This window comes from Romboutsia weinsteinii (genome assembly GCF_002250835.2).
Lineage (GTDB): Bacteria > Bacillota > Clostridia > Peptostreptococcales > Peptostreptococcaceae > Romboutsia_A > Romboutsia_A weinsteinii.
Genome location: NZ_NOJY02000015.1, coordinates 1 through 57,671, shown reverse-complemented (window position 1 = coordinate 57,671; position 57,671 = coordinate 1). Strand labels below are relative to the sequence as shown.

Genomic DNA, 57,671 nt, shown 5'->3' with positions numbered 1-57,671 from the left:
GCCCTGATACATGAACATCCTCAAGATCCTCATATATAACATCTGCTCCTTTTCTAAATAATTGATTTATTACTCTAGATACTAATTTATCGTTGCCTGGTATTGGTGATGCTGATATTAAGAATAAATCATCTCTTTCAATAAATATATTTCTATGAGATCCATACGCAATTCTTGAGAGTCCTGCCATAGCTTCACCTTGGCTTCCTGTCGTTATTATAGTTATATTTTCATTAGGATACTGATTTATCTCTTCTATGGGTATAGAAGTTTCTTCTGGAACATGTAAATACCCCAATTCCATCGCAACTTGAGATATATTCTCTACACTTCTACCACTAAATATCACTTTTCTATTGTATTTTACTGATGCATCTATTATTTGTTGCATCCTATGGATATTTGATGCAAATGTTGCAACAATGACCCTTCCCTTTGCATTAGAGAAAATTTTTATTAACGTTTCTCCAATAACCTTCTCTGATAGGGAGTGTCCTTGTCTTTCTACATTAGTGCTATCAGCTAAAAGCAACATTATACCTTCTCTACCTAACTGAGCTATTCTGCCTAAATCCATCAACCTACCATCAATTGGAGTATAATCTATCTTAAAATCGCCTGTATGAAGTATTACACCTAGTGGTGTATATATAGCTAATGAGCAAGAATCTGCTATACTATGAGTTGCTTTTATAAATTCGACTTTAATCTTATCTAGTTCTATAATATCTCCAGTATGTACAGATATAATGGTACTTACATCTAAGATACGATGCTCTTTTAATTTATTTTCTACTAATCCTAAAGTAAGCTTAGTTCCATAGACCGGTATATTTATTTGCTTTAATATATACGGTATTGCTCCAATATGATCTTCATGACCATGAGTTAAAAACAAACCTTTAATTTTTTCTTTTTTATCAAGTAAATACTTTATATCTGGTATTACAAGATCTACTCCGTACATATCTTCATCTGGAAAAGATATTCCACAATCTATTATAATAATTTCATCCTCATATTCTATTACTGTAATGTTTTTTCCTATTTCGCCAAGTCCACCTAGTGGAATTACTTTTACACTTTCTTTATCCATATTGAACATTACTCCTTTTTTCATTTTAAAAACATTTACTCTTATTTTTTCTGTAATTAGCATATATTAATCATATTTTTGTAATAAAAATAAAAAGTACCCTAGTATTAATTAGAGTACTCAACTTTGACTTTTCTTTTTAATTTAATTACTTTTCCTGTATTATCCAAATTATATCCACCTAAAGAAATTACTTTTTCTTTAAATATTTCTTTGTTTATAACATCTAATAGAGATTTAATATAATCTGTCTTTAGCATATTTTCGTTTAATAATAAGTCATACTCTTCATCACAAATAGGTATAAAATCTAAACCAAAGATATTAGCTGCAGAATATACACCCATTCCACAATCAGCATCTCCATTTTGAATCGCCTTTGCAAGTGACATATGCGTAGATTCTTCTCTTTCATAACCACTTATTTCACTCTTTTTTATACCTTCTTTGTTTAATAAATAATCTAATAGTATCCTTGTTCCAGATCCCTTCTGCCTATTTATGTATCTTATATTTACTAAATCTTTTATACTCTTTATATTGAAAGGATTTCCCTTTTTAACAATAAGGCCTTGAGTTCTTCTTACCAGCTTAATAATAGCGACATCTTCTTCTATATATTTTTCTATATAAGGTATATTATAAGATTCAGTATCAGTATCGAATAAATGTATTGGTGCTATATGACTTTCATGTTTTTTTATAGCTAGCATCCCCTGGAAACTCCCTACATGTGTTGAACTTAGGCTTACTTTCCCTAAAGAAGACTTGATTAGTTCATCATTAATAATATCCATTACTATATCATGACTTCCAATAGATATGATTGTATTTTTTATATTATTATCATCTTTTAATAGCTCTACATTTACTAAACTACCTTCTTCTATTCCTTCTATATTTTGTGGTACCCTTATTACGCCATCAGCATGAACAAGACTTGTTATTGTACCAGCGCCTCTTTTAATCGGTGTAGCTACATATTTATTATCTATAAATCCAAGCTTAACTCTAATAAATTCTTCATATTTTAAGCTACTCATAACTCTCTTACTTAGAGCTGCATGAATTATTTTTGCTGTTTCTAAATCTTTATAGATTAGCTTTCTAAGAATCGGTTTAACCATATTTTCCATAACAACCCAAGCTGATACTGGATATCCTGGTATACCTATAATTGGTTTGCCTTGAATATGTCCAAGAATTGCTGGTTTTCCAGGTTTTATTGCAAGTCCATGTATGCAAACCTCTCCTATCTCATCTATTATGTCATATGTATAATCTTCTCTCCCTTGTGATGACCCAGCATTTACTAAAACCATATCACACTCTTTTATCGCTTGTAGTACACTATGTTTTATCTTTTCATAATTATCCTCTACAATTGGATATAATATTGGTTTTCCCTCATAATCAAGTATTAGTCCTTCAAATAATCTTGAATTAAACTCTATTATATCTCCTATCTTAGGATCAGTATATCTATCTATCAATTCAGTACCTGTAGGTATAATTCCCACCTTGAACTCCTTAAATACTTGTATCTTATCAATTCTAGCACTTATCATAGCTCCTACATCTTGAGGCTTTATATTATGAAAACTTGGTATTAACATTTCCTTTTCCACAATATCTTCACCCAAGCATCTTATATGTTGCCAAGGTATCGCCGGCTTATAAATCTTTACTTTATTGTTATCTTTTTCTAATATATCTTCTATCATTATTACTGCATCAAATTGTTTTGGAATTGGATCTCCCGTATCGACTTCAACATAATCTTTACCCTCTATAAGAGTTATTATATTTTGCTCATTTGCAAAAAAAGTAGATTTTGATTTAACTGCTACCCCATCCATAGCAGAGCAATTATAAAATGGTGATGATAGTTTAGCATACACTGCATCACTACTCATTCTATTTAAAGATTCTTCTATATCTATATATTCAGTATCTCTTACTCTACTATTTTTTAATACTGATAAATATTTTTCTAATCCTTCCTCTAAAGGTACGTTTGATAAGTATTTATTCATATATATCCCCCATGATCTTACTTAAAATAAATTTACTTTTACAGATTCTCCTTTATGTATACCTTCTAAATCTCTATCTATTCTTATATATCCATCACAGTTAGCAAAATGCTTAATCATACTTGATTTTGCTAATATTGGTGTGCATAACAACTTACCACCTTCTTCACTTATATCTACTGCTAAGTATTCTTCTCTTCCTTTCGCTTTATGATAGTTATATTTAAATTCACAAACTAAATACCTTTGCGACTTTTCTTCAAATAATGAAAGTATAAATGGTTTTAGTATGGCTTCAACTACAAATGCACAAGAAAGTGGATGTCCTGGAAGACCTAAAACTAATTTTTTATTTACTTCTGCAATAATAGTCGGCTTTCCGGGTTTCATAGCTATCCCTTCTACTAGTACTTTGCTATTTTTAAAGGATTGTATTGCTCTTACTGTTTCATCCTTTTTTCCGACAGAGCTTCCCCCTGAAATTAAAACTATATCACATTCCTTATTTGCTCTATCAATTAACTCTATTATTTCTTCTAAGTTATCTTTTACTGGAGGGTAAATTATTGGTTTACATGAAATGTTACTTAATTGACCATATAAAACGTATGCATTAATATCTTTTATTTTTGCTTCACTTATATCTTCATTTTGGTTTAGTATTTCGTCTCCGGTTGATATAATTCCTATTACTAACTTTTTATGCACCTCAACTTCTTTTATATTAGCTCCAGCAAGTACACCTAAATCTCTCTCATTTATACGATGCCCCTTTTTATATAAGATTTCGTCTTCTTTTATATCTTCCCCTACCTCCACTATATTTTCATTATGAGCTAATCCCTTTTGTACTAGTATAGTGTCCTCGCTTAACTTTTCAGTATACTCTATCATCACTACTGCTTCAGCATTTTCTGGAACCATACCTCCAGTTGGAACATACACAGCTTCTTCAGTATCTAGTATTTTAGCACAAATCCTTCCCATATCACTTTCTCCTATTATGGTAATTGGCACAGGATTCGATTCATTAGCTAGAAATACATCTCTAACTAATACTGCATACCCATCTACTAAAGATTTTCTAAAGTGAGGTACATTTAACTTTGACTTTATATCTTTTGAAGTGTATCTATTTAGACCCTCTACTAAGCTAACAGATTCTACTTTAATATCTACTCTAAAATTTTTTTTCATTATATCTAAAGCACTACTTACTTCTACAACATCAAATAGCTTCATAGTTTCCCCCTCGTAATTATTTTTTTATCCTAAAATACAGTTCTTTAATGTATCTAGTTCATTATCATTAATCATTTTTTGTTCAATTAAAATCCTACAGAAACCTAACTCTTCGAATTTATCTCTAGGATTATGTATCTTTATTTCTTTATTCTTTATATTTATCTTGTTACCCTCATTTTCAAAAACAACCTTCTTAGTAAGGTCAGCTAAGTCATCATATCTGATTAATATCTTTAAAAATGCTATACAATCCATTCCATATTCATTGCAAATATTTTCTATAGATTTTGCTTCCTCCAATGTAAATCCTTGCTTCATAATTTTATTCATTAATGTATTTTTACAATTCATAATGCACCCATAACACTTGTTATTCTCATCATAGTATGTATTAAGGTTAGTATCTCCTAATCTATTTATCATTAGATTATTTAGTTCAATCAATGTTTTTTCATCCTTAGCATTTAGTTTATTATGTTTCTCTAAAGCTATAGCTTTTATTTTTTTTAATCCCATAAGTTGACCTAAACCATTTCCCCCACAGGACTTATTAGATTCAAAAATAATTTTTGAAAATTCTACTTCGTTAACTGCTGCTACCCCTATTTGAGCCATTTCTAAATTATCCGTTTTTAAGTCTTTCTCTATCATGCTCTTTGAAGTATTAAAATTCTCACGATATATATTTCTAGCATCTTTTATACATATTGCTTCTTTATTTATATAAATATATATTGGATATTTTGATATCCCCTTAAATATTAAATAGTCATATCCGTTACATTTCATATAATGAGCAAAATGGCCTCCTACCTTAGAATTACTAGATTTTGAATAAACATCTAGTCTATTAAGGCCTATTATTCCATATCCAGCTAAAATAGGAGATTCAAAAACTAAGTCATCTTTTTCAACTATAATTTTTTCATTATCATTTATACTATATGTTTCAATTCTATGAGTATCTAATTTTATTGTAATAACTTTTCTCAATATATGCCCTCCTATTTTTATAAAGTAGCTTAGTTAAGAATTTATAAAAAACCTTTTGCAAAATAGAGTTTATCCATGCAAAAGGTTTTAATCTACATTATATTATTCAAATACAAAGAATAGAGGCTCACCATATTCAGACACTCCATATTCTTTAATTTGTTTTTGAACTGATTCTGATTTATAGTATTCTACAAGTTTATCACTTATTATTTTCATCTCCTTGTCTAGTTCACTTATTGTTACAATACTATATACATTCTTTAAACTATCATCAGCTTGCTTAACTATTTCTAAATCTAAATTATCTTTTGTAGCTAGAAAAGTACCTATATCGGTCAACGCATAAGCTTTCATTTCACTAGCCATTTGTAAAGTTGCAGCCATCCCCTTACCTACCTCATTATAGTTTTCAAATGAGTTGTCAACACCACTCTTTTCCCATAGGCTTAATTCTTTAGTATGTGTTCCAGACTCATCTCCTCTAGAGATAAATGGTAAATTATTCTCGCTTATATATTTAAATACATCAGAAGCACTTAAATCTTTCATAGATTTATTATCTGCACCATCTTTAGGACCCACTACAACAAAATAGTTATACATTATTTCAGATCTATCTACTCCATATCCTTCAGCTATAAAATCTTCTTCCTTTTGCTTTGCATGTACAAATAATATGTCAGCATCTTTTGATTTTCCTAGCTCTAAAGCTTCACCAGTACCTTTTGCAACTACATTAACTTCTACATCATTCTCGTCTTCAAACCCTTTTAATGTATCTTCTAAAAAACCTGTATCTTCTAAACTTGTTGTTGTTACTAATGTAATTTCTTTTACGGTTTCCTTACTATCCCCAGACTTTGATTGTTCATCTCCTTTTGCTGTTGAAGAACATGCTACCATAGTCATACTTAAAAAAACTAAAGTCAAAAAACTTAAAAATTTATTCCTCATATTTATCCCCCTGTAATTTGCTCTCTTTGAGCATAATTTTAATATGTAAATTATAGACTTAAAGTTAAAAAAAATAATTATTATTAAAGTAAAAATCTTTAAAGAAATTCTCTGATTTATATTTTTCTACAATATTCAAATTCTGCATAAATATAACTTCATCACTAAGCCTCTCTGCTTGAAGAAAGTCATGAGTTACTAATAAGATTGTCTTATTTTTTTCTTTTAAATCTTTAATTTTTTTTTCTACGATTCTTATAGTATCAAAATCCATGCTAGCCATAGGTTCATCCAGTAAGATACATTCTTTATTCATAATCAAGGTTCTTATAAATTGAAACTTTGCTTGCTCTCCTCCAGATAGTCTTTTAATATTAATATCTAGCATATCTTCTAGTCCAAATTCTTTTATCAACTCATTTAGACTACCCCTATCTAACAAATCTTCATTATTACTATATTTATAAATATAGTCAAAGTTATCCTCTAAGCTTCCACTTAAGTAGCATGTATCTTGTGGATGATAGCTTATATATTTATGCACTATTTTTTCATTAAACCCCTCTTTATTTATGATAATACTTCCACTTTCAAAATTGGTAATACCATACAAGAGTTTTAATAAAGTACTTTTTCCACTTCCATTGTGACCCAATATTGCATATACATATCCCTTTTTTAAGTCTAGTTTATTTATAGTAAATTTTTTTTGATTTTTCATATTCTTCTTTATTTTTCTGAAGCTTATCATATATCTACTCCCCCTGCTTAACTATCCTTTTGTAAGCTTTTTATAAAAAATGTAGACATAAAAGAAATTAAAATCAGTATAGCCGCTATCATCAATGACTCATCAAAATTTCCCATTGATGTCGATTGTGCAATATAAGTAGTCATAACCATTGTTTTACCTCTTATATTCCCGCCTACAAGCATTACTGCTCCAACCTCTGATATCCCTCTTCCAAAAGTTGTTATAATCACTATTATTAAATAATTTTTAATCTCTTTTAAGAAAATTTTTGCTATGTCTTTTTTATTTATCTGAAGAACTTTACATGTAATGAGTATTTCGTCTCCACATTTATTAAGATATTCTAACGTTAAGCTCATTGCAATTGGTATTAAAAGAAGTACTTGTGCAAGTATCATAGCATATGATGAAAATAATAGTTGAAATTCTCCCAGTGGTCCCTTTCTAGAGAGTATTAGAAATACAATAAGCCCCATAATAACAGGCGGTGTGCTCATTAATGAATTTATAATCATAATAATTTGTCTTTTTAATTTAAATTCCTTTAGATATATTAATATACTCAATAATGTTCCTGTAATAGTTGCTATAGCAGTGGCTGTGATTGTTATATATAAAGATCTAATTACTATCTGAATTACTTCTATTATCTCCATATAACGTCCCCTTTAGATTTTAATAAGTTCATTTCAACATATATTCTAGCATTCAACATTTTCACTTACAATATATGCATATGTATTTTCGTTCATCAAATCAATGTATATTTCGACATTCATCCTTTCATAGTTAACTTTTTTGTATTAATATTCAAGTTAATTAATAGTACTTAGACTTTCAATTTAAATCCACATTTTAATACTAGTATATTTGTATGTAAATTAAATATAAGTATCCTGTATTCTTACTTTTAGTTTGAAGGTTTCTAGCTTTATAGATTGAATTCTTTATATAAAAGAAATAATTCTAAGCAAAGGTTGGTGTTTATTTATGGTAGAAATGATTAAGTTTCCTTATAATAATTTAGCTATAGCAAGATTAGATTCTAATAATATAGTTCACAACCATCGTTATCATCAATGTCCTGTTGGTAGAGTTGAAAATAATATTATACACGATCATCCAGCTGACAATTCTCCTATTGGTAGAGTTGATAGCAATGGTGTAATTCACAACCATCCTACAAATGAATCTCCAGTTGGAGTAATAGATAGTAATGGATTCGTCTATTGTGGCGATAGTCAAAATTCTCCTATAGCTAAAATTAAAGGAGACGATTACTTATTATCTGGAAGTGCTTATTTACTATTAATACATGGAAATAGATAATTTTGATAAAATTTTTAAGTGTCGTATATCGACACTTTTTTTATTGTAATTCTACATATAATATTGTTATGATAGTATTATAATTTTTTACCAAAGGAGATATATCAAATGTCAGACAAATTTAAAAATACCAAAGGTAAAATAGTAGAGTACATTAAATTTAATATAATAGGAATTAGTAACTTTCTTGTATCACAAATATTTTATATAAGTTTGTATTTAATTTTTCATATACATTATTTAATTGCTTATACAATTACGAGTGTTTTAAGTATTACCGCTGCATATTTTTTAAATTCTAAATTTACATTTAAAGATAATGAATACTCACCTAAGAAGTTTACTATGACGGCTTTAGTGTATATTATTGAATATATAATCAATTTTATACTTATTTGGATCATGGTAAGATTTATTGGCATAAATGAAATAGTTGCACCAATAATTGCACCTGCATTTTCGACACCGCCAGTATTCTTTATGATGAGAGCTGTAATAAAAAAGAATAAAAAATAATAAAAAGCTGTACCAAAAATCAATTTTTGGTACAGCTTTTTTTCTATAATAATTTATTTTGTAAATATATTTATAAAGTTTATCATCTTGGTTTTTAGTACACCGCTATAATCTAATATCTGTGCTATTTGATTCTTATTGCTAGTTTCACTATTAAAATTAGCTATTTTAGCAGTAATATATCCGTCTTTTTCTTCTATTATGTAACCACAGTCCATTGTATTGTTTATCTCTAAGTCTCCAATGTCACATCCAATATCCTTTATTGCCTCTTTATCTGCACATATAATATCATCTATAAATGAAGAGTCCTTAGTTGCAAATACTACATATCTTGCATTGCTTTCTTTTGCATCACTTTTTACATATAACCTGTTTGTAAGTTCGCTTTTTTTCATATCTTTTATAACAGCATTTTTATCCATTACATCATCTAAATTTTCTTGAGTAGCTTTTATTAAACCTTCAAAATCAAATTTATTCGACTCTACTTTTAAAATGTTTAATGTATCTATATTTTCTTCTGGTATATATTTAACTACATTTTCAAAAACATAATATACATCTTTTATTTCATATCCTTTTTTCAAGTAGTCTTCTTTTATCTCATATTCTTCATCAAACTCTCTAATTAGCTTAGGTATCTCCTCTTTAGTATTAGCATCTTTTATTGCCGTCACAAATGGTATTACCTTACCTGGCTTCATTAAAAACATCTCTAATGGCTTCATAGTAATATTTGCTTCTTTTATATCATTTTCTTGAAATGCTGCTTCTATTCCATCCTCTAAGAATGCCACTTCTACTTCCATTTCATATTCTTCTTCGTCCATTATATTACTTCCAACCGGATACATTACTATTAATTTACTTTTATCAAATATATAACCAAATGAATAATCTATCTCTAACTGTCTCTTCATATTATTCTCCTTAATTTTAATTATGTACATATATTATCATAATTTAAAGTATTTATACACATTAAAAATATACGTAATAATAAGATAACTTATATATTAAGTTGTACTAATATAGCTATTTTAATAAAAATATCTGTAAATTAACTTTATATGTAGATATCAGAAAACTCTACACTCATTCTATGAATTTGGTTTGAAAGAAATGCGTCATCGCTATTGATTGCCTCATCAGTATCAACTAGCCTATCTGGTATGCTTATTATAAATTCAGAACCTTCCCCAAAAGTACTTTTGACTTCTATGCTGCCCCCATGTATTTCCGCTAGCGATTTAACTAATGAAAGACCTATCCCACTGCCTTCTCTCTCATCTCTATCACTATTTGCAATTTGTTCAAATCTATTAAATATACTACTTAGTTTATTTCTAGGTATTCCAATACCCTCATCTTTCACACTAATTTTTATGTAATCACCACATTTTATATTTACATCTATTGTCCCATTTTTCGAATTAAATTTTATTGCATTAGATATTAAATTAAGTATAATTCGTTCTATTTTATCTTGATCAAACGCAATTACCTTTTCTTCCTCATCTGTATCAAATATTATATTCATATTTTTGTTTCCTATGAATTCAGCCACTGATGAACATATAGATTCTACAAAACTTACTATATCTCCATTTTGGGGCTTATATTCTAAATATCCTGAATCTAGCTTTGTTGTATCTATTAAATTATTGGCAAGCTTTAAAAGTCTAAATCCATTTTGTTCAATTAATTTAATATATCTAGATAAATGACTTACATCTCCTTTATCTAACTCTTTTGTTTTTAGTTTAAATAATTGAAGTGAACTTAATATTATATTAATTGGAGTTCTAAGCTCATGTGATATATTTGCAAAAAAGTCCATTCTTAGTTTATTTAATCCTTCTTCAATATTCTTCTTCTCAGACTTTGACATAATTAATGCAAACATATCATCTCCTATACTATATATATCAATTGTCCAGTATTCATTAAGCATATTACAGTATTGATTTAAAGTGCAGCTATTTCCTTCTATTGATTCTTTTAAAGTATTATTAATATTATCCCAATCTAATGTTCCTGAAAATATATGGTTAATACTTTGATTTAAAATATTCATTTCATAGTTTATTATATATCTTTTTAGTGCTTCGTTAGTATCTGTAATAATCAAATCTATATAATCTCCATTGGAGTTTTTTATACCTTTCACTTCACAGTAAGCCATATTACTGTTTTCAATCATCGTTTTATATATATTAGTCCCCATAAACTCTCTCCTAACAAATTAGATTTTTCATATGTATATATTTATCTGAAAACTCTACATTAGTTTTATACACAAAATTCTTTTTATTATAAATAGTAGCACAAAGTATGATTTATATGTTTTAAAATTACATATTTTCTGTTATTTATTTATAATAAATTTTAATTTATCTAAAAAGTAAACTACATAGCAAACTTACGTACTCTAATCCACCAATATATTTAGTCGCCTCAGTACTATTCCCACTATGATTATAACACCTAGGGCTCCTGACAATGGATATATAAGGTTTACTAGTGAAGCAAAAGGTAATCTTCCTCCTATAAATCCAACTACCGAACACCCTAATGCTATTAAATTAAATTTTGTTGTTTTTTCTTTGGCAAAGCTGCTACATACACTCCATAGAAGCGGTACTGCTGTAGTATATATGCCCGCTATAAGCATAAGAGAAAACATAATTCCAATAATCTTAGATATATTATCAGCCATATATAGAGTTGGTATTTCTTTTATGTATACATTTTGAATATCTGAAATTAACCCCATATTCAGTACCATACCTGCAATCATAAAAACTAAACCACCTAGTACCCCACCCCATATACAATTTTTCTTGTTACTTGCTGTTTTACCAACACCTACTAAAAAAGGTGTTACTACTATAATATTAAGTCCGCTATAAATTAGTGGGCTCATCCACCACTTTGATACGGCCTTTGTAAGATTTAAAGATTCTATTATTTCATTCGCATTATAAAAAGTATCTAAGTTTCTTGCAACAGTTACAATACCAATACCTACAGAAATAATTATTATCATAGGACCTATATTTCCTAATATATCTATTATCTTATTCATCCCCAATATTATTGATATTAAAGCCAAAATTATTAATATAAGACTACCTAAACTTTTACTTATACCATAATACTGATTAATGGCAGCACCAGCACCAGATACCATAACAACAAAACTACAAAAGAAAAATATAGGCATGAACGCCTTAAAAAAATTGCCGATTATATCTCCGCATAAGTATGAAAATATATCATTTGTAGATCTTAATTTAACACTCTTTCCTATCTCTAGCAGAGAAGCTCCGCAGTACGCTAAGATAACCATACAAATTAAGTTCGCTACTATGCTTATGATTCCGTATGCAGAGAAAAACTGCATAATCTCTTGTCCTGTTGCAAATCCTGATCCTATACAAACAGATACATAAGTACCCGCAAACTTTATAACTTCACTAAAGTTACTTTTCTTGCTCATCTTATCCCTCCTAAATATTAATTAAATTTGTCCATAATTATTTATATGCTTGTATTACTTTAATTAATATCTAAACTTGATATAATATCACTATTCTTTGGTTTTATATTTAAATCTTTATAATTTGTAGATTGACATTCATTCTTATGTAGCCGTTTTGTAACTTATCGATTTGGCAATTCATTCATAATTCTAAACAAAAAAATAGTGGATATCTATTATTTAGATATCCACTATTTTTTTACTATTTTTCTAAAGCTTCTTTTCTTAATAATTCAGCTTTATCAGTTCTTTCCCATGCAACATCTAGGTCAGTTCTTCCAAAGTGTCCATAAGCCGCTGTTGCTTTAAATATAGGCTTTCTTAATTCTAAATCTCTTATTATAGCTCCTGGTCTTAAGTCAAAATACTTATTTATAAGTTCAACTAATACCTCATTGTCTACCTTGCCAGTTCCAAAAGTATCTACAAATATAGATAGAGGTCTTGCAACACCTATAGCATAAGCAAGTTCTATTTCACACTTGTCAGCAAGCCCTGCTGCTACTATATTTTTAGCAACATATCTTGCTGCGTAAGCTGCTGATCTATCAACTTTTGTAGCATCTTTACCTGAGAATGCTCCTCCGCCATGTCTAGAGTATCCCCCATAAGTATCTATTATTATTTTTCTTCCCGTAAGTCCTGTATCTCCTTGAGGTCCTCCTATTACGAATCTCCCTGTTGGATTTATATAAATCTTAGTCTCTTCATCTAATAGTTCAGCTGGTATTACTTCCTTAATAACATCTTCTGTTAAAGATTGTCTTATTGTCTCATTATCTACATCTTCTGAATGCTGAGTTGATATAAGTACTGTATGAACTCTAACAGCTTTATTACCGTCATATTCAACCGTAACTTGAGTCTTACCATCCGGTCTTAAGAAGTTTAATTGTCCTGACTTTCTAACTTCTGTTAACCTTCTAGCTAATTTATGTGCCAGAGATATAGGTAGTGGCATAAGCTCTTCTGTTTCGTTACATGCAAATCCAAACATTATACCTTGATCTCCAGCCCCTATAGCTTCTATTTCTTCTTCTGTTTGTTCTCCGGTTCTATTTTCTAAAGATTCATCAACACCCATAGCTATATCTCCTGATTGCTCATCTATGGCAGTAATAACACCACAAGTATCACAGTCAAATCCATACTTAGCTCTATCATATCCTATTCCTCTTATTGTTTCTCTTACTAACTTTGGTATATCTACATATGCATTTGTACTAATTTCACCAGCTACTAGTACAAGGCCTGTTGTTACTGTAGTCTCGCAAGCAACTCTTGACATTGGGTCTTTTTCCAATAATGCATCTAGTATTGCATCTGATATTTGGTCACATATTTTATCTGGATGACCTTCTGTAACTGATTCTGAAGTAAATAAATGTCTAGCCATTTTTATATCTCCTTTATATTTTTATTTTTTATTTTGTTAATATCCGTTATGTATAAATATTAAGCATTTTTTTCTATATTGTTTGCAGCAACTAAAGATAATTCTCTTAATATTTTACACGCTGTTACAGTAGATACATTAGTATTATCATAGTCCGGACTTAGCTCAACTATATCGCATCCCACCAACTTAATATTAGAGTTTTTTAATATCTTAAATATTTGCTCAAATTCCCTATATGTTACCCCTCCTGGTTCAGGTGTACCTGTTCCAGGGAATATTGATGGATCTAATATATCTAAATCTATAGTCAGATAAACATTTTTTCCATCTAGGTTATCTACTATATCTTTAAATGTGTTAATTGTTGATACTTCCATATATGTGTGATTTTCCTCTAATGCAAATTCAAATTCATGTTTTGTTCCTGATCTAATTCCAAACTGGAATATTCTATTATCACCAAGTATATCCCATACCCTTCTTATTACAGTAGCATGAGAGTTTTTATTATTATTATATTCTTCTCGTAAATCAGTATGAGCATCAAAATGAAGTACGTATACATCATTATACTTTTCATAAATCGCCTTAAAGGCAGGGAGAGTAACTAAGTGCTCTCCACCTATCATAAAAGGAAATTTATTGTCTTGTACAATCTTTTTACTTCCTTCATATATTTCATTTAATACCCTATCCGTGTCCCCTATACTTAGCTCTAAATCCCCTATATCACATATCTTATAGTCTTCTAAATCTAGTTTTAATACAGGACTATATGTTTCAAGTCCATATGATTCTGATCTCATTGCGCCGCTTGCAAATCTAGTTCCTGGCCTATTTGATGTAGTACCATCAAACCCAGTTCCAAATACAACTACATCAGCATCTTCATATGGAATATCCATACTCATAAATGTACTTATATGTGCAAACTTATTTATCATCATTTAACATATCCCTCACATATTGAGGTAACATAAATGCACCTGTGTGTATGTCACTGTTATAGTATTTAGTTTTTAGGTTTAATGCCTCCCAAGTTTCTCTATCTTGATCTTTTAGTGGATCAAACTTCTTAGATGCAAATCCAAATAACCAATGCCCAGATGGGTATGTTGGTATATGAGCTTGATAAACTTTAGTTATAGGGAATAAGTTTGTTATTTTTTCATTTGCTCTTTTCATTTCTTTTGCATTAAAGTCAAAATATGGGCTTTCATTTTGATTTACAAGTATTCCTTCATCCGTTAGCACTCTATAGCAATCACTATAAAAATCTATTGAAAATAATCCTTCTCCAGGTCCTATTGGATCCGTAGAGTCAACTATTATTAAGTCATAAGATTTATCACTAGCATTTTTTACAAAAGCTACTCCATCCTCAAAGTATAAGTTTACTCTTGAATCATCTAGTTTAGCAGCACATATATCAATATACTCTCTAGATACATCTACAACCATTTTATCTATCTCTACCATGTCTATCTTTTCGATTTGTGGATAACGAGTAAGTTCTCTCACTGTTCCTCCATCTCCACCACCAATAACTAAGACATTTTTTATGTTCATATTAGTAGCCATGGGAACATGAACTATCATATCATGATAAATAAATTCATCTTTGTAATTTACCATCATTAATCCATCTAATGTCAAAAACTTTCCAAACTCCTTACTTTCAAAAACATCAACTTTTTGAAAATCGGATTGACCGCTAAAAAGCTGTCTATCTACTTTTATTGAGAAACGTACATTGTCAGTCCACTCTTCTGTATACCAAAGTTCCATTTCTATCCTCCATACGAATTTATTTTATGTATTTATATTTTCTATATTTGTTTTTATTTCATCTATATGTCGATTTGTATATTTTTTATTTTTATGTTAAAATTTAAGTTCGAATTTATTTTTATGTAATTATAATCTTTGTATTTTTATAATGATTATAACTTTTTATATTTTTATTTTTATTTAGGTACTTATTATTTATATTGCTTCTGGCTTATGAGTAATATTGCCTAAATCTTTTTTTGCAAATTTTTGTATTTTACTAGTTAATCCTCTAGGTATTTCTGTTGATTCACTTCTCTCTGATTTTAGTAAATCTTCTAGCATTTCAAAGCTTTTCCACGGATCTATATCTCCACAAGTGAAAAAGTCTGCAGCTGCATATCCATATTCTGGCCAAGTATGAATCGTTAAGTGAGACTCCGCAATTATTACAGCACCTGAAACTCCCCACGGATTAAAGTGATGGAAAACAGAATCAACAATTGTTGCTTTAGCATTTAAAGCTGAGTTGTTCATATATTCTTCTATTACTTTTGGATTTGTAAGAACTTCCTCATCGCAATTATAATACTCTACAAGTATATGACGCCCTAATGTTTCAAATTTCATATTTACCACTCTCCTTATTTAATTTTCTTTTATTACAAGTATTGTGTCTAAACTCTTGTCTTTCATATCAGTTAGATATGCCTTACTTTCCCTAAGTAAATTTATATACTCAAGTATTTCAATTGTTATCACTTCGCCTGGTGAAACTATTGGTATTCCAGGTGGATATACCATTATCGACTCTGCACATATTCTATTTATAGATTTTTTAAAATCTATACTTTCTTTTTGCGAATAAAATGCTTGCCTTGGATTAAGCCTCACTATTGGACTAATTTGCTTTGTTTCAAGTATACTTGCGCTTCTATATTCACTGTATTTTCTAGAAATTATATCCAGTGATTTTATAAGCTTATCTATATCTTGCTTTGTAGTTCCAATAGATACTAACGCTAATATATTATATAAATCTCCAAGTTCTAATTGAACACCAAATTCTTGATACAAAATATCATAAACTTTGAATCCAGTTAAATTAAGACCTTTTACATTTATGCAGAGCTTCGTCTCATCAATATATTCAACTCCATCACTATCTAAAATCTCAGTTGTAACAACCTTTATTCCTTCAATTTTATTCAGTTTACTTTTTGCATATCTTGAAAGATTTAAAGCCTTTGATAACTGTTCTTGCCCATTTGATATTAAATTATATCTTGCACCATCTATACTAGCCATTAGTAGATACGATGCTGATGTTGACTGTAGCATATTTATTGACTGAGACACTTTTTCGCAATCAATATTGCCTTTATTAACTAAAAGTGATGATGCTTGCGTAAGTGCTCCTCCTGTTTTATGAATGCTTACAGCTGCCATGTCTGCACCTAAATCCATAGCTGATGGTGGTAGATCTTGGTGAAATGGAAAATGTGCTCCATGCGCTTCATCTACAAGTACAAGTACAGATTTTTCTCTACATAATCTAATTATTTCACTTAAGTTTGAACAAGCTCCGTAGTACGTAGGGTTTAATAAAAATATAGCTTTGATATCATTATTTTTATCTAAAGCTTCTTTTACTTTGGTAGTACTTATATTTAAACTTATACCTAGCTCTTCATCAAACTCAGGCTGTATAAATACTGGCTGACCTCCACAAAGTATCAGCGCATTTATGACCGATTTGTGAATATTACGAGGCAATAGTACTTTATCATTTGGATTGATAACACTCAAAATCATTGCATGTATAGCTTGAGTAGTTCCATTAGTAATAAAAAAGGCTTCATCACTTTTATAAGCATTAGCTAGCAAATCTTGAGCCTGCTTTATAATTCCATTTGGTTTAGATACATTATCCATAAATGGAGAAGAATTTATATCCATCTTCATTATCTCATTGCCAAAGTAATTATTTAATACTTCTACACCTTGGTCTCTTACATGTCCTGGTACATCAAAGCATGCAATTTCTTTTTGAGAGTAATTCTTTAATGTTGAGAGTAGTGGAATTTGTCCCTCATCTAACTTAATTACCTGAGCTAAGTCGCCATCTATAATTCTCACATCATCCATCCTTTCATTCGAATTTTATAATATCATTTAAAACTTAATTTTATTATACTTATTATATATAATTTTAAAATTTAGTTTTATTAAACTAACGATATCAATTATATTAACTTTTTCATATTTTTACAAGTATTTTTTATTATTTTATTTTATTTTCACACAATAGTTATAAGTTAGTATTTTCAACGATAAATATATTCAATTCAGATTTTTGTTTATATTAATTTTTATTAAGTTTAGTATTAGTAAATTTTTTTCACATTTTTCACAAAACCATTTTTATTTATTATTCATTAAATATGAGTTTTTATAACATATCCAGTTTAATATTTTTAATATGTTAGTATACCTTTACTAAACTTATTTCAAAACATAATTTTAATCAAATCTACCTAATTTATGTAAATTTCAAAAAAATAAAAGCCAGATACATATCTAACTTTTTATAATTTATATATTATTTTTTTATTTTTTAAATCTATTTTTATTGTGTTTTATCTGAAAAGATATAAATAATTTTCATATTTTTTATCCATGTTATCTTGATTAATTCTAAACTATTTATTTCTTTTTAAGAATTTCCAATTGAATTAAAGTCTTTTCTTTTGTATTTTTATCTACCCTTGGCATAACCCAAACTTCATTAAAATCTCCAACAACCTCTATATTATTTTCTTTTATATATTCTAATATTTTATTAAAATATATTTTAGCATTATTAGCATTATCATCATATATGATCGTTATATACTCTCCCTCTGGTAGTACCTTCATCTTGCTATTATTTTTTCTTTTTGCAAAATCTTTAATATAAGTATATGTTATTTTACCATTTTCTACAAAATCCTTATATGATACAGTTGATCCTAATTGAGGATATACAGTACCATATTTTTCTTCAATATGCAGCACAGTATCTCTTAAACTTAGTTCAAAATCCTCAGGTGTTTCAGTTTTACATTTGTATTCCATATACTTTCTTTTTTTATTGCGATTTATAAAAACAATATTTTCTTGATGCTCTAATACATTAGAAATACTTATCTCTAAATCATCTAAATAATTTTTGATTTCTGATAGTTCTTTGATCTTTTTTTCTAATAGGCTACTTTGTCTTTTTATTGTATCAATCATAGATTCAATTGATCCGTCTGATTTTAAAAAATCTTTTATTTCTTCTAAAGATAATCCCATTGTTCTGCAATATTTAATTACGTCTATATGCATAAATTGATCCATAGAATAATATCTATAATTATTTTCAGGATTTGTATATGCAGGTTTTAGAACTCCTACTTCATCATAATATCTAAGTGTCTTTATCGGTAAATTTGAAAGCTTAGACATTTCTCCAATTGTAAAATATGTACTCATTATGCCTCCTAAAATTATAATTTCTAAAAAGGTATCTAGCATTAGCTAGATACCTTTACTTCAAGTTCATATTCTTCATGCTTATATTTCTTTCCTTTTGACACTAAAAGTATAACCTGAATCATTGTAAACACAAGAGATGTTTTTTTCTTATATGCCATATATCTTCCATCCCAAGATTCACAGTATTTCTCTTTAAATTTCTTAAGACCTTCAAATGAATAAAAATATTGTCCATGAGAATATACCTTGGCTGCAATTCTTTCACTTAAGAATGAATATTTTGACTTTCCTACATTCGATAAAGGAGCCATCCCCATATTAAAAGTACTATATCCATTTTCTTGACCATATTTGAATAAGTTTACGAATATAAAATCCATTATACCATTGCATGTATCTCTTGAGAAACGCATCAAGTCAATAGATAAAGTTTTATCTCCATCATACATCGGCATTATATTTGCAAATCCTTTTATATCTCCCTGTTGATTCCTGATTATAGCAATCGAGTCACGACTCAGATAATTTTGATCAAAAAAACCTACTGAAAATCCCTTTTCTGATCTATCACCTAACCATTCATCAGATATATTTTTAATCTTTTCAAAAAATTCCTCACTAAAAGGTGGATTCATTATTTCAAACGTATATCCCTCTTTTTCAACTCTAGATAATGCATTTCTAACACTTTTCATTTTACGACCTTCTAAAGTAAAAGTATCTAGATTTACAGTTGCCTCTTCTCCTAATTTCATAAATTCATATCCTGTTTCATGCAAATATGGAATCATTTTTTTATCTATTGCACAAAATACAGGTGTATACCCATATCTATCTGACATTTCATAAAAATCTTGTATTGCATCAAAAAATTTCTCTTCATTACCCACAAGATTCCCAAGTACCGCAATTTTATTTGCATAAATTTGATATTGTAGCATTACATCTTCATCTTTATTTATATAAACATATTTGTCATTTAAATATATAAAGTGAATTACTGATGAACCACCATATTCATTTAAAATCATTTCTACTTTATCTTTGCATTCATATAACTTTACTTTCGGTAAATTATTTTTTTTATTAAAATAATATAATATTGCTAGGAAAATTAATGCACAAATAAACCCTATAACGCTTGTATATCCGATTCTCCTTATATAATAACTTGTATAACGACCACTCAAGTTAAACATAGGCATAGCCTTTAACTTATTAGACAGATTACAGTATACTACAAAGATGTATAATACTTGGAAAGATAGTAGAATTAAAATATCTTTCGCAAATTTTCCCCATCTCATTATAAAGCTTTCTCTATAAAACTGATCTTTACTAAGCCATAATATAGTTCCAACTATAAGTAAATATATACTTTCCTCATAGTCAAATCCCTTCATTATAGATAATACTCCACCTATAGCAACTAGTGTAATAGTTATATTATATACACTCTTTGATTTATAAGTTATTGTACTTGATATAGCAATTAATAAAAAACCAATTATTATAGCCATATCACCTGACATATGCATAACTTTAAAGCTGAATATTTTATTTATCAAATGAACCCTCTCTATAGTACCAGGAATAGCTTCTGACACTAATAGAACAACTCCCGCAGATAGTACCAATAGTATTAATCCACTATGAGCTACCTTAGATAAAACCGATTTAAACATATCTCTTATATCTTCATCAATCTTTAACCATAGCTCTGATATATAAAGCATTATTCCTATAAGAAGAGGAATTATATAGTACGTTATACGATATAAAAATACTGCTAGCATAACTTTTTCAGCTGGAACTCCTAATGATTCAAGTCCTATTAGTAAAGTTAGGTCAAATGTTCCAAGACCTCCCGGTGACATACTTACTATAGCTACTACTATCGCAGCAACAAAAATTGGGAAGAACTTAAGTATCGATATTTTTTCACCTAATATTAGTATTATAGAATATATTAGTATTATAGTGGTAATCCATTCTAGTAGTGAAATACTTATTATTTTAAATGTATCTATAATATCTTGTCTTTCTTCATCACTGCATCTTCTATATTTATTAATTAAATATATTGTAAGTATAGGTAAATACATACCTATAGCTATAGTCAATACTTTCGTAAAACTCATATCATTCAAGTTAAACTTTGTTATTATTAAATAAGTAAAACATGCCATAGAAAATCCCGTTAAGTTTAAAGCTACAATCTTTGATATCTCTTTTACTAATAATTTATTATCCTTAACATATGGATTATAAAAATGACTCTTCAGGGCTATTGCGCTAGTCCCTCCAAATCCAACAATACTAGATATAGAACTAGCTATCCATGAAAATTTATATAATTTCTTATTACTAAGCTTTATACCCACTCTTTTTTTTAGTACAAAATCATAAAAGCTAAGTGGCATATACGATATTATTCCCAAAATTACAATAATAGCAATATTTCCTATAGAAAGTTTATCTGCGTAAATTTTAAAAGTATCCATATCAAAGTCTGTAACGATATTTTTAAACTCTTTAGCTACTATTGTTAAAATTAATAATACAAATATAATTTTAACTCCAATTATGATTTTCTTTTTATTTAAATTCATCATCCTCGCTTCTCCTAATACTTAATCTTTTTTCATATATAATTCTATCATAGAATTTTTCAAATAATGCTTATGTTACTTTTTTGTTATAATAAAAAAGCTAATAAAATTGAATATTATTCAACCTTATCAGCTTTTTTTATAATTTATAATAATTCCAATTCCCTACTTATATGATTTGATATCCATTATATCTTAGCACTGAGCACGCATATTCAATATCCTTATTTTTTATAAGTATATAATCACTATCGCTAGTAGATACTTCAAAAATATTTATCTTAGCATCTTCTAATACCTTATTTATTCTTGAAATAATCCCCACTAAATACAGAGTTATAGGCTCTAATACTTTAATAAGCTTCCAATCCTTATCTATTTTTGCTTCCTTTGGTATACCTTCATCTAAACATATTAGACTTAGCTCATCTTTAAATTTAGTAATATAATAAAAATTTTTAGTGTCTACGCATATTGGTGAATCCATTACATTATTTAAGCTACAAACTGCATAATCCCCGTCAAACAATTTTAACTCCATAAACTTATCCTCCTGATATACTAGTCCTTTAAATTATTAAGCTATTCTATGCTAGTTTAATATCAACCTCAGCATAGTACTCATTTAAATCTAAATCTCTTTCACTATTTGATACAACTAACGTACAAATGTTATCACCCATAACATTTACTGTAGTTCTAAACATGTCTATTATTCTTTCTACACCCATTATAAGACCTATTCCTTCTAAAGGAAGACCTACAGATGTAAGTACCATAGATAGCATTATCATACCTACCCCTGGAACACCAGCTATGCCTATAGATGCTAATGTAGCTGTTAGAACTATTGTTATCATTTGATTAATATCTAAATTAATTCCATATATTTGAGCTATAAATAACGCTGCTACACCTTGCATAATTGCTGTACCATCCATGTTTATGGTTGCTCCCATAGGTATTGTAAATGATCTTGTCGATTTACCTACTCCCAATTCCTCCATTATTTCTAAACTAGCTGGTACTGATGCATTACTAGATGATGTAGAAAATGTAATAGCGGCTACTCTCATGAATTTCTTTATAAAAGGTGATATTTTCAGACTTGTAAGTAGTTTAAATAATCCTCCATAGACTAAGACTACATGTATTAATAAACCTAGTAATACTACTGCTACGTATTTAACTAGTACTAAAATTGCATCTGTTCCTACTGTTGCAAAAGTTTCAGCAACCAATGCAAATACACCAAATGGAGCACACAACATTACTAAACCAACCATCTTCATACAAATTTCATTGGCACTCTCAAATATTTGTCTTATTGGTTTTGCTTTTTCACCTACTATACTCATAGCTACCCCCATAAGTAATGCAAAAAATATTACCTGTAACATATCTCCATTAGCTAATGATGCAATTGGGTTAGTAGGTATTATCCCCAATAATATCTCCACTAACGATTTCGATTGCCCTATAGATACCTCACCAGTAACCATTGCACTCATATCTAGCCCTAATCCTGGCTTAAGCAAACTTCCTAGTACTAATGAAGTTATTATAGCTATTGCTGTAGTACTTAAGTAGAACAACATTGTTTTTCCACCAATTCTTCCTAATTGTTTTACATCTCCCATAGAAGATGATCCACATACTAGTGATACGAATACAAGAGGAACTACCATCATTTTTATCGCTGAAGTGAATCCACTACCTAATACTTTTAAGATTCCATTCAAGATAACTTCATCTTTTATATAGTTTGTTGGTATCTGCTTTAAAATCACTCCAAATACAAATCCCAATGTCAAACCTAATAATATTTTACTTGTTAATGTCATTTTTTTTCTCATTATTATTCCCCTTCATTCGAACCTTATTGTTATTTATAATATTATTATACACAATAAAATGAAATTTGCCATTAATAAAATTAAGTACACAGTCCATTTACCATAACAGTTTCTTATTTTTTAAGGTAAATGTTCTCTAATACTTATTTTTATTAAGTTTTATTTTATGCACCAGATTTATTTAATGTATTATCCTATAAATTTGTTAATTATCAAGTTTTCTAACTATTTATAAAGCTTTTAGTATAATCTACCTAAACATTTATAAATAAAAAAAGACTAGAGCTTATTAAAACTCTAGTCTTTTTTTATTTATCTTTAATATATATTTTTTTAAGCTAATGCTATTGCTGGCTCCATAGCTCTCGATAATATATCTTTAACATCTTGATGAGTCGCTTGAATTGGGTTTGTGGCACCGCAAGCATCTTTCAGCGCATTTTCAGCTAATATATCGAAATCTTCTTCCTTAGCCCCTAGTTCCTTAATTCCTGAAGGTATATTTATATCTGCTGATAATTTTCTTATTGCAGCTATACAAGCATCTGCACCTTCCTTGTCATTCATATCTGATACGTCTTCCCCCATAAATGTAGCTATATCTTTAAGCTTAGCTGCACATACTTGAGAGTTAAACACTTGTACTTCCGGTAATAGTATAGCATTGCATACTCCATGTGGTAAATCATAGAATCCACCTAATTGATGAGCTATCGCATGTGCATAACCTAAAGAAGCATTATTAAATGCCATGCCTGCTAAATACTCAGCGTACGCCATTTTATCTCTACATTCCATATCGCTTCCATCTGCTACAGCTCCTCTTAAGTACTTACTAACAAGCTCTATTGCCTTTTGAGCACATGCATCAGTTACTGGAGTCGCCGCTATAGATACGTATGCTTCAACTGCATGAGTTAAAGCATCCATCCCTGTAGCTGCTGTAAGTGATTTTGGCATACTAACCATTAAATTAGGATCATTTACTGCAAGTATTGGATTAACATGCTTATCAACTATTGCCATTTTTACATGTCTTTCTTCATCAGTAATTATAGCAAACACAGTCATTTCTGAAGCTGTTCCTGCTGTAGTATTTATTGCTATTAAAGGAAGTTGCGGTTTTTCTGACTTATTAATTCCCTCATAATCTTTAATGTTTCCACCATTTGCTGCAACTAAAGCAATACCCTTTGCACAGTCATGAGGAGATCCTCCACCATAAGATATTACAAAGTCACAATCATTTTCTTTTAGTATTTCTACTCCATCCATTACATTTGTTACTGTAGGGTTTGGTTGAGAACCAGGGTATACTACAAACTCAATTCCTTCTGCTGCTAATGAACCTGTTATTCCCTTGAATTCTTCACTTCCTGCTGATCTCTTTCCACATACTATTAAGGCTTTTCTTAGTCCCCTTGCCTTTATTTCACCTGGTATTGAGTCTGCACAACCAGCACCCATCAAACTAACACTTGGCATATAAAATGTATAAGCCATAATAAATCCCCCCTAAATCCTTCTAAAAGTTTGTTAATTTTTTATCTTTATCTACATTATACACTATTATCACTGTTTTCAAGATATTTTTTTAACAATTTTTTAATTTTCTTTAATATTAAATCAGGATAATACTTTTGTAATGAATCCCTGTGTTTTATTAATAATATTTCTATAATTCTTAAATAATAAAAGTAATACTTCAAAAACCTTTTAGTAATTCTGTTATAAAATAAAAACCATCACTATAGATGAGTATTAGTAATACTCTTTTCTATGTGATGGTAGTATTTATATTAATATATGCTAGAATTTAAAATCTCCAGATTTTCCACCTGTTTTTTCTAATAGATGTATATCACTTATAACCATCCTTTTATCTATTGCCTTACACATATCATATATAGTAAGCGCCGCTATAGATACACTGCTTAAAGCTTCCATCTCTACACCCGTTTTACCCATTGATTTTGCAGTTGAAAGTATTTCTATATAATTTTCATCTTCATTTATATTAAACTCTAGGTCACATCCAACTAAATTAATTTGATGGCACATAGGAATAATGGTTGACGTATTTTTAGCCCCCATTATTCCTGCAATTTGAGCTACTGATAATACATCCCCTTTTTTCATGTCTCCATTTTTTACCCTTTGCAAAGTTTCTTCTGCCACATGGATTTTAGCACTAGCTACTGCACATCTAACGGTATCATCTTTTTCACTTATATCTACCATTTTCGCGTATCCTTTTTCATTTATATGCGTTAACATTGTTATCCTCCAATTTGATACATTTTTCTATTTGTTTCACTTTTATTAGTTTCTAGCAAATTATGTTCCTTTGGCTTTTCTAATATTGCACTATTTATAAAATCCGCAAACATAATATCATCATTAAGGTATGGCTTTATATCTATTTCTTCTCTAGAGTGTAAACATAGTTTAATAGTCCCCGAAGATGTTAACCTTATTTTATTACATTCACTGCAGAACGAGCAGCTCATAGGTGTTATAATTCCAACTCGTCCCTTTGCATTTTCAAATTTGTAGTACTCTGCCACACTTTTCTCTTCATCTATTGCCACCTTTAATCCAGATACCTTCTCTAACATTTTATTTAAATTAATATAACCTTTTTTAAATACTTTTTCTCCTTCACCAATAGGCATTAATTCAATAAATCTTACATCTATAGGATATTTTTTGGTTAGTTCTACAAAATCACATATCTCATCATCATTTAAAGTGTTTATAAGAACACAATTTAGTTTTACAATTATTCCTAGTTCAACACATTTTTCCATAGATTTTATAACATCTTCAAGCTTTCCCAAACGCGTTATTTTACTATATTTATCAGGTTTTAAAGAATCTAGACTTATATTTACTTTCTTTAGGCCACACTCTTTAAGTTTATCTATTTTATCATATAGACCAATTCCATTCGTTGTTATAGCTATGTTTTTTATATTACATTCTTTAGATGTAAAACTAATAAGCTCTTCAAGGTATGGATATAGTAGAGGTTCTCCACCTGTAAATCTAATTTTTGTTATTCCCTGTTTCGCAAAATTTTCAACTATAAATTTATAGTCATCAAAACTTAAAACATCATTTACATTATCATTCTCAAACTTAATATTACTAGGCATACAGTAAATGCACCTTAAATTACAATGATCTGTCAAGGAAACTCTTAAATAGTCTATATCTCTTTTATATTTATCTTTCATATGTATATTCCCCCTCCACCTCGTAATATAATTAATTTTTATTTTTACTTCCTATCATTTGCGCACTCAGCTGCATCTCCTCTGAGTATTTCTATACCATGCCCTAGTATATCAATTACAAACTCTATACTTTCTATAGCTCCTTTAGGACTTCCAGGTAAATTAATTATTATAGTGTTTTTTCTTATTCCACTTACAGCTCTGCTTAGTATAGCTCTTTTTATTATTTGTGCAGATTTCATCCTTATATATTCGCTTATTCCTGGTATTTCTCTTTCTATAACTTCTTTTGTGGCTTCAGGAGTTATATCTCTTTTCGAAAAACCAGTTCCTCCATTCGTTAATATAAGATCAATATTTCCATCATCGCAAATATTTATTATTTCACTTTTTAATTGTTCTTTATCATCAGGAATCATATTGTAGTATTTTACTGAATATTCGCCTTGGCTTTCAACAAATTCTGTAAGTTTTTTACCTGTAATATCTTCTCTTTGCCCCATAGATCCTTTATCACTTAACGTTATTATTGCTACATTAAACATATCATCACCTCTAATATAATGTAATATTTTTATTTATGTAAAAAACTAATATTTCATCAATTAATATTGTTTATTTTCATTTCTATTATCTAATTCTAACATATTTTATAACCTCAAAATAGCTATGATTTTAATACATACACACTTTTAACTTAAACAAAATAAAAAGATATTAAAAATTAATAATGCTTTTAGCTTCAATAATAAATTTACTGTTGCCTACATATTATTAACCTCTAATATCCTTACTTTTATTATGTTAAATGTACTTTAGGGGGCTCTATTTAATTGTTGTTATATTATTACTCCCTAAAATTCACTCTAGAATGGTAATTCATCCTCTAACTCTTCTGGATTAATTCCTGCTTGCTTAAACAAATCTTTTCCATCATAATGTTTCTCTGAAGTTTGTTCAGAATACTTTTCATGTTTACTTCTAGATTCTAAAAATGTAAAGTTATGAGCTTTAACCTTAGTTATACTCTTATTTTCTCCATTTGTAGTTTGATAGCTATCCACTCTTAATTCCCCTTCTATACCTATTAACCTTCCTTTTATAAGATACTGTGCACATATTTCAGCTTGCTTTCCCCATAGTTCAACTCTTATAAAATCTGTCTTTTTAGTTCCATCTTGACCTCTCCACTTACGGTCTACTGCTAATATAAAATCAGCAACTGCACTCTGTGTATTTCCTACATATCTTAATTCAGGATCTTTTGTCAGCCTACCTACTAAAGTAACATTGTTCATAATTAGCACCTCATCAAATTTATAATAATAAAACGTATATTATTTGGATTTTAAACAAACTAGAGTTTCTTTATACTAATTAATAAAATATATATTAATAAATTGGGCATAATAATAAGCCCCTAAGAAAATTTATCCTTAGGGGCTTATTATTATGCATTGACTTCTTCAGCTATATTCTCTTCTTTAACTTTTACACTAAATAATCTAAATGATTTTGCTTCTACATTAATATCAAAGATATTGTCTTCTTTTTCTATGCTTAGCCCATACTTTCTTGGACTATATACTATATCAAGTTCATCTAACATATTTGCATCCAAATGGATTTTAATATTTTGATTCTTATTCGATCTATTTAATAGTACTAATACATTGTCATCATCTTTATTATCGTTATATCTAACAAAACCAAATACTTCACTATTGTTGGTATATACAAACTTTGTATTTCCACTTACTATTGCTTGATTTCTATTTCTTGCACCAATTAAATGTCTGTAAAAATCAATCATATCCTCATCTTCATTTTTCCAAGGATATGTTCTTCTATTATCTGGGTCAGTTTTTCCACTAAGACCGGCTTCATCTCCATAGTAGATATACGGAACACCTTCAAACATCATCTGTGTAGTTACAGCAAGCTTCATTAAGTCTCGATCTTCACCTAACTCTGTTTTTATTCTATTTACATCATGAGTTCCAAGTAAATTAAGATTAGATTTAAATGATTCTTGAGGATAATTCTCTTTTGTTTGCATATATGAATTATTTAATTCTTCAGAAGATACTTCTCCTGTTAAGAACGAAACAATATTTTTTCTAAATGGATATCCCATTACTGAATCTAACTCTTGCCCAAGAAGATAGCTTCTTCTTTCTCCGTAACTTACCTTATTAGAAGCATCTTCCCATACTTCTCCAACTAATATAGTATCTTTATCTACATTTCTTAGCTCTTCTTTAAATTCTCTGATAAATTGTGTAGGTAGCTCATCAGCCACATCTAGTCTCCATCCTTTTACACCTAAGCTAGTCCACTTTTTAAGTACACTATCTTCGTCGTGAATGATATAATCTTTAAAAGTTGGAGCAAGTTCATTTGTATTTGGTAGTGCATCTATATCCCACCAGCATTTATACTTTTGTGGGAATTCTGCAAATGAATACCATGAGCTATATGGAGATTCACTAGATTGATATGCTCCTACAGTATCATATCTTCCAAACTTATTAAAATATTTACTATCTGCTCCAGTATGACTAAATACACCATCTAAAATAATAGATATTCCTCTTTTACTCGCCTTATCTATTAACTCTTTAAATATCTCTTCATCTCCAAACATTGGATCTATTTTTTTGTAGTCTCCAGTATCATATTTATGATTACTTGAAGCTTCAAATATAGGGCTTAAATATATTATACTCACGCCTAATTTCTTTAAGTATCCAAGCTTATTTATTACACCCTTTAAATTACCTCCATGGAAGTCCCATCTTATTATGTCACCATTAGAATCTTTTATATACATCGGAGTATCAGTCCAGTTTCCATATATAAAACTATTCTCTTTAGGATTACTTGGCTTTTCATTTCTATTACCATTACTAAATCTATCTACAAATACATGATATAAAATACCTTCTTTATACCACTCAGGTACTTTGAAATCCTCATATACTGTTATTTGGTACTTATTTAAATTTTCATAATTATATTCACAAGTTTCTCCATTTTTTATAGATTTTCCATAAGGTATATTTACATAATTACCATCTATTATAGTAGCTACTTCAAAGTAATAGTTATATAATCCAGCTTCTTTAAACCCAGAAATATTTCCTTCATATTCTGTATTATTATCCTCATCAGATATACTGGATACATTATATAACTCTACTTTATCTATAAATTCTTCTTCTTTAAATATTATCAATGATATCTTATCAATATCATAACCTCTATCGACCTTTACTTTAATTCTTGCACTTTCGTTAGTTTTTAAGGCCCCGAAAGGAGCCTTAAAACTTTCATCCCAAGAATTATAACTTAATATATTTCTCATTTATCTCACACCCTTTAAACCAAATATCTTTTGCATATTCAGATATTGTTCTATCTGTGGAAAATATCCCAGAGTTTGCTATATTCATTAAAGACATTCTATTCCACTGCTCTTTTCTTTGGTATAGTTTATTTATTTTAGCTTGAGCTTCTGAGTAATTCTCCATATCTCTAAGGACAAAATACTCATCATTATATGTTATTAAGGAGTTATAAATTTCTCTTCCTTCTGAATCCATATTAGGTATAAACCCATTTATTAAATCATCTACAACTCTCTTAATTCTTCTATTTGACTGATATAAGTCAAGTGCAGAGTATCCCCCATACTTATTGTAATCAAGTACCTGCTGAGCACTTAATCCAAATAAAATAATATTATCTTCTCCAACTTGCTCAAATATCTCTACATTAGCACCATCTAAAGTTGCTAATGTTATTGCTCCATTCATCATAAGTTTCATATTGCTGGTTCCAGATGCTTCTTTTGTAGTTGTTGATATTTGCTCTCCTATATTTGCTGCTGGGATTATCTTTTCTGCTAAAGATACTCCATAGTTTTCTACAAATATAATTTTTATCTTTTCATTTACTCTTGGATCATTATTAATTTTATCTGCTACAGAATTTATAAATTTAATTATACACTTAGCCAAATAATATCCTGGTGCAGCCTTAGCTCCAAATATGAATGTTCTTGGTTGCATATCAAAATTTGGATTTTCTAATAATTCATGATACAAATCTAATATGTTCAGTATATTTAATAACTGTCTTTTATAGGCATGTAATCTTTTTATTTGAACATCAAATATTGAATTTGGATTAACTTGTACGTTATACGTATTATTGATAAAATCTGCTAAATGCTCTTTATTATGATGCTTTATCTCATCTAATCTATTTAAAACACTAGTATTTAGCTTATACTTTTCTAGATCTTTAAGTCTTGTTGTATCCTTTTTCCACTTGTCTCCAATTAAATCTGTAATTAAGTCACTTAATTCAGGATTTGAACTCATTAGCCATCTTCTATGAGCTATTCCATTGGTTTTGTTATTAAACTTCTCTGGCTTATCTTCATAAAAATCTCTTAATACCTCTTTCTTAAGAAGTTTCGTATGAAGTGCTGCAACACCATTTATACTGTGACTTCCTACGATACATAAGTTTGCCATATTTACGTTATCCCAATTTATTATTCTCATATGCTGCTTTTTATTCTCATCATTATACTTATCATCTAGGTATAAATTGTATCTTCTATTGATTTCTTCAATTATCATATATATTCTAGGCAATAAAGTCTTAATCATATCGATTGGCCATTTTTCCATAGCTTCTGCCATTATTGTATGATTTGTATAGGAAATTGTGTTGGTAGTGATCTTCCAGGCTTCTTCCCATGAAAGACCTTCTTCATCAAGTAATATTCTCATAAGCTCAGGTATGCATAGCGTCGGATGTGTATCATTTATGTGAATAGCTACTTTATTTTGTAAACTTTTTATATCTTGTTTAGTTCTTCTATATTTTCTTATTATATCTTGTATTCCTGCACTAGTGAAAAAATATTCTTGTTTTAATCTTAATAATCTTCCTGCATAGTTAGAATCATTAGGATACAGCACCTGAGATATTTCTTCTGCATAGTATTTGTAAGCTAATGCATCCTCATAGCTACCAGAATAGTTTTTTGCATTAGATGTATTTTGGCCAAAATCCCTACTTTGGATTTCGCTCTTCCAAAGCCTAAGCGTATTTATTGTGTCATTATGATATCCTATTATAGGAATATCATAAGGCATAGCCATTACTGGTATATAGTTTTTATGCTTAACTTTTAGTCTATCGTTATCTTTTACTAATTCTATTTCACCTTCGAATTTAACAACAATTGCTTTGTTAGGCCTTACAGTTTCCCAAAAATATGCTCCTTGTGAAAGCCAGTTATCAGGTACCTCTACCTGATAACCATTCACAAATTTTTGTTCAAACAATCCATTTTGATACCTTATACCATATCCATGGCCATTAATTTTTAATGATGCCATAGAATCTAAAAAGCAGGCTGCCAGCCTTCCCAATCCACCATTTCCTAGAGCAGGATCTGTCTCTGCATTTATCAAATCATCTAGTTCAATTCCAAGTTCTTTTAATCCATCTCTTATACTATCTTCTATATCTAGATTTAATAGATTTGACTTTAATTGTCTACCTAATAAAAACTCTATACAAAAGTAATATACTTCTTTTTCTTTATCTATATTAGTCTCTATCCATCTTTTAGCTATTATATCTTTTATCACACAGCATAGTACGCTTAATAATTGCTCGTTTGTTGCATCTTTTATAGGTTGAGCATATAAGCTATACATTTTAGTTTCAAAGCTTTGCTTAAACTTTTTTTTGCTAATTGTGACCATTAAACCACCCCTTTAATTGATTATATCTTTGTATGTCTGTATATACGCCTTAGCTGATTTATTCCAACTATTATCAGTTCTCATAGCATTGTCTACTAACTTCAGCCAAGCCTTCTTATCTTCTTTATACAACCTTAGTGCTCCTTGAAGGCAGAATAACATTTCATGAGCATTATAGTTTGCAAAACTAAATCCATTACCTTCTCCAGTATATCGATTGTATGGAGTTACAGTATCCTTTAATCCTCCTGTTTCTCTAACAATAGGAAGTGTACCATATCTCATAGCTAGCATCTGACCTATTCCACATGGTTCAAATAATGATGGCATTAGGAAGATGTCACTAGCAGCATATATTTGTTGTGCAAGTGCACTATCAAAAGTAATTCTAGCTGAAACTTTTTCTGGAGAATGAGCATTATAGTAATTAAACATAGATTGATATTGATGTTCACCAGTACCTAATACTACCAGTTGTAAATCTTCTCTCATTATTTCTGGCATAATATATGATATTAAATCAAACCCTTTTTGTGATACTAGTCTAGATACTATACCTACTAACGGTATATTAGCATCTTGCTTTAACCCTAGTATCTTTTGAAGTTCTAATTTATTTTTTACTTTTTTATCTACACTATCAGCATCATAATTTACAAATATGTTTTTGTCAGTCTTCGGATTATTTAAATCATAATCTATTCCATTTAATATACCTTGTAACTTATGTTGATTGCATCTAAGTAATCCATCTAATTTTTCTCCATAAAAACCTGTTTGTATCTCATTTACATAAGTAGGACTTACTGTAGTTACTTTGTCTGAAAACACTATTCCTGATTTCATAAAACTAACGCCGCCGTAGTATTCAACATCGCCATTTTCTAAATATTTATATGGTAAATCTAGAACATTGCCTAAAGCATCATTACTAAATACACCTTGGTATTGTAGATTATGGATAGTATAAATAGTTTTTATACCTCTATATTTTTCTAGCTGACTATATTTTTCTTTTAATATTAAAGGTATCATACCTGTGTGCCAGTCATTTATATGAATAACATCAGGATAGAAATCTAGTCTACCTATCGCCTCTAATACAGCATTACTAAAGAAAGTAAATCTTTCTGCATCATCTCCATATCCATAAAGATATGCTAACTCACCCTCTCTTCTGAAGTAAAATTCATTGTCTATAAAATAAAATTTCACACCATCTAATTCCATTTCATACAATCCGCAATACTGATTTCTCCACCCTACATTTACATTAAATATAGCTACCTCTTTTAATTTTTCTTTTAGATAATTCGGTATAGTCGAGTACTTTGGTAATATTACTCTTACGTCGACCCCCTCTTTTTTTAGCGCTTTAGGTAGTGCATAAGCTACATCTCCAAGTCCACCAGTTTTTGCAAAAGGCCAACACTCTGACGTTGTATAAAGAACCTTCACTAAAAATTTCCCCCTTACATACTTATATTTTTTTCTATGACAATTGGGTAACTCTCATCCCCTTTTAATTCTTTTCCTTCTGAAATGAAAATATTTTTATCAAATACTACATTATGTAATTCTACACTAGGCTCAATTGTACAATTTTGCATTATTATAGAATTTTTAATTACTGATCCTTTTTTAACCTTTACTTTTCTAAATATTATACTATTTTCTACACTTCCCTCTATTACGCACCCTGTCGCTATAAATGAGTTTTTTACATTTGCTGTATCTGTATAGATAGTAGGTGATTCATTTTTTTCTTTAGTGAATATTTTTCTATCTGAGTATAATAACTCTTTTGCTACATCTCTATTTAATAAATCATTACTTATTTCAAAGTATGACTGTATTGAGTCTATGCACTTTAAGTATCCTTTATGCTCATATGCCCCAACTTTTATATTGTTTAGTTCTTCTATAATAAAATCTTCTAAGAATAAATGACTCCCCTTACTAACTATACGGTATATACACTTAATAAGATCTTCTCTTTTCATTATGTAAGTTTCCATAGATATATTAGCTCTCGGGAATGCGCCTACATTGTTACCTATGCTTATAATTCTATTATTCCCATCTAAATCTAATGTAAGATTTCCTTTAAAATCTTCATCTGCATTGTTAATATTTTTATAAATCATAGTTATATCATTATTAGATTTCTTGTGATATTCTAATGCCTCTGAGTAATCTATATTACATATCATATAACTTGGAGCTATTAATACATACTCCTCGTCTCCTCTTTCTATAAAGTCAATATTAGCTAATAGATTGTATATATCTCCATTTCTGCTAGCATTAATATTGTAGTATTTTGTGTTCTCAGGACTAAATATAAATAGCCCCCCTTTTTTTCTACTCAAATCCCAATCTTTTCCGCTACCCAAATGGTCAGTTAATGATCTATATTTTTCTTTTGCATATATACCTACATTTTTTATACCTGAGTTAACCATATTAGAAAGAACAAAGTCTATTACTCTGTATCTTCCTGCTATTGGAGTAGATGATATTGGTCTTGTTGCATTTATTTTGCTTATTCTTGGTTCACCTTTTTTTGTTAAATTTACTATCCCCATACACTCATTTCTCATAATTAATATCCCCCTTCTAACACAGCTTCAGGCTTTACAACTTCATATTCAGATACTACATTTATCTCATCATTATTTCTTACTACTACATTATTTTCTATTACTGCACTTTCACCGACCATAGCCTTTTCTATTACTACATTTTCTCCTATTTTTACGTTAGGCATTATTACAGAATCTTTTATTATACTTCCCTTACCTATTTCAACACCATGTGATAGAACTGAATTTTCTACACTTCCTAATACTGAGCATCCATCAGCTACTAATGATTTATGTACATTTGCATCTTTTCCAACATATTGAGGAGGCATTGCCATTGTATTTGTATAAATTCTCCATCTAGAGTCATTTAAATCTAATACATCTGATTCATTTATTAGATCCATATTTGCATCCCATAAACTTTGTATAGTACCTACGTCTCTCCAGTAACCTTTGAATGGATATGCATACATACCTACATTATCTTCTAGCATCTTAGGTATAAGATCATGACCAAAGTCATCATAGTTTATTCCTGTCATTTCTGAACTATTAAAGTATCCTTTTAACATATCCCAATCAAATATATAAACTCCCATAGATGCTAAGTTACTTTTGGGATTACTTGGCTTTTCATCAAATTCATATATACTTCCATCTTTATTAGTGTTCATTATACCGAATCTTGATGCTTCGTCCCATGGAACTTCGATTACTGCTATTGTTGCTTTAGAATTCTTTTCTTTATGGTATTTTAACATCTTACTATAGTCCATCTTATAGATATGATCTCCGGATAGGATTACCACGTACTTAGGATTATAATTTTCTATAAAATCCATATTTTGTTGTATAGCATTTGCAGTTCCTTTATACCAATTACCTTCTTTTTCATTCATATATGGTTGTAATACATACACTCCACCATTTATTCTATCTAAATCCCAATGGCTCCCCATGCCTATATGTGAATTTAGAATCAATGGTCTATATTGAGTTAGTACACCTACTGTATCTATTCCAGAGTTAGAGCAGTTACTTAACACGAAATCTATTATTCTATACTTTCCGCCAAACGACACTGCAGGCTTTGCGATTCTTTTAGTAAATACCCCTAATCTCGATCCTTGTCCTCCTGCTAATATCATTGCTATCATTTCTTTTCTCATCAACCATATCCCCCTTCATTATAATTTTATTTATTTAAAATAAGATTTTTCCCCTTTATAAAAGTAGCTCCTAGTGGCGGTACTTTTATTCTTATATTAAACTCTTTATTATGCCATTTTTCTTCACTTGCAAATAGTTCTTCGCCCTTCATATTCTGACCTGATCCCCAATATTCTTTATCATCAGAATTGAATATTTCTTCATAAGTTCCTGAGTACGGTACACCTATCTTATAGTCATAATGCACTACAGGAGTAAAGTTAATTACAGCTATAATAAAATCTTCTGGATTTTTACCCTTTCTCATAAGTGTTACTACACTTTGATCACTGTTATGTGGATCAATAAAATCGAATCCTTCATAACTGTTATCAATCTCATACATAGCCTTTTCATTTTTATATAAATGGTTTAAATCTTTAACATAATCTTTCATTTTTTTATGTGCTTCAATCTCTAATAACTCCCATTCTAATCCGTATGCATATCTCCACTCAAGACCTTGTCCAAACTCACATCCCATAAATAATAATTTCTTTCCTGGGTGAATCATATAGTATGAGTATAGTAACCTTAGATTTGCAAACTTCTGCCAAGTATCACCTGGCATCTTATCTAGCAATGATTTTTTTCCGTGTACAACTTCATCGTGTGATAATGGTAGGATAAAATTCTCTGAAAAAGCGTACATAAATGAAAATGTTATTAGTTCATGATGATATTTTCTATATACAGGATCCATCTCCATGTATTTCAAAGTATCATTCATCCAACCCATATTCCATTTATAAGTAAATCCTAATGCTCCTTTATAAGTTGGTCCTGTAACCATAGGCCATGCTGTTGACTCTTCAGCCACTACAATAGGATTGTCTATATATCTATATATAACCTCATTGAATATCTTTATAAAATCTATAGCTTCTAAATTTTCTCTTCCACCATACTTATTTGGATGATAATCCCCAATATCATAATCCAAGTACAACATACTAGATACTGCATCCACTCTTATTCCATCTATATGATATTCTTTAAACCAATAAAGAACATTTGATAATAAAAAACTATTAACTTCCGATTTTCCTAGATCAAAATGGGCTGTTCCCCATCCAATATTTTCAGCTTTTAGTGAATCTTCATATTCAAATTGTGGTGATCCATCAAATTTATATAATCCATGTTCATCTTTACAATAATGGCTATAAGCAAAGTCAACTATTACTCCAATCTCATTTTCATGGCATTTATCAATGAATGCTCTAAGTTCATCTGGTGTTCCATATCTACTTGTTGGACTATAGTAACCAATTGTTTGATATCCCCACGACATATCTAAAGGATATTCTGTAATTGGTAGAAGCTCGATATGTGTATACCCCATGTCTTTCACATAATCAACCATCTCATATAGTTCTTTATAAGAGAAAAAGTCTCCATCCCATTTTCTCTTCCAAGATCCTAGTTGCACTTCGTAAGTATTCATAGGTTTTTTATCATTATTTCTTATTTTTTTCTTTAATTGCCAGTCTTCATCTTTCCATTTATAATCTTCTAGGTTATATACTATAGATGCAGTATTAGGTCTTAGTTCAGAGTGAAGAGCATACGGATCTGACTTCATTCTTTTGACTCCGTCACAACCTATAACACAGTATTTATATACTTCTCCTTCATTTAAATCTTTAATAAAAATACTCCATATTCCGCTGCAGTTTATATTGGTTAATGGATGAGAGTTCTCATTCCAATCATTAAATTCTCCAACTAGGTAGATTTGTTTTGCATTTGGTGCCCAAACTGTAAATGCCGTACCTATATCTCCTTTGCAATCTACTCTATGACTTCCCATAAATTTATAACTATCATATGATTTACCTGATTTGAACTTTTCTATATTCACGCTACTTATAATATCTTCGTATTTAGCTACCCCTTTTTCTTTTAATATAGTTTTAATCTCGATTCCCCCATTCATATTTGTCTATTTTTTATCTTATCTAATTATATAATAAAGAACATTAAAATTTATGTGTAAGTTTTGTAAAAATTCGGTCAATTTCTTTTAACTTTCGACATTTATTTATTTGTATCTACCTATACTTATATTTTTCGATATATCCACGTACAAATTATATAGTTAATATTTTAACGTCATAAAAAAGATAATATTTTTAAATTCTTCTATTTAACTATAAATACCTTCTATAATTGTCATTTTTTATAATAAACTAAGATTATTGAATTGAAACTAAAAATAAGGAGCGATTATCGCTCCTTATTTTACTATTTTTTATTTATATATTTTCTTTGTCATCACTTAGAACTTCTTTTATACCTTTAAACGTACCTAAGAATCTAACTGTGTCTGATGGTAGTACTAATTTAGTAGCATTACCTTTAGCAACTTGTTCTAAAGCTTCCATAGATTTTAATGCTAACATATTGTCATCTATATCAGACTCTTTCATAGCAGAGAATACATCTCTAAGCCCTTGTGCAGTAGCTTTTTGAACCTTTAATATAACTTCTGCTTCACCTTGAGCCTTTGCTATAGCAATTTGTCTAATTGATTCTGCTTCACCCTCTGCTCTAAGTATAGCAGATTCTTTCTCTCCTTCTGCCTCACGTATCATAGATTCTTTTTTTGCCTCAGCTTTTAGTATAACAGATTGTTTTTCTCCTTCTGCTTGAAGTATTGTAGCAGATTTATTTCCTTCTGCTTGTAATATAGACTCTCTTCTTTCTCTTTCTGCCCTCATTTGTTTTTCCATAGCTACTTGTATATCATGAGGAGGCATTATATTTTTTAACTCAACTCTATTTACCTTGATTCCCCATTTATCTGTAGCTTCATCTAAAATCGCTCTCATCTTTGTATTTATAACATCTCTAGATGTTAAAGTTTCATCTAAGTCTAACTCACCAATTATATTTCTTAGTGTTGTAGCAGTTAAATTTTCAATAGCTGTAATTGGATTTGCTATTTCAAAAGTATATCTAGCAGGATCTGTAACTCTATAATATACAACTGTATCTATTTGCATCGTTACATTATCTTTAGTTATTACTGGTTGTGGCGGAAAATCAACTACATGTTCTCTTAAATCTATAACATATGACATATGATCTAAAAAAGGAACTAGGAAGTGTACTCCAGTATCTGCAACTTTATGAAACTTACCAAGCCTCATAACTATACCCACTTTAGATTGCTTTATTACCCTTACACACATTAAACTCGCAATAGCAACTGCGATTATCAGTACTATTATTATTATAAATTTACTAAAAAACATAATATAGCCCTCCCTATTTATTTGTTATTTGCACATTTTACAATTAACTTTACACCCTCAATTTTTACTATTTCTACATCTGTTCCCTCTTGTATTTCTAAGTTATCTAAGGATACCGCGCTCCACTCCTCACCTTCAACTACTACGGTGCCTGTTTGGTTAGGAAGTATCACAGTTTTTACAACCCCTTTTTTTAACAGAATTGCTTGTAAGTTGGTATTATACTTATAGTTTTTATCCTTCTTAACCATTTTTTTTGTAGCTATAATTAATAATGCTATAGCAATTACTGCAAATAGTATAACTTGAATTAGTATACTATCTATAAAGCTACTTAAAACTATTAGTATAAGGGCACTAATACTAAACCAGATTAACGTTAGACTTGGTGTAAGCATTTCACCAACTGCAAATACTATTGCTACTGCAAGCCATATTAATTTCATATATACCCCCCTTGTTTAAACTGTTATTTACTATTAATTATATCATTTACTATATTTATAATGTTACAAAATAGTTTCAATATCTTGTAACAAGATAAATATATTTATTTCTTAAGAGGCAGATGTAATATAGATGTTAAATGTTTATCTCTTAATAAATAATCAAAGTATGTATGAGCAGAAGTGTATCCTATTCCATACCTATTTGCAGCTTTATTTATTAATTTATATTCTAAGCAAGCATCTTTTATCTTTTTATAGTCTTCATTATTTTTAGAAATATATATTACCCTCTTCTCTTTCTTTACCTTTTTTGCATAGTCAGGCTTTATAAAATATATTGCATCCTTAATCTCGTTATTGCTATATAATTTTTGAATTACCTTTCCATTTCTTCTATGCATAGGATGATTGTCATACTTATAAGAGTGAGCTATATGAGTTACACTTTTGCACTTTCTCTCAAATTCTAATGCTGTTTCCTTCATTTTTTCAAAATGAGTACCTTCATTGTCATCTATTTGTGAAAGTATTATAGTATTTTCTTCACTTATTCCCATATCCTTCAATGCAGCTTTAAATTCATTGTTTCTTAACTTCGATTTTTCTTCTCTAGATAATCCTTTATATTGTTTATTTTTAAATACATTTACACCAGATCCATCTGATACTAAAACTACAAATACGTGATCTGAACCTCGTTGCCTTATTGCTTCAACGATTGCACTTCCTCCCCACAAAACTTCATCGTCTTGATGCTGAGGATAAAACACCACATAATCATTAAATTTTCTATCATATATACCTGAAATAACATCATCATCTTTATTTACTTTACCTACTTGATATAAAAATAAGGCTGTAAACATAAAAACTAATGATAACAATAAAATTTTGTACTTTTTCTTCATGCTTATCATACTCCTTGATAGTATACAAAATAAATGCTTGTGTTATTATGTTTCAACCTTATCTAATTTTTTATTCTTCTATATTTTTGATTACCTTACATGGATTTCCTACTGCAACAGTATTTGATGGAATATCTTTAGTTACTACACTCCCTGATCCAATTACCACATTATCCCCAATTGTAACTCCAGGATTTACAATTGAACCTCCACCTATCCATACATTATTTCCTATTGTAATAGGAGCTCCATATTCTAATCCTGATATTCTAGTCTTAGCATCAATAGGATGATATGCTGTATATAATTGTACATTTGGAGCAAGCATTGCATTATCACCAATTCTAATTTCACATATATCTAGCAGCACACAGTCAAAATTGGCATAAAAGTTTTCTCCTACATGTATGTTGTAACCATAGTCACATCTAAAGTTAGGCTCAATATATATATTTTCTCCTGTACTTCCAAATAATTCTTTTAAAATGTTAGTTCTTTCTTCCGTATCAGTCTCTATAGTAGAGTTATATATTCTTGTTAATCTTCTACTACGATTTCTTTCTTTTACAAGCTCTTCATCAAAAGCTAAATATCCTTGACCTGCTAACATCTTTTCCTTTTCAGTCATCTTATCCCCCTATTTAATTATATACTTTCTATTATTTTTACAATATAGAATCGCCTATATCCATATTTAAGTTATAATTGTATTATATTTTTAAAATCATCTATTTATTTTATTAAAATCCTATATGTAAATTATTTTATACAAAAGATTCTCTTTCTACAAACACTGTATCTACTATATAATGTCTGTTATTATCACTATCATCATCTTCTAAGTTATCTATTAATAATCGAGTTGCATGATATCCCAGTTTTTCTGCATTTATATCTACTGTAGTAAGTGTTGGGCTTTGGTATTGGCCAAGTTGAGAGTTATTAAAACCTACAACTGCAATATTTTTCATATTTTCTTCATTAATTGCCTTTATTGCACCTATTGCTAATAAGTCATCTGTAGTTACTACTGCAGTAATTTTATTATCCTTAATCAGTTCTTTAGATGCCTCATATCCATTTTCTTCAGTAAACTCATCTTGGCACCTTGTTAATTTTTCATCATATTTAATTCCATTTATCTCTAATGCCATTTTGTATCCTTTTAATCTGTCCTTTGACATACTCCAGTCTTTTATAGCGCCCACCATTCCAATTTTTTCATGACCTTTTTTTATAAGTCTGTTTACTACATTATACATAGCTTGGAAATTATCATTATCTACCCAAAGCACCCCATCAGTATTTTCAGGTCTACCTATTACTACAAATGGAAATTTTATTTCTTTTAAGTATCTAATACTCTCATCATATTCTCTAGCCCTTAACAATACGACTCCATCAACTAAGTTATTATGCGTTATTTCTTTTATATGCTCTTCTTCATTTTCTTGGTCATTACTAAATGCATAGGTTATGTAATAGTTTTTACTTTGAGCATACATACTCATTCCCTTCATAGCATTTATAAAAAATGGATTAGTAAGTAGGTCTTGAGCCTCACTTGGTAGCACTACTCCTAATATTCTAGTTTTATTATTTGCCAAACTTCTGGCTATAGCATTAGGCTTATAATTTAACTTTTTAATAGCTTCATGAACTATTTTCTTTGTTTCATCGCTTATTCTAGGACTATTTGATAGTACCCTAGATACTGTAGATGTAGCTACTTTAGCTTCTTCTGCTACATCTTTTATCGTAACTTTCATAAACTCCTCCTATATCCAGTAATTCATATATTAATATTCTCAAATCTATTTTAAATTTTATATCATTTATCACTCTGATCTTCAGTTTCAACTTATTAACTATATAAATTCATTATTATTATAATATCATTATTCAAACTTCTTTTGTAGGTAAATGTCTTTATTTACTACACAGTATATCCTTTTTAAGTTAACAAAAAATGCTACTTATCATTAGGTACTTAACCTGCTTAAGTAGCATGTCTATTTAAAATGTAAACAATCTATTTTCTTCAAATTTAACTAAAATATTATCACCTATATCGAAATCACAAAGATCTTTACTAATACTAATTTGAATAGGTGTATATTCTCTCTTCGCTCTATTTATTACCATTACTGTATAACTAAACGGATTTTCAACTATCTTGATAACTGTAAAGTAATTTGTATTTCCCTCTATCTCCTTCTTTACACTAATATGATGATCTCTTACTCCGACATAATTAATTTCTTCCTCTGAACTATTGTTAATACTATAGCTATATCCCCAATCTTTTGCATATATTGTATTACTATCTATTCGCTCAGCCTTTGAAATATTTTTACAGCCAGTTATATTTGCTTCTACTATTGATTTTGGACTATTAAATAAATCATTGACGCTTCTCTTTGGCATAGCTATTCCTCTATCGTAGACAACAATATCATCACAAACTCTATATGCCTCGGATACATCATGAGTTACAAATACAATTTCACCTTTATATTCATCTAATATTTCTACTAGTTCTTTTTCCATATTGCTTCTTAGATGATAATCTAATGCTGAGAATGGTTCATCTAGTAAAAGTATGTCCGGTGATGTACTTAATGCTCTTGCTAAAGCAACTCTTTGCTGCTGTCCCCCTGATAACTGCCAAGGATATCTATTTTCAAGCCCCTTCAGACAAAGCCTTTCAATATATTCATTTGATATTTTATCTCTTTCTAATCTTGTTATATCTCCTAATCCTAACTGTATATTTTGAGTTACAGTCATGTGAGGAAATAATGCATAGTTTTGAAATAAAAATCCTATTCTCCTCTTTTGAGTAGATAAATTTACATTATTCTCGGAATCGAATAGTATCCTATCATTTAAAATAATCTTTCCCCTAGTTGGCTCTTCAAGGCCTGCTATACATCTTAAAGTCATACTTTTCCCAGATCCAGATTCTCCTAAAAACCCCAATACACCTTGATTTTGTTTTATTTGGACCTTCAAAGTAAAAGATGGTAGCTCTTTTTCTATATCTATATATAATGACATTTATTTGAACCTCTTTCCTATTATCTGCAGTTGCTTATCTGACCAATAGTTTAATATCAATATCATAACTATCGATATAGTAGTTATCATAAATACCCACATCATAGCTTTTTCCATATCTCCACCTTCTACTGCAAAAAATATAGCTACAGGCATTGTTTGTGTTCTTCCTGGAATATTCCCTGCTATCATAAGAGTTGCTCCGAATTCTCCAAGTGCTCTAGCAAATGCTAGTACTATTCCTGCAATTATTCCAGGCCAGGCTAGAGGTACTGCGATTTTGTAAAATATCTTCCATTCACTAAGTCCTAATGTTCTTGCCGCAGAAATCATATTGTCATCTATTTGCTCAAAAGCCGCCCTTGAACTCCTATACATCATAGGAAATGCTACTACTGTGGCCGAAATTATAGTTGCCCACCAACTAAAAATAATGGTGATATCATAATTTAAGAAAAATTGTCCTATAGCCCCATTCTTTCCAAATAGTAGCAACAGAAAAAAGCCTACTACAGTAGGTGGAAGGACCAAAGGAAGTGTAAACAAACCATCAATTAATCCTTTAAATCTGCCTTTATAATTTGCCATCAAATAAGACACTATTATTCCTATTACAAAGGTTATACATGTTGATAAAAATGCTGTCTTAATAGATATTATCAATGGCGACCAGTCTGAATTCACAAGCACACCTCCCTATTATTTTATTAAACATTATTTTGAGCTTTTATATCCACACTCTTTTAATATTTCTTGTGCTTTGTCACTAAGCAAGAATTCCTCAAAGTTTTTAGCCTCTTCAACTTGATTACTATCTTTAATGACTGCTATCGGATAAGTTATTGGTGAATGAGACTCTTCTGAAGTTACCTCAACTATCTTTACTTTATCAGTATTAATTGCATCACTATAATATACAAAGCCCGCTTCTGCATTTCCCGACTGAGTCCAAGCCAATACTTCTTTTACATCCTTTGCAAATACTAATTTATCTAAGATAGAATCTTTGATATTTAAATTATTTAATACTTCATCAGCATATTTACCAGCTGGAACACTATTAGCTTCACCTACTGCTATATGTTTAACTTTATTGCTAGTCAGATCATTTATACTTGTTATCTTGCTATTCTTTGGAGCAATCAATACCAAATCATTTTTTACTAAATTTTTATATGTACCCTTTTCTATTAATCCACCTTCATTTAATGCATCCATCTGCTTCTTACCTGCTGATATAAATATATCACATGGTGCGCCTTGCTCAATTTGTTGCTGCAATGATCCAGACGCTCCAAAATTTACTACAAGTTTTATATCTTTATTTTCTTTTTTATATTCTTCTTCTAATTTAGCCATCGCTTCCTTTAAGCTAGCTGCTGCAGATATATTAAGCTCCACTGATTCAGATTCTGTTTTCGAAACTTGACTTTGTTTTTTAGAGTTTTCTGGGTTACTACAACCTACTGCTAACATTGCTATGAATATTATTATCCCTAAGTTTTTAAATATTTTTCTTAATTGCATACTTTATTCCCCCTTTTTTATAATATAAATTTTATAGTTATCTAAAAATAATATTTATAGTTTATAAATAATTTCAGATATATTTCATCATGTTTTGTTATGTTTCAATACGCTAATTGTATTATTTTAATACTATTTCAATTGTTTTTAATCACTTTTTATTATTTTTAGTCATTCTTCGCTTAAATTATATCCATTAATTTCTATTTTTACAAGTATTGATTTTAATATTAATAATATTTTTACAGATCTTTGTTAATAGTGTTAAAATAATCTGTAGGGAGGTGTTTTATGAACTCATTATCATCTTTAACTCCAGTTGAGGTTGCTGAATTATTAAAAATAACTAAAAATACAGTTTATGAGCTAATAAAAAGAGGTGAGCTTCCATCATATAAGGTTGGACGTAAACTTAGAATCGATAAAGAAGATGTAGATAATTATATAAACAATCAAAAGAATCCTAAATTAACTAGAGATTCATTAAGCGTTACTTCTGATTTAGATAGAGCTATTGAAAGTGATACGAGTATTTTAGTTCGTAGCAACGATAATATAAATAAAGAAATAATAATTTCTGGACAAGATATCATTTTAGACATACTCGGAAGGTATATCGAGAATAAACTACATAGAGTAAAAACTTTCAGATCTTATATTGGAAGCTATAATGGATTATTCGATTTATATCATAATAGAGTCTCTATTGCATCATCACATTTGTGGGATAGTGAAACTAACGATTACAATACTCCATTTGTAAAGAAATTACTACCTGGCACAGCTTGTACGTTGATTAATTTAGCTTATCGACAACAAGGATTCTATGTTCAAAAAGGTAATCCTAAGAATATTACTAACTGGACAGATTTGACTAAACCTGGTGTTGTTTTTATAAATAGAGAAAAAGGATCAGGCACTAGAATATTACTAGATGAAAAATTAAAATCTTTAAATATCTCAAATAATCAAATAAATGGATATAATAATACGCAATCCTCTCATATTAGCATAGCTAGCTATGTAGCAAGAGGAAAAGCAGATGTTGGAATAGGAAACGAAAAAGGGGCCTTACAAGTTAATAATATAGAATTTATACCTCTTCAAAATGAACGCTATGATTTAGTAATAAGAGATGAAGATTTATCTAATCCGATTTATAAATCTATAATAAATATAGTATCTTCTGAAGAATTTAGATCTGAACTAGAAGGAATTGGTGGCTATGACTTAAAAGATTTAGGCAAAATAATTTCCAATTCTTAATAAAATAAAATATAGTAAAAAATAAAAGGATATCTAATGATATCCTTTTATTTTTTACTATATTTTACACTCTAGCTTTCTAAACATACTTTTATATATCTCTTCATCCTCATGAGAAAATACATTAAATATTACTTTTATGTTTTTATTTGTATTTTCCTCTAACCAGTCTCTAACTGTTGATATTGCAATTTTAGCAGCTTGATCCTTTGGATATCCAAATACACCTGTGGAAATACAACAAAATACTATATTCTTTATTTCATCAATTTCTTTAACTATATTTAAACATGATTTATAGCAAGACACAAGTTGTTTCTTTTCCTCTTTGCTTGGTTTTTCGTTGTGAATAAATGGACCTACAGTGTGTATAACAAATTTCGATGGTAAGCAATAAGCCCTAGTTATCTTTGCCTGACCTGTATATTCTAAATGTTGCTGTTTTTCTATTATTTTATTACAATCTTCCCTTAGCCTTGGGCCTGCATTAGAATGAATTGAATTATCTATACATTCATGTAAAGGCTTTAAGCAGCCTAATAGTTTGCTGTTAGCAGCATTTACTATTGCATCTGCTTTTAAGTTTGTTATATCTCCCCTATATATTGCAATATTTTCTTCAACTTCTTCTAGATTATTTACGTCTACTATAGTTTTTTCTTCATGCTCTGATAATAGCAACCTATGTAGCATATTTAAAATATTTACATCAATTTCTCTTACTGGATATACATTTAGAAGCCCGCGAAGTATCTCTCTTCGTTGTTCATAAGTATCTGGTAGTCTTGATATTTTCCAAGAACTATCTTTTGAAAAATACTCAATTAAAACTCTAACACATTTATATTTTTCACTTTGTGTCATTGGTTTATATTCTTTGTTAAATTCTTCAAATAAATTTAGATCTTTTTCATACTCAATCCACTTCATAATTATCCCCCTTAATCTAGAAATCTGTTTACATATATAGTAGTACTATTTATTTATAATATCTATATATAAAAATAACTACCTCATAATATAGTTGTTATTACAATATATTCTAAGGTAGATTATTTATTTCTATATACTTATTAAACTAAGTATTTATTTATAATGTAATTTAACTCTTCATCATTATTAACTATAAAATCTTTGTATCCTAAGTTTGATTTATCTATAGCTAGAGCTAATTCATATAAAAACTTAGGCACATCTGCTCTTAATATATCTCCACAAATTTTACCTAGTGTAGTATCATCATTTCCTTTTCTACCTCCAATGTGTAGTTCAAAAGCTTCTTCTGATACATCATTTACTCTCTTTTTCTTCCCAGCAAACCCTAATATACCTATTTGGTGAGTACCACAAGAATTATTACACCCTGATATATGAATAGCTGGTAGAACATCTTTTGTAAAGTTTTGTTTCTTGAAGTATGCTAATATTTCATCTAAGGTAGACTGGCTCTCAGCTATACCAATTTGACAAGTAGGCACACCGATACATGCAATACTTTGCTCTAGTTTAGTTTCTCCACCAAGATTTTTAGTTAAGTCTAATAATTCTTTAGCTTCATCTCCGTTTAAATTTCTTATGTACATACCTTCACTCATCGAAAGTCTTATTTCTACATCTTCAGCAGTTTCTATTTTATCTAAGATTAGCTTTAAAGTTTCTAAACTAAGTTGTCCATTTATAGGATGGAAGTACATAGAATAAAGACCTTCTTGCTTTTGACTGTTTATTCTTGAATCATTTAACTCTACCTTTATTCCAGCTTTATTATATATTTTTTTCTCAATATTTAAATCTAAGCTATCTTTTTCTATAACTTCAGCTAAATGCTTTCTATAACACTCTTTAAAGGCATCTTCACCCATTCTAGCAACTATATACCTAATACGAGCTTTGTTCTTATTTTCATAATCACCTTCTGCTATAAATAAATTTGTCATAGCTTCTACATGATATAGCACATCTTTTGTATCTGTTAGTTCATCAAATTCTATGGCTTTTGCTCCGTTTTTCCCTAAACCTCCAGCTAAGTAAACCTTAAATAATTCTTTACCATCTTTCTTCATAGCTAAAAATCCTAAATCTGCTATAGAACTGTTTCCACTATCTTTCTTACTACTTGAAAAAGATACTTTTAACTTTCTAGGTAATTTATATGTAGTTATTTTCTTCATAAAATGCTCATTTACAGCCATTGCATAAGGAGTAACATCAAACTCTTCTTCTACATCAACTCCAGATAACGGTGATATAGACACGTTTCTTGGAAAGTTTCCTCCTGCACCCCTAGTGTACATATCATTATTTAGAGCTTCTTCCATTACATCACAAACTCCATCTATTGATAAATCATGAAGTTGTATAGCTTGACGAGTTGTTAAGTGTATTTTTTCTAAGCCTTGTTCCTTAGCAAGTCTATATACTAATTTTAATTGTTCTAAGTCCATTATACCTGATGGTATTCTAAGTCTTATCATAAATTGCTCACCACCACGTTGAGCATATACGCCTCTTCCACCTGATGTTCCTTTAAATTCTAAAGATGATATTTCCTTATTTTTAAATTTATGTCCTAATTCTCTAAAATCAGGTATCTCAGCTAATAAATCCTTTTTTAAATTCTCCATAACCTGCTCCTTTTTCTTGTAGTCAATTATAAGGAGATTATATCATATGTTTTTTCCATTTTTTTGTATATCTAGTAAAATATCCATTTAATATTCAAATCTATATCATCAATATTTTTAATGATTATATTTAAATTTATAGTATTAAGGTCAGAATATAATAATCTCTATAAAAAGACCTAGTTTATCGGCTAGGTCTTTTAGCAGTATTTACTTCTTAGCAACAGACACATCTTGTAAAACAATAGAGCCTCTATCTACTTCATCAAAGTTTATGATTATCTTATCTATATTAGATAAATCTACATTTTCCAGTTTAGATGTAGGTATAAATGTATCTGTTATTGGTGTAGGTCTTGACCAATAATTGTGGAATACTCCTTCTAAGTATTCGTTTATTACGACTTCGCCTTCAATGTATTTTAAAGCTGCAGTATCTGATCCTAATTTTATTGAAGCCTTTTTGTTTTTATTATCAACAACAGTAACTGTTAATGAAGTATTTTTATCCTTTGAATTTAATTCACTTGTTGAATCTAATGCCCACTTAAAGTTTAATCCTGCTATATCAGAAGACTTAAGTTTTGATAAATCTGAAACATTCAATTTAACAGAAGTATTTTTTTCTTTCCAATCAAGCTTTAATAATTGAAGCTTTTCATGTCGCTGTATGTCATTAAAAACTCCAATACTATCATCCTCTTCTGAATATGCTGATTCTACTACTTCTTTTACTTCTACTTTATTAGCTGATATATCTTTAAATTGCTTAGGCCCAAAAATGGTTTCCGTTTCTAAGTCTTCAACTACATTCAAAACCTTGTATCCATACATAGTATTTGGTGTTGGATTATTACTATCAAATAATGATGGTTGTTCATCTTTTAATATAGATCCAATAAAGTCTACTGTATAGTTCATAGTGAATTCTTGTTGCTGCTTATTAGTTAATTTCTCTGGATATCCACCATTTGTTTTATCAGGTGCGTTAAATTCTCTATTATTTTCTACAACTGTGTTATAAGAGTTATGATTTCCTCCAATTAAATAGCTTAATGCTATAGGAGTTTTTCTATTAGATTTTGCCATTATATCTTGGTATAGTTCTGCACCTGCTTGCTTAACGTCTCCATCATACTCTGACACTAAAATAGCTGTAGGGACATCTGGAAACTCTGTAAGAAACTCATTGTATGCTGGAGCTAAAGATAATATTGCTTTTATTCCATTAAAACCTTTCTTTTGTTGGTCAAGAGCAAGTTTTAATACTCCTTCCCCTCCTACTGAATGTCCTACTAAGCCTACATTATCAAAATTTACTTTTCTTTTTAAGTCTACACCATAGTCGATATTTTCACCCTTGTTTGCTTTCATTAAATTATCTAGGTGAGTTTGCATAACTACCTTAATACGTTCATTTTCTACAGCCTCTCCATATTCCCAAGTGTGATTTACTTGATCGTCTACAGATATTGCTATAATTCCGTTTTTAGCAAACTTTTCAACTATATATTCAAATCCATCTTCAAAGTCAGCCTTTGATTCTGTGCCATGTTGTCCATGGAATAAAAATACTACAGGAGTATTATCCTTTAAATCTTTCGGAGCCCCTATTAAACCTTCTATTTCAAAAGGAATTTCTTTTCCTCTTTCTTTTATAGTTGATGATCCTAGGTTAAATTTATTTACAACTATTTCTTTTTCACTATCTTTTATTGCATCTATATTATAAGAAATATCTATTGGATTACTTGATGATTCATTTTTGCTACATCCAGTTATTGTTGATGCTAAAAGTACTATTATAGTCAAAGATGTACAAAGTTTTTTAAATTTCATCTTTTTCTCCTCTCTTTATACGTTATTTTTATATTATACTATCTTTTTTAATCTAAAGGAGTTTCAACTTTGTAATCATAATGTCAAAGTTATAAAATTATATCTACCTTAATAAATAATGCATGTATATATGGATTCTATTTTAAATCTGCTCCAAAAATATTAACTACAGCTATTAACCCTACTTCATGATTTCCTTTTACTTTGTTTTGATAGTAACTTGACACTACTCCATATACAGCATCTTGCAAATCCTTTAACAGCTCTCGCTTTTGATAAAAGTAATTTCTTAATCCTTATGGTATTGTAAATACAGCGTGCCCTATGAATTAATACCCTTGTAATTAAAAAATAGCTATCTTAAGATAATACGCCTTAAGATAGCTAAATATAAATTATAAAGTTACACTCCCAGTACTTGATTTACACCAGGTACTTCTTTTACTAATAGATTTTCAATCACAACTTTTACAGTCATCGTAGCTCCTGGACATCCTTTACAAGCCCCCCCTAATCTAACTAATACTACTCCTTGATCATTAACATCTATCAGCTCTACATTTCCTCCATCTCTTTTCAATATTGGTCTTACTTTTTCAAGAGCTCTTTCTACTTGTTCCCTCATATAATATCCCCCAATAAAATCGTTATATAATCTCATATAATTCTATAAGGGTTAACTTTTTACCTCTATAAAATTATAGTAAATTTAGTACCTATGTTGGGTTCACTTTCTACATATATATGCCCATTGTGAAGCTCTATAATATGCTTTGTAATGGTAAGTCCTAATCCGCTACCACCCTTTACTTCAGAGTTTGCGTCTACTACTTGATTGAACCTATCAAATATAGCCTCATGGTATTTTTTATCTATACCAATTCCAGTATCTCTTACACTTATTTCAACTCTTTCATTTATTTCTTTTATGTTTACCTCTATTGTTCCGCCTTTTGGCGTAAATTTAGCTGAATTACTGACTAAATTTACTATGCATCTTTCTATTTCATATGCATCACATTTGATTATTTTTTCTTCTATTTCTGGATCTATAATTAATCGTATGCCTTTATTTTCTACATATTCTTTAAGAGACAATGCTGCTTCTTCTACTACATATACAATATCATTATCTTCTAGATTTATCTTATAGCTTCCATGATCTATTTTAGTCCCATCTATCAAATTATTTATTAAGTTTAGTAGTCGTTTTGTGTTTCTTCTCACAACTTCCATATATTGATTTAATTTATCTTTTTCTATGCCATTGTTAGACTTATTAAGCTCAGTTATAAGCTGCTCTGATGTGTATATCACATTTAAAGGTGTCCTCAGCTCATGAGATAAATTTATAAAATAATTATTTTTATTTTTTTCTAAGGTTATGACTTTATTTAAAAGATCACTATTTTTATTCATTTCACTTTGCAATTGCTTCGTCTTATTTTGTACAAGAGTATCTAATCTCTTCATTCTATTAATATATCGATATATAACTATAATGATTATTAATAAATATATAAATAAAGCAATATCACTCTTCCAAAAAGGTGGCTCAATAGAAAAGCTCACACTACTCTCCTCACTCATAATACCATTATGACCTACTGCCTTTATCCTAAAGGTATAATCTCCTGGAGATAAATTACTATAGTTTATTAAATTTGTATCCGTTGATGTCCATTCTCCATTTGTACCTTCTAATATATAGTCATACTGTATATTAGTATTATTTTTATAGTCAGGTAAAAATACATCTATAGTTATAAAATTTTCATCATAATTAAAACTCATTCCATCAATATTACTATATTTATTGCCATTAACTTCAAATTCATCAAAACCTACACGTGGTGTAAATTCAGTTTTAGTCATATCTTCTGGAGTAAATATATTAAATCCATTTATTCCTCCAAATATAAACTCTCCGTTTTTTGTTTTATGATAGGCCCTTCCATTAAATTCATTTCCTTGTAAGCCATCTGTAATTCCAAAGTTTTCGAAATTTTTCTTTTTTATATCTAATTTTGATATCCCTGAATTGGTACTAGACCATGGATTACCATATTTATCAATTAATATACCATATACGATATTATTAGCAAGTCCTTGCTTAGTAGTATATCTTGTAAAAATTTCTTTTTCTTTATCAAATTTATTTAATCCATTGCTAGTCCCTATCCATAGGTTTCCATAATCATCTTCCACAATTGCTCTAATAGTATTGCTACTAATAGATGAACTATTTTTCTCTATATTTTTAAACACTTTAACAGAATTATCTTTTGGATTTAGCTTTATTAGACCACCATCTAAGAAACAACCTATCCAGTAGTTTCCTTCTTTATCTTCATATATTGTTCCATTATAGCCATCCTTTACAGAAGCACTTTCTAAAATTGGACTAATATCAGTGATACTCTTATCTTTGGTATTAAGAATAGATACTCCATCGATAGTACCCATCCATAGATATCCCTTGCTATCTAAAAATAACTTTTTTATATTATTATCACTTATACCATCTTCTTCTTTATACACCTTAATAGTATTTTCTTTCTTGTTTATAATATTTAATCCATTATTAGTTGAAATATAAATCTCATTTCCATTTCCAGTTATATCATTTATAGAGTCATTACTTAATCTATTATTTGAATTTTCAATATTTAAATGACTAACAGTGTTATTTTTTCTATCTATAATATTTATACCTTTAGTATTAGTCCCAACCCATAACAGGCCATCTTTGTCCTCATAAATACCATGTATAATATTTTCATTTATAGAATTATTATTAAATGGATCATTTTTATAATGTATTATCTTATTACTTGGATCAAATATGCTTATTCCAGAGTAAGTTCCTACCCAAATTAATCCACTATTATCTTCTATAATAGAAAATACCTCATCTCCTACTAACGTATTCTGGTCATATATTTTATTCTTATAAGATATAAATTTCTCTTGTTTTTCATTATACTTTGCAAGTCCTTGGTTGGTTGCTATCCATATACCTCCAAAACTATCTCTAGTAATATCTCTTATATAGTTACCTGGAAGTGAATTTTTATCATTAGAATCATTTTTGTATATTGTAACATCATTAGTATTTATGTTTATTTTGTTTAATCCTTCTCTAAATGTACCTGCCCATATATATCCATTTCCATCATATTTTAATCCATATACTGAGTTTTCACTAATTCTATTCTCTTGGCTATATGAATTAAATTTTATTATTTTTTTCTCTTTAACAAGGATCTTATCCAATCCCTCTTTAGTTGCTACCCATATATCTCCATTTCCATCTTGAGCCAAAGTATATATAAGTTGGCTACTAAGTTCATTTTCTAATATTCTCTCAAACCTATTATTTTTTTCATCATAAATATTAAGTCCATCTGATGTTCCTACTAGTACGTCCCCGCTATTTGTTATAAGTATATCGCCTATATTATAGTGAGATAGATTGCCTTTATCTTCTGATGTAAAATAGTTTTCTATTATCTGTGTTTTTGGGTCTATCTTACTTAATCCGTTAGCAGTACCAACCCAAATATACCCTTTTCTATCTTCTTGAAGATCTACTATATAATTATTTGATATAGTATTCTCAATTTCATCACTATGCCTATATACTTTAAATTCATACCCATTATATCTATTTAAACCATCATTAGTTCCAATCCATATATATCCTTGCTTATCTTGTATTATTGTCTCTACTGTTACCTGTGATAAACCATCTTCATTAGTTATATTTCTAAAATTAATATTTGTGTATGCATATACATCACATTTATACATAGATAGTAAGAATATACCTATAATAATTGCAGTCATTGTGCATAGTTTGCTCAGCCTTTTCATATAATCACCTTATCCTGCATGTTATTTTTTTGTCTTTATATGTCAAATTATACTATATCCTATGCATTATTTCTATATTCTATAGTCTTTCTCTTCTCATTGTTGATTTTTTAAATTCTGCCTTTAAACCTTTTCTATCGCCTAACTCAATACAATTTTTTAATCTATTTAATTCTCTCTCAAAGTTATTTATTGATTTTAGTAAATTATCTTTATTACCTATAAATAATTCGCTCCATAAATTTTCATTTATATTTGCTATTCTAGTCAAATCTCTATAGCTATCCCCAATAAATTTTCCTGTATCTCTATTTTCTTCATCGCTATTTATAAGGGACACTGCCAGTACATGTGGCAACTGAGACGTAAATGCAATTATTTCATCATGATAGCTATAGCTTATTTCTTTGACATTTTTAAAACCAATTGAGTAGGCTAAGTCTTTTATTAAACTTATACTTTCAGGTTTATTTCTATTATTTTTTATAATCAAATAGTTTGCACCTCTAAACACATCTTTGGATGCAAAGTCAATCCCTCTCTTCTCTCTACCTGCCATAGGGTGACCAAACACAAAATCTACACCTTTAGGAAGCATATCTATAACCTCATCTATGAATAGCCCCTTTATTCCTGCTGTATCCGTAATTATTACTCCATTTCTAAAGTTATGTTTATTTTTATTGATGAATTCTTTAATTAATTCAGGATATACTGAAAGTATTATTAAATCAGCCTCCTTTATTATCTCATGCTCTTCCATAAATCCTTTTTTTATTATTCCCATTTTTTCAGCTTTTTTTAGAGTTTCTTTGTCTATATCAATACCATAAACATTCTTATATCCTAATTCTTTTAAACATAGCGCATATGAACCTCCAATAACACCTAATCCAACGATTACTATATTCATATACTCTTGCCTTCTATTTCTGATAAAATTTTTACTTTTTTCATTATCTCATCAAACTTCTCTGGTTTTATAGATTGTTTTCCATCACATAAGGCATGTTGAGGATCATTATGAACTTCTATCATAAGTCCATCTGCACCAGCTATTATTGCAGCTTTTGCTAATGGTTCTACCAGCCTCCAATCTCCAGCTGAATGACTAGGATCTACTATTACAGGTAAGTGAGATAGTCTTTTTACAATTGGTATTGCACTTAAATCTAAAGTATTTCTTGTATATGTTTCAAATGTTCTTATTCCTCTTTCACATAGGATGATATTTTCATTTCCTCCTGCCATTATATACTCTGCACTCATTATCCATTCTTCTATAGTTGCAGATAGACCTCTCTTTAGCAGTATCGGCTTATTGGTCTTACCTATTTGCTTTAATAAATCAAAGTTTTGCATATTTCGTGCACCAATTTGTATCACATCTACATCTTCCACAAATTTATCTATATAGTCTGTAGACATTAACTCCGTAACTATTGGTAAACCTGTTTCATTTTTTGCTAATTTTAATAGTTCTAGACCTTGTGATTCTAACCCTTGGAAACTATATGGAGATGTTCTAGGTTTAAATGCACCCCCTCTTAGAAAGTTTGCACCTGATGCTTTTACTTTTTGTGCAATTTCTATTATCTGTGTCTCTGACTCTACTGAACAAGGACCAGCCATTATTCCAATATGTCCTCCTCCTACCTTATTGCCTAAAACATCAACTATAGTATCATCTGGTTTAAAAAGTCTATTAGCTTTCTTAAAAGGCTCTTGTACCTTTAAGACCTTTTCGACACAAGGTAGCGCTAGCAAATCATCAGAATCTATTTTTGTAGTATCTCCAATAAGACCTATTACAGATTGTGATTCTCCTTGAACTAGATTTGTACTAACTCCCTTTGAATTTATATGGTTAATTAATTTATCAATTTCATATTTACTGCATTTTGTATTCACAACAATAATCATAATTATTTCCCCCTATAATTTTTTACTTTTATAGCACCCTATTAGCTTATAATGATTGCTATTTTCATTGATTAATTCAAGCGCACTTTTAACACTTTCTTCTTGTAAATCACCTTCAAAATCTATATAAAATAAATACTCCCATGGTGTGTTCTTATCTGGTCTCGATTCTATTTTAATCATGTTTATATCATTTATTGCGAAGCTACGTAATATATCATATAAGCTTCCAGCTTCATTTTTTACTGAAAGCAATATGCTAATTTTATTAGACTCCATACAGTACTCAATTTCTTTTCCAATTATTATAAATCTAGTATAGTTATCACTTATATCATTAATATTTTCTCTTAATATTTCTAAATCATATACATTTGCGGCTCTTTTTGATGCAATTGCTGCCTTTTTTTTATCATTTGTCGATGATATATACTTAGCAGATATAGCCGTATTTAAATAAGGTATTAGCCTTATTTCAT

General features: G+C 29.3%; 49 protein-coding genes (1 of these 49 running past the window's edge). 3 read left to right on the top strand and 46 right to left on the bottom strand.

Going from position 1 to position 57,671, the window contains the following annotated elements; all coding sequences use genetic code 11:
- The 7 genes from CHL78_RS10430 to CHL78_RS10400 all read right to left on the bottom strand — a co-directional run.
- A protein-coding gene (locus tag CHL78_RS10430; protein WP_408638605.1) for a ribonuclease J crosses the window boundary here: on the bottom strand, window positions 1-1,105 show its 5' portion. 566 nt of this gene lie to the left of the window's left edge; the window shows 1,105 of its 1,671 coding nt (coding positions 1-1,105); the start codon lies at window positions 1,103-1,105; its stop codon lies off the left edge, out of view.
- A 98-nt stretch (window positions 1,106-1,203) separates the two neighbouring features.
- Complete coding sequence (locus CHL78_RS10425; protein WP_330408614.1) at window positions 1,204-3,132, bottom strand: molybdopterin biosynthesis protein; 1,929 nt, start codon at window positions 3,130-3,132, stop codon at window positions 1,204-1,206.
- A gap of 21 nt (window positions 3,133-3,153) precedes the next feature.
- The gene (locus CHL78_RS10420) at window positions 3,154-4,374 is read right to left on the bottom strand and encodes a molybdopterin molybdotransferase MoeA (protein WP_094369060.1); all 1,221 of its coding nucleotides are present in this window, start codon (window positions 4,372-4,374) and stop codon (window positions 3,154-3,156) included.
- Between the two features lie 24 nt (window positions 4,375-4,398).
- Window positions 4,399-5,370, bottom strand: coding sequence for an aldehyde ferredoxin oxidoreductase N-terminal domain-containing protein (locus tag CHL78_RS10415; protein WP_158540680.1), 972 nt, complete (start codon window positions 5,368-5,370; stop codon window positions 4,399-4,401).
- A 102-nt stretch (window positions 5,371-5,472) separates the two neighbouring features.
- Window positions 5,473-6,327 carry a substrate-binding domain-containing protein gene (locus tag CHL78_RS10410; protein WP_094369058.1) on the bottom strand — a complete coding sequence of 285 codons (855 nt, stop codon included), beginning with the start codon at window positions 6,325-6,327 and terminating at the stop codon, window positions 5,473-5,475.
- Between the two features lie 64 nt (window positions 6,328-6,391).
- The gene (locus CHL78_RS10405; protein WP_094369057.1) at window positions 6,392-7,078 is read right to left on the bottom strand and encodes an ABC transporter ATP-binding protein; all 687 of its coding nucleotides are present in this window, start codon (window positions 7,076-7,078) and stop codon (window positions 6,392-6,394) included.
- A 17-nt stretch (window positions 7,079-7,095) separates the two neighbouring features.
- Entirely contained in the window at window positions 7,096-7,737 is a 642-nt protein-coding gene (locus tag CHL78_RS10400; RefSeq protein WP_199534027.1) for an ABC transporter permease, read from the bottom strand.
- Between the two features lie 334 nt (window positions 7,738-8,071).
- On the opposite strand from CHL78_RS10400, the gene CHL78_RS10395 reads away from it, so the two are divergent.
- On the top strand, window positions 8,072-8,410 hold the full coding sequence (locus CHL78_RS10395) for a hypothetical protein (protein ID WP_094369056.1): 339 nt from the start codon (window positions 8,072-8,074) through the stop codon (window positions 8,408-8,410).
- A gap of 108 nt (window positions 8,411-8,518) precedes the next feature.
- A complete protein-coding gene (locus CHL78_RS10390; protein WP_094369055.1) occupies window positions 8,519-8,926 on the top strand; it encodes a GtrA family protein in 408 nt (135 codons plus the stop codon).
- A 53-nt stretch (window positions 8,927-8,979) separates the two neighbouring features.
- Here the strand turns inward: CHL78_RS10390 and CHL78_RS10385 are convergent, their stop codons facing one another.
- The 31 genes from CHL78_RS10385 to modA form a co-directional block, all read right to left on the bottom strand.
- A complete protein-coding gene (locus CHL78_RS10385) occupies window positions 8,980-9,849 on the bottom strand; it encodes a hypothetical protein (protein ID WP_094369054.1) in 870 nt (289 codons plus the stop codon).
- 146 nt (window positions 9,850-9,995) lie between these two features.
- On the bottom strand, window positions 9,996-11,156 hold the full coding sequence (locus CHL78_RS10380; RefSeq protein WP_094369053.1) for a sensor histidine kinase: 1,161 nt from the start codon (window positions 11,154-11,156) through the stop codon (window positions 9,996-9,998).
- A 204-nt stretch (window positions 11,157-11,360) separates the two neighbouring features.
- Window positions 11,361-12,431: a YkvI family membrane protein gene (locus CHL78_RS10375; RefSeq protein WP_094369052.1), complete on the bottom strand. Its 1,071-nt coding sequence runs from the start codon at window positions 12,429-12,431 to the stop codon at window positions 11,361-11,363.
- Between the two features lie 244 nt (window positions 12,432-12,675).
- Complete coding sequence (gene metK / locus CHL78_RS10370; protein WP_116041455.1) at window positions 12,676-13,869, bottom strand: methionine adenosyltransferase; 1,194 nt, start codon at window positions 13,867-13,869, stop codon at window positions 12,676-12,678.
- A 59-nt stretch (window positions 13,870-13,928) separates the two neighbouring features.
- The gene (gene speB, locus CHL78_RS10365) at window positions 13,929-14,816 is read right to left on the bottom strand and encodes an agmatinase (protein ID WP_094369086.1); all 888 of its coding nucleotides are present in this window, start codon (window positions 14,814-14,816) and stop codon (window positions 13,929-13,931) included.
- Complete coding sequence (speE, locus tag CHL78_RS10360) at window positions 14,806-15,660, bottom strand: polyamine aminopropyltransferase (protein WP_094369083.1); 855 nt, start codon at window positions 15,658-15,660, stop codon at window positions 14,806-14,808. Before speE ends, speB begins: the two co-directional genes overlap by 11 nt.
- Before the next feature lie 198 nt (window positions 15,661-15,858).
- Window positions 15,859-16,272 carry an adenosylmethionine decarboxylase gene (gene speD, locus CHL78_RS10355; RefSeq protein ID WP_094369084.1) on the bottom strand — a complete coding sequence of 138 codons (414 nt, stop codon included), beginning with the start codon at window positions 16,270-16,272 and terminating at the stop codon, window positions 15,859-15,861.
- A gap of 18 nt (window positions 16,273-16,290) precedes the next feature.
- Complete coding sequence (locus CHL78_RS10350) at window positions 16,291-17,781, bottom strand: aminotransferase class I/II-fold pyridoxal phosphate-dependent enzyme (protein WP_330408612.1); 1,491 nt, start codon at window positions 17,779-17,781, stop codon at window positions 16,291-16,293.
- 567 nt (window positions 17,782-18,348) lie between these two features.
- Entirely contained in the window at window positions 18,349-19,161 is an 813-nt protein-coding gene (locus CHL78_RS10345) for a MerR family transcriptional regulator (protein ID WP_158540679.1), read from the bottom strand.
- 41 nt (window positions 19,162-19,202) lie between these two features.
- On the bottom strand, window positions 19,203-21,779 hold the full coding sequence (gene mprF, locus CHL78_RS10340) for a bifunctional lysylphosphatidylglycerol flippase/synthetase MprF (protein WP_094367653.1): 2,577 nt from the start codon (window positions 21,777-21,779) through the stop codon (window positions 19,203-19,205).
- A 166-nt stretch (window positions 21,780-21,945) separates the two neighbouring features.
- Window positions 21,946-22,317, bottom strand: coding sequence for an ACT domain-containing protein (locus CHL78_RS10335; RefSeq protein WP_094367654.1), 372 nt, complete (start codon window positions 22,315-22,317; stop codon window positions 21,946-21,948).
- 46 nt (window positions 22,318-22,363) lie between these two features.
- Window positions 22,364-23,632 (bottom strand): dicarboxylate/amino acid:cation symporter, encoded by a 1,269-nt coding sequence (locus tag CHL78_RS10330; RefSeq protein WP_094367655.1) that lies wholly within the window; start codon window positions 23,630-23,632, stop codon window positions 22,364-22,366.
- Window positions 23,633-23,965: 333 nt separating this feature from the next.
- On the bottom strand, window positions 23,966-25,135 hold the full coding sequence (locus CHL78_RS10325) for an iron-containing alcohol dehydrogenase (RefSeq protein ID WP_094367656.1): 1,170 nt from the start codon (window positions 25,133-25,135) through the stop codon (window positions 23,966-23,968).
- Between the two features lie 306 nt (window positions 25,136-25,441).
- On the bottom strand, window positions 25,442-25,909 hold the full coding sequence (gene moaC, locus CHL78_RS10320) for a cyclic pyranopterin monophosphate synthase MoaC (RefSeq protein ID WP_094367657.1): 468 nt from the start codon (window positions 25,907-25,909) through the stop codon (window positions 25,442-25,444).
- Between the two features lie 2 nt (window positions 25,910-25,911).
- Complete coding sequence (gene moaA / locus CHL78_RS10315; protein WP_094367658.1) at window positions 25,912-26,871, bottom strand: GTP 3',8-cyclase MoaA; 960 nt, start codon at window positions 26,869-26,871, stop codon at window positions 25,912-25,914.
- Window positions 26,872-26,915: 44 nt separating this feature from the next.
- Window positions 26,916-27,416: a MogA/MoaB family molybdenum cofactor biosynthesis protein gene (locus CHL78_RS10310; protein ID WP_094367659.1), complete on the bottom strand. Its 501-nt coding sequence runs from the start codon at window positions 27,414-27,416 to the stop codon at window positions 26,916-26,918.
- Window positions 27,417-27,737: 321 nt separating this feature from the next.
- Window positions 27,738-28,169: a single-stranded DNA-binding protein gene (locus CHL78_RS10305; RefSeq protein ID WP_094367660.1), complete on the bottom strand. Its 432-nt coding sequence runs from the start codon at window positions 28,167-28,169 to the stop codon at window positions 27,738-27,740.
- 152 nt (window positions 28,170-28,321) lie between these two features.
- Window positions 28,322-30,238, bottom strand: a complete 1,917-nt coding sequence (locus CHL78_RS10300) for a glycoside hydrolase family 13 protein (RefSeq protein ID WP_094367661.1) — start codon at window positions 30,236-30,238, stop codon at window positions 28,322-28,324.
- Window positions 30,216-32,663, bottom strand: coding sequence for a glycogen/starch/alpha-glucan phosphorylase (locus CHL78_RS10295; RefSeq protein WP_094367662.1), 2,448 nt, complete (start codon window positions 32,661-32,663; stop codon window positions 30,216-30,218). The genes CHL78_RS10300 and CHL78_RS10295 overlap by 23 nt, the downstream gene beginning before the upstream one ends.
- Window positions 32,664-32,675: 12 nt before the next feature.
- Window positions 32,676-34,121 (bottom strand): glycogen synthase GlgA, encoded by a 1,446-nt coding sequence (gene glgA, locus CHL78_RS10290; RefSeq protein ID WP_116041453.1) that lies wholly within the window; start codon window positions 34,119-34,121, stop codon window positions 32,676-32,678.
- Window positions 34,122-34,135: 14 nt separating this feature from the next.
- Entirely contained in the window at window positions 34,136-35,266 is a 1,131-nt protein-coding gene (glgD, locus tag CHL78_RS10285) for a glucose-1-phosphate adenylyltransferase subunit GlgD (RefSeq protein ID WP_116041451.1), read from the bottom strand.
- A 2-nt stretch (window positions 35,267-35,268) separates the two neighbouring features.
- Complete coding sequence (locus tag CHL78_RS10280) at window positions 35,269-36,420, bottom strand: glucose-1-phosphate adenylyltransferase (protein WP_116041449.1); 1,152 nt, start codon at window positions 36,418-36,420, stop codon at window positions 35,269-35,271.
- A 26-nt stretch (window positions 36,421-36,446) separates the two neighbouring features.
- On the bottom strand, window positions 36,447-38,399 hold the full coding sequence (gene glgB, locus CHL78_RS10275; RefSeq protein WP_094367480.1) for a 1,4-alpha-glucan branching protein GlgB: 1,953 nt from the start codon (window positions 38,397-38,399) through the stop codon (window positions 36,447-36,449).
- Window positions 38,400-38,718: 319 nt separating this feature from the next.
- Window positions 38,719-39,720, bottom strand: a complete 1,002-nt coding sequence (locus tag CHL78_RS10270) for an SPFH domain-containing protein (protein ID WP_094367479.1) — start codon at window positions 39,718-39,720, stop codon at window positions 38,719-38,721.
- A gap of 17 nt (window positions 39,721-39,737) precedes the next feature.
- On the bottom strand, window positions 39,738-40,166 hold the full coding sequence (locus tag CHL78_RS10265) for an NfeD family protein (RefSeq protein ID WP_094367478.1): 429 nt from the start codon (window positions 40,164-40,166) through the stop codon (window positions 39,738-39,740).
- Window positions 40,167-40,270: 104 nt separating this feature from the next.
- Complete coding sequence (locus CHL78_RS10260; protein ID WP_094367477.1) at window positions 40,271-41,077, bottom strand: PIG-L family deacetylase; 807 nt, start codon at window positions 41,075-41,077, stop codon at window positions 40,271-40,273.
- Between the two features lie 70 nt (window positions 41,078-41,147).
- Entirely contained in the window at window positions 41,148-41,705 is a 558-nt protein-coding gene (locus CHL78_RS21490) for a sugar O-acetyltransferase (protein WP_094367476.1), read from the bottom strand.
- A 136-nt stretch (window positions 41,706-41,841) separates the two neighbouring features.
- Window positions 41,842-42,846, bottom strand: coding sequence for a LacI family DNA-binding transcriptional regulator (locus CHL78_RS10250; RefSeq protein ID WP_094367475.1), 1,005 nt, complete (start codon window positions 42,844-42,846; stop codon window positions 41,842-41,844).
- 247 nt (window positions 42,847-43,093) lie between these two features.
- A complete protein-coding gene (locus tag CHL78_RS10245; RefSeq protein ID WP_094367474.1) occupies window positions 43,094-44,137 on the bottom strand; it encodes a sulfate/molybdate ABC transporter ATP-binding protein in 1,044 nt (347 codons plus the stop codon).
- Window positions 44,138-44,821: a molybdate ABC transporter permease subunit gene (modB, locus tag CHL78_RS10240; RefSeq protein WP_094367473.1), complete on the bottom strand. Its 684-nt coding sequence runs from the start codon at window positions 44,819-44,821 to the stop codon at window positions 44,138-44,140. It lies immediately after the preceding gene.
- 30 nt (window positions 44,822-44,851) lie between these two features.
- A complete protein-coding gene (gene modA, locus CHL78_RS10235) occupies window positions 44,852-45,664 on the bottom strand; it encodes a molybdate ABC transporter substrate-binding protein (RefSeq protein WP_094367472.1) in 813 nt (270 codons plus the stop codon).
- A 291-nt stretch (window positions 45,665-45,955) separates the two neighbouring features.
- Here modA and CHL78_RS10230 point away from each other — a divergent pair, with 291 nt between their 5' ends.
- Window positions 45,956-46,930 carry a substrate-binding domain-containing protein gene (locus CHL78_RS10230; RefSeq protein ID WP_094367471.1) on the top strand — a complete coding sequence of 325 codons (975 nt, stop codon included), beginning with the start codon at window positions 45,956-45,958 and terminating at the stop codon, window positions 46,928-46,930.
- A 57-nt stretch (window positions 46,931-46,987) separates the two neighbouring features.
- Here CHL78_RS10230 and CHL78_RS10225 read toward each other — a convergent pair whose 3' ends face one another.
- From CHL78_RS10225 to CHL78_RS10190, 8 genes are all read right to left on the bottom strand, one after another.
- Window positions 46,988-47,860: a protein-ADP-ribose hydrolase gene (locus CHL78_RS10225; RefSeq protein ID WP_094367470.1), complete on the bottom strand. Its 873-nt coding sequence runs from the start codon at window positions 47,858-47,860 to the stop codon at window positions 46,988-46,990.
- A gap of 143 nt (window positions 47,861-48,003) precedes the next feature.
- On the bottom strand, window positions 48,004-49,554 hold the full coding sequence (locus CHL78_RS10220; RefSeq protein WP_094367469.1) for a nitrite/sulfite reductase: 1,551 nt from the start codon (window positions 49,552-49,554) through the stop codon (window positions 48,004-48,006).
- 210 nt (window positions 49,555-49,764) lie between these two features.
- The gene (locus CHL78_RS10215) at window positions 49,765-51,393 is read right to left on the bottom strand and encodes an alpha/beta hydrolase (protein WP_116041447.1); all 1,629 of its coding nucleotides are present in this window, start codon (window positions 51,391-51,393) and stop codon (window positions 49,765-49,767) included.
- A gap of 403 nt (window positions 51,394-51,796) precedes the next feature.
- Window positions 51,797-52,018, bottom strand: a complete 222-nt coding sequence (locus CHL78_RS10210; RefSeq protein ID WP_094369447.1) for a NifU family protein — start codon at window positions 52,016-52,018, stop codon at window positions 51,797-51,799.
- A gap of 65 nt (window positions 52,019-52,083) precedes the next feature.
- Entirely contained in the window at window positions 52,084-55,269 is a 3,186-nt protein-coding gene (locus tag CHL78_RS10205; RefSeq protein WP_094369446.1) for a ligand-binding sensor domain-containing protein, read from the bottom strand.
- Between the two features lie 79 nt (window positions 55,270-55,348).
- Window positions 55,349-56,182 carry a prephenate dehydrogenase gene (locus tag CHL78_RS10200; RefSeq protein ID WP_094369445.1) on the bottom strand — a complete coding sequence of 278 codons (834 nt, stop codon included), beginning with the start codon at window positions 56,180-56,182 and terminating at the stop codon, window positions 55,349-55,351.
- On the bottom strand, window positions 56,179-57,192 hold the full coding sequence (aroF, locus tag CHL78_RS10195; RefSeq protein WP_116041445.1) for a 3-deoxy-7-phosphoheptulonate synthase: 1,014 nt from the start codon (window positions 57,190-57,192) through the stop codon (window positions 56,179-56,181). The genes CHL78_RS10200 and aroF overlap by 4 nt, the downstream gene beginning before the upstream one ends.
- A gap of 12 nt (window positions 57,193-57,204) precedes the next feature.
- Window positions 57,205-57,671, bottom strand: a 467-nt coding sequence (locus CHL78_RS10190; RefSeq protein ID WP_274541850.1) for a prephenate dehydratase, incomplete at its 5' end; no start/stop codon positions are given.

Excerpts from the sequence above, each read along its gene's own strand:
- CHL78_RS10425 (WP_330408614.1), bottom strand. The coding sequence starts at position 3,132 with ATGAATAAATACTTATCAAACGTACCTTTAGAGGAAGGATTAGAAAAA.
- CHL78_RS10420 (WP_094369060.1), bottom strand. The coding sequence starts at position 4,374 with ATGAAGCTATTTGATGTTGTAGAAGTAAGTAGTGCTTTAGATATAATG.
- CHL78_RS10410 (WP_094369058.1), bottom strand. The coding sequence starts at position 6,327 with ATGAGGAATAAATTTTTAAGTTTTTTGACTTTAGTTTTTTTAAGTATG.
- CHL78_RS10405 (WP_094369057.1), bottom strand. The coding sequence starts at position 7,078 with ATGATAAGCTTCAGAAAAATAAAGAAGAATATGAAAAATCAAAAAAAA.
- CHL78_RS10400 (WP_199534027.1), bottom strand. The coding sequence starts at position 7,737 with ATGGAGATAATAGAAGTAATTCAGATAGTAATTAGATCTTTATATATA.
- CHL78_RS10395 (WP_094369056.1), top strand. The coding sequence starts at position 8,072 with ATGGTAGAAATGATTAAGTTTCCTTATAATAATTTAGCTATAGCAAGA.
- CHL78_RS10390 (WP_094369055.1), top strand. The coding sequence starts at position 8,519 with ATGTCAGACAAATTTAAAAATACCAAAGGTAAAATAGTAGAGTACATT.
- CHL78_RS10385 (WP_094369054.1), bottom strand. The coding sequence starts at position 9,849 with ATGAAGAGACAGTTAGAGATAGATTATTCATTTGGTTATATATTTGAT.
- CHL78_RS10380 (WP_094369053.1), bottom strand. The coding sequence starts at position 11,156 with ATGGGGACTAATATATATAAAACGATGATTGAAAACAGTAATATGGCT.
- CHL78_RS10375 (WP_094369052.1), bottom strand. The coding sequence starts at position 12,431 with ATGAGCAAGAAAAGTAACTTTAGTGAAGTTATAAAGTTTGCGGGTACT.
- metK (WP_116041455.1), bottom strand. The coding sequence starts at position 13,869 with ATGGCTAGACATTTATTTACTTCAGAATCAGTTACAGAAGGTCATCCA.
- speB (WP_094369086.1), bottom strand. The coding sequence starts at position 14,816 with ATGATAAATAAGTTTGCACATATAAGTACATTTATGAGTATGGATATT.
- speE (WP_094369083.1), bottom strand. The coding sequence starts at position 15,660 with ATGGAACTTTGGTATACAGAAGAGTGGACTGACAATGTACGTTTCTCA.
- speD (WP_094369084.1), bottom strand. The coding sequence starts at position 16,272 with ATGAAATTTGAAACATTAGGGCGTCATATACTTGTAGAGTATTATAAT.
- CHL78_RS10345 (WP_158540679.1), bottom strand. The coding sequence starts at position 19,161 with ATGAGTACATATTTTACAATTGGAGAAATGTCTAAGCTTTCAAATTTA.
- mprF (WP_094367653.1), bottom strand. The coding sequence starts at position 21,779 with ATGATGAATTTAAATAAAAAGAAAATCATAATTGGAGTTAAAATTATA.
- CHL78_RS10335 (WP_094367654.1), bottom strand. The coding sequence starts at position 22,317 with ATGGAGTTAAAATTGTTTGACGGGGATTATGCAGTTTGTAGCTTAAAT.
- CHL78_RS10330 (WP_094367655.1), bottom strand. The coding sequence starts at position 23,632 with ATGAGAAAAAAAATGACATTAACAAGTAAAATATTATTAGGTTTGACA.
- CHL78_RS10325 (WP_094367656.1), bottom strand. The coding sequence starts at position 25,135 with ATGGCTTATACATTTTATATGCCAAGTGTTAGTTTGATGGGTGCTGGT.
- moaC (WP_094367657.1), bottom strand. The coding sequence starts at position 25,909 with ATGTTAACGCATATAAATGAAAAAGGATACGCGAAAATGGTAGATATA.
- moaA (WP_094367658.1), bottom strand. The coding sequence starts at position 26,871 with ATGAAAGATAAATATAAAAGAGATATAGACTATTTAAGAGTTTCCTTG.
- CHL78_RS10310 (WP_094367659.1), bottom strand. The coding sequence starts at position 27,416 with ATGTTTAATGTAGCAATAATAACGTTAAGTGATAAAGGATCTATGGGG.
- CHL78_RS10305 (WP_094367660.1), bottom strand. The coding sequence starts at position 28,169 with ATGAACAATGTTACTTTAGTAGGTAGGCTGACAAAAGATCCTGAATTA.
- CHL78_RS10300 (WP_094367661.1), bottom strand. The coding sequence starts at position 30,238 with ATGAGAAATATATTAAGTTATAATTCTTGGGATGAAAGTTTTAAGGCT.
- CHL78_RS10295 (WP_094367662.1), bottom strand. The coding sequence starts at position 32,663 with ATGGTCACAATTAGCAAAAAAAAGTTTAAGCAAAGCTTTGAAACTAAA.
- glgD (WP_116041451.1), bottom strand. The coding sequence starts at position 35,266 with ATGAGAAATGAGTGTATGGGGATAGTAAATTTAACAAAAAAAGGTGAA.
- CHL78_RS10280 (WP_116041449.1), bottom strand. The coding sequence starts at position 36,420 with ATGAGAAAAGAAATGATAGCAATGATATTAGCAGGAGGACAAGGATCG.
- glgB (WP_094367480.1), bottom strand. The coding sequence starts at position 38,399 with ATGAATGGGGGAATCGAGATTAAAACTATATTAAAAGAAAAAGGGGTA.
- CHL78_RS10270 (WP_094367479.1), bottom strand. The coding sequence starts at position 39,720 with ATGTTTTTTAGTAAATTTATAATAATAATAGTACTGATAATCGCAGTT.
- CHL78_RS10265 (WP_094367478.1), bottom strand. The coding sequence starts at position 40,166 with ATGAAATTAATATGGCTTGCAGTAGCAATAGTATTTGCAGTTGGTGAA.
- CHL78_RS10260 (WP_094367477.1), bottom strand. The coding sequence starts at position 41,077 with ATGAAGAAAAAGTACAAAATTTTATTGTTATCATTAGTTTTTATGTTT.
- CHL78_RS21490 (WP_094367476.1), bottom strand. The coding sequence starts at position 41,705 with ATGACTGAAAAGGAAAAGATGTTAGCAGGTCAAGGATATTTAGCTTTT.
- CHL78_RS10250 (WP_094367475.1), bottom strand. The coding sequence starts at position 42,846 with ATGAAAGTTACGATAAAAGATGTAGCAGAAGAAGCTAAAGTAGCTACA.
- CHL78_RS10245 (WP_094367474.1), bottom strand. The coding sequence starts at position 44,137 with ATGTCATTATATATAGATATAGAAAAAGAGCTACCATCTTTTACTTTG.
- modA (WP_094367472.1), bottom strand. The coding sequence starts at position 45,664 with ATGCAATTAAGAAAAATATTTAAAAACTTAGGGATAATAATATTCATA.
- CHL78_RS10230 (WP_094367471.1), top strand. The coding sequence starts at position 45,956 with ATGAACTCATTATCATCTTTAACTCCAGTTGAGGTTGCTGAATTATTA.
- CHL78_RS10225 (WP_094367470.1), bottom strand. The coding sequence starts at position 47,860 with ATGAAGTGGATTGAGTATGAAAAAGATCTAAATTTATTTGAAGAATTT.
- CHL78_RS10220 (WP_094367469.1), bottom strand. The coding sequence starts at position 49,554 with ATGGAGAATTTAAAAAAGGATTTATTAGCTGAGATACCTGATTTTAGA.
- CHL78_RS10215 (WP_116041447.1), bottom strand. The coding sequence starts at position 51,393 with ATGAAATTTAAAAAACTTTGTACATCTTTGACTATAATAGTACTTTTA.
- CHL78_RS10210 (WP_094369447.1), bottom strand. The coding sequence starts at position 52,018 with ATGAGGGAACAAGTAGAAAGAGCTCTTGAAAAAGTAAGACCAATATTG.
- CHL78_RS10205 (WP_094369446.1), bottom strand. The coding sequence starts at position 55,269 with ATGAAAAGGCTGAGCAAACTATGCACAATGACTGCAATTATTATAGGT.
- CHL78_RS10200 (WP_094369445.1), bottom strand. The coding sequence starts at position 56,182 with ATGAATATAGTAATCGTTGGATTAGGTGTTATTGGAGGTTCATATGCG.
- aroF (WP_116041445.1), bottom strand. The coding sequence starts at position 57,192 with ATGATTATTGTTGTGAATACAAAATGCAGTAAATATGAAATTGATAAA.